General features: G+C 72.1%; 55 protein-coding genes (2 of these 55 cut by a window edge). 12 read left to right on the top strand and 43 right to left on the bottom strand.

Annotated features, from left to right (window positions below; translation table 11 throughout):
- From lgt to hisI, 11 genes are all read right to left on the bottom strand, one after another.
- On the bottom strand, positions 1-427 hold the 5' portion of the coding sequence (lgt, locus tag AC0VY3_RS10200; RefSeq protein ID WP_475549453.1) for a prolipoprotein diacylglyceryl transferase. Its footprint begins 560 nt before the window's first position; 427 of the gene's 987 nt are visible here — the first part of the coding sequence; its start codon is at positions 425-427; its stop codon lies beyond the left edge, outside the window.
- A gap of 97 nt (positions 428-524) precedes the next feature.
- The gene (locus tag AC0VY3_RS10195; RefSeq protein ID WP_103508115.1) at positions 525-1,394 is read right to left on the bottom strand and encodes a DsbA family protein; all 870 of its coding nucleotides are present in this window, start codon (positions 1,392-1,394) and stop codon (positions 525-527) included.
- A gap of 74 nt (positions 1,395-1,468) precedes the next feature.
- Positions 1,469-2,281, bottom strand: a complete 813-nt coding sequence (trpA, locus tag AC0VY3_RS10190) for a tryptophan synthase subunit alpha (RefSeq protein WP_030622763.1) — start codon at positions 2,279-2,281, stop codon at positions 1,469-1,471.
- On the bottom strand, positions 2,278-3,564 hold the full coding sequence (gene trpB / locus AC0VY3_RS10185; RefSeq protein WP_103508116.1) for a tryptophan synthase subunit beta: 1,287 nt from the start codon (positions 3,562-3,564) through the stop codon (positions 2,278-2,280). Before trpB ends, trpA begins: the two co-directional genes overlap by 4 nt.
- Positions 3,565-3,706: 142 nt before the next feature.
- Positions 3,707-3,973 (bottom strand): tryptophan biosynthesis modulator TrpM, encoded by a 267-nt coding sequence (gene trpM / locus AC0VY3_RS10180; RefSeq protein ID WP_242740521.1) that lies wholly within the window; start codon positions 3,971-3,973, stop codon positions 3,707-3,709.
- A 22-nt stretch (positions 3,974-3,995) separates the two neighbouring features.
- The gene (gene trpC / locus AC0VY3_RS10175; protein ID WP_014045367.1) at positions 3,996-4,805 is read right to left on the bottom strand and encodes an indole-3-glycerol phosphate synthase TrpC; all 810 of its coding nucleotides are present in this window, start codon (positions 4,803-4,805) and stop codon (positions 3,996-3,998) included.
- Between the two features lie 114 nt (positions 4,806-4,919).
- Entirely contained in the window at positions 4,920-5,369 is a 450-nt protein-coding gene (locus AC0VY3_RS10170) for a DUF2752 domain-containing protein (RefSeq protein ID WP_103507401.1), read from the bottom strand.
- Between the two features lie 360 nt (positions 5,370-5,729).
- Positions 5,730-5,981 carry an HGxxPAAW family protein gene (locus AC0VY3_RS10165; RefSeq protein ID WP_475549452.1) on the bottom strand — a complete coding sequence of 84 codons (252 nt, stop codon included), beginning with the start codon at positions 5,979-5,981 and terminating at the stop codon, positions 5,730-5,732.
- Between the two features lie 112 nt (positions 5,982-6,093).
- Positions 6,094-6,768: a TIGR02234 family membrane protein gene (locus AC0VY3_RS10160; protein ID WP_242740519.1), complete on the bottom strand. Its 675-nt coding sequence runs from the start codon at positions 6,766-6,768 to the stop codon at positions 6,094-6,096.
- 14 nt (positions 6,769-6,782) lie between these two features.
- Positions 6,783-8,276, bottom strand: a complete 1,494-nt coding sequence (locus AC0VY3_RS10155) for an anthranilate synthase component I (RefSeq protein WP_475549451.1) — start codon at positions 8,274-8,276, stop codon at positions 6,783-6,785.
- 11 nt (positions 8,277-8,287) lie between these two features.
- Entirely contained in the window at positions 8,288-8,668 is a 381-nt protein-coding gene (hisI, locus tag AC0VY3_RS10150; RefSeq protein WP_103510559.1) for a phosphoribosyl-AMP cyclohydrolase, read from the bottom strand.
- Positions 8,669-8,752: 84 nt separating this feature from the next.
- On the opposite strand from hisI, the gene AC0VY3_RS10145 reads away from it, so the two are divergent.
- On the top strand, positions 8,753-9,385 hold the full coding sequence (locus tag AC0VY3_RS10145; protein WP_103510560.1) for a TIGR03085 family metal-binding protein: 633 nt from the start codon (positions 8,753-8,755) through the stop codon (positions 9,383-9,385).
- Positions 9,386-9,430: 45 nt separating this feature from the next.
- Here the strand turns inward: AC0VY3_RS10145 and AC0VY3_RS10140 are convergent, their stop codons facing one another.
- From AC0VY3_RS10140 to hisD, 13 genes are all read right to left on the bottom strand, one after another.
- Positions 9,431-10,687 carry an MFS transporter gene (locus tag AC0VY3_RS10140; RefSeq protein ID WP_475549450.1) on the bottom strand — a complete coding sequence of 419 codons (1,257 nt, stop codon included), beginning with the start codon at positions 10,685-10,687 and terminating at the stop codon, positions 9,431-9,433.
- Between the two features lie 46 nt (positions 10,688-10,733).
- Positions 10,734-11,321: an ArsR/SmtB family transcription factor gene (locus AC0VY3_RS10135; protein WP_475549449.1), complete on the bottom strand. Its 588-nt coding sequence runs from the start codon at positions 11,319-11,321 to the stop codon at positions 10,734-10,736.
- Positions 11,322-11,387: 66 nt separating this feature from the next.
- Positions 11,388-12,671 carry a PucR family transcriptional regulator gene (locus AC0VY3_RS10130; protein WP_475549448.1) on the bottom strand — a complete coding sequence of 428 codons (1,284 nt, stop codon included), beginning with the start codon at positions 12,669-12,671 and terminating at the stop codon, positions 11,388-11,390.
- A 183-nt stretch (positions 12,672-12,854) separates the two neighbouring features.
- Positions 12,855-15,668, bottom strand: a complete 2,814-nt coding sequence (locus AC0VY3_RS10125) for a helix-turn-helix transcriptional regulator (RefSeq protein WP_475551657.1) — start codon at positions 15,666-15,668, stop codon at positions 12,855-12,857.
- Between the two features lie 162 nt (positions 15,669-15,830).
- Positions 15,831-16,784, bottom strand: a complete 954-nt coding sequence (gene bdeA / locus AC0VY3_RS10120) for a bis(hydroxyethyl) terephthalate hydrolase (protein ID WP_103507169.1) — start codon at positions 16,782-16,784, stop codon at positions 15,831-15,833.
- Positions 16,785-16,988: 204 nt separating this feature from the next.
- Complete coding sequence (gene hisF, locus AC0VY3_RS10115; RefSeq protein WP_103507168.1) at positions 16,989-17,744, bottom strand: imidazole glycerol phosphate synthase subunit HisF; 756 nt, start codon at positions 17,742-17,744, stop codon at positions 16,989-16,991.
- Complete coding sequence (locus AC0VY3_RS10110; RefSeq protein ID WP_103507167.1) at positions 17,741-18,148, bottom strand: RidA family protein; 408 nt, start codon at positions 18,146-18,148, stop codon at positions 17,741-17,743. Before AC0VY3_RS10110 ends, hisF begins: the two co-directional genes overlap by 4 nt.
- On the bottom strand, positions 18,145-18,870 hold the full coding sequence (priA, locus tag AC0VY3_RS10105; protein WP_475549447.1) for a bifunctional 1-(5-phosphoribosyl)-5-((5-phosphoribosylamino)methylideneamino)imidazole-4-carboxamide isomerase/phosphoribosylanthranilate isomerase PriA: 726 nt from the start codon (positions 18,868-18,870) through the stop codon (positions 18,145-18,147). Before priA ends, AC0VY3_RS10110 begins: the two co-directional genes overlap by 4 nt.
- Entirely contained in the window at positions 18,870-19,514 is a 645-nt protein-coding gene (gene hisH, locus AC0VY3_RS10100) for an imidazole glycerol phosphate synthase subunit HisH (RefSeq protein WP_103507166.1), read from the bottom strand. Before hisH ends, priA begins: the two co-directional genes overlap by 1 nt.
- Positions 19,515-19,527: 13 nt before the next feature.
- The gene (locus AC0VY3_RS10095; RefSeq protein ID WP_003969742.1) at positions 19,528-19,695 is read right to left on the bottom strand and encodes a hypothetical protein; all 168 of its coding nucleotides are present in this window, start codon (positions 19,693-19,695) and stop codon (positions 19,528-19,530) included.
- On the bottom strand, positions 19,692-20,288 hold the full coding sequence (gene hisB / locus AC0VY3_RS10090; RefSeq protein ID WP_093686685.1) for an imidazoleglycerol-phosphate dehydratase HisB: 597 nt from the start codon (positions 20,286-20,288) through the stop codon (positions 19,692-19,694). Before hisB ends, AC0VY3_RS10095 begins: the two co-directional genes overlap by 4 nt.
- On the bottom strand, positions 20,285-21,415 hold the full coding sequence (locus AC0VY3_RS10085; protein ID WP_103507165.1) for a histidinol-phosphate transaminase: 1,131 nt from the start codon (positions 21,413-21,415) through the stop codon (positions 20,285-20,287). The genes hisB and AC0VY3_RS10085 overlap by 4 nt, the downstream gene beginning before the upstream one ends.
- Complete coding sequence (gene hisD, locus AC0VY3_RS10080; protein WP_475549446.1) at positions 21,412-22,734, bottom strand: histidinol dehydrogenase; 1,323 nt, start codon at positions 22,732-22,734, stop codon at positions 21,412-21,414. The genes AC0VY3_RS10085 and hisD overlap by 4 nt, the downstream gene beginning before the upstream one ends.
- A 184-nt stretch (positions 22,735-22,918) precedes the next feature.
- On the opposite strand from hisD, the gene AC0VY3_RS10075 reads away from it, so the two are divergent.
- The 4 genes from AC0VY3_RS10075 (at position 22,919) to ybaK (ending at position 27,057) form a co-directional block, all read left to right on the top strand.
- Positions 22,919-24,520: an oxidoreductase gene (locus tag AC0VY3_RS10075; protein ID WP_103507163.1), complete on the top strand. Its 1,602-nt coding sequence runs from the start codon at positions 22,919-22,921 to the stop codon at positions 24,518-24,520.
- A gap of 209 nt (positions 24,521-24,729) precedes the next feature.
- Positions 24,730-25,770: a hypothetical protein gene (locus AC0VY3_RS10070; protein WP_103507162.1), complete on the top strand. Its 1,041-nt coding sequence runs from the start codon at positions 24,730-24,732 to the stop codon at positions 25,768-25,770.
- A 5-nt stretch (positions 25,771-25,775) separates the two neighbouring features.
- A complete protein-coding gene (locus tag AC0VY3_RS10065) occupies positions 25,776-26,540 on the top strand; it encodes an LON peptidase substrate-binding domain-containing protein (RefSeq protein ID WP_030086839.1) in 765 nt (254 codons plus the stop codon).
- A 16-nt stretch (positions 26,541-26,556) separates the two neighbouring features.
- The gene (gene ybaK / locus AC0VY3_RS10060) at positions 26,557-27,057 is read left to right on the top strand and encodes a Cys-tRNA(Pro) deacylase (RefSeq protein ID WP_103507161.1); all 501 of its coding nucleotides are present in this window, start codon (positions 26,557-26,559) and stop codon (positions 27,055-27,057) included.
- Positions 27,058-27,150: 93 nt separating this feature from the next.
- On the opposite strand, the gene AC0VY3_RS10055 is transcribed toward ybaK, so the two are convergent.
- The 5 genes from AC0VY3_RS10055 to AC0VY3_RS10035 form a co-directional block, all read right to left on the bottom strand.
- Positions 27,151-27,864, bottom strand: coding sequence for an ABC transporter permease (locus AC0VY3_RS10055; RefSeq protein WP_103507171.1), 714 nt, complete (start codon positions 27,862-27,864; stop codon positions 27,151-27,153).
- A gap of 20 nt (positions 27,865-27,884) precedes the next feature.
- Positions 27,885-28,727 carry an ABC transporter permease gene (locus tag AC0VY3_RS10050; RefSeq protein WP_475549445.1) on the bottom strand — a complete coding sequence of 281 codons (843 nt, stop codon included), beginning with the start codon at positions 28,725-28,727 and terminating at the stop codon, positions 27,885-27,887.
- The gene (locus tag AC0VY3_RS10045; protein ID WP_181010698.1) at positions 28,724-28,864 is read right to left on the bottom strand and encodes a hypothetical protein; all 141 of its coding nucleotides are present in this window, start codon (positions 28,862-28,864) and stop codon (positions 28,724-28,726) included. Before AC0VY3_RS10045 ends, AC0VY3_RS10050 begins: the two co-directional genes overlap by 4 nt.
- Positions 28,861-29,844, bottom strand: coding sequence for an ABC transporter ATP-binding protein (locus tag AC0VY3_RS10040; protein ID WP_103507159.1), 984 nt, complete (start codon positions 29,842-29,844; stop codon positions 28,861-28,863). The genes AC0VY3_RS10045 and AC0VY3_RS10040 overlap by 4 nt, the downstream gene beginning before the upstream one ends.
- A gap of 128 nt (positions 29,845-29,972) precedes the next feature.
- Positions 29,973-31,241 (bottom strand): NYN domain-containing protein, encoded by a 1,269-nt coding sequence (locus AC0VY3_RS10035; RefSeq protein ID WP_170994564.1) that lies wholly within the window; start codon positions 31,239-31,241, stop codon positions 29,973-29,975.
- Between the two features lie 291 nt (positions 31,242-31,532).
- Here AC0VY3_RS10035 and AC0VY3_RS10030 point away from each other — a divergent pair, with 291 nt between their 5' ends.
- Positions 31,533-31,712, top strand: a complete 180-nt coding sequence (locus AC0VY3_RS10030; protein ID WP_010057923.1) for a hypothetical protein — start codon at positions 31,533-31,535, stop codon at positions 31,710-31,712.
- 104 nt (positions 31,713-31,816) lie between these two features.
- Here AC0VY3_RS10030 and dnaE read toward each other — a convergent pair whose 3' ends face one another.
- Positions 31,817-35,356, bottom strand: coding sequence for a DNA polymerase III subunit alpha (dnaE, locus tag AC0VY3_RS10025; protein ID WP_475549444.1), 3,540 nt, complete (start codon positions 35,354-35,356; stop codon positions 31,817-31,819).
- 203 nt (positions 35,357-35,559) lie between these two features.
- Between dnaE and AC0VY3_RS10020 the strand changes: the two genes are divergently transcribed.
- The 4 genes from AC0VY3_RS10020 (at position 35,560) to AC0VY3_RS10005 (ending at position 40,407) form a co-directional block, all read left to right on the top strand.
- Positions 35,560-36,885, top strand: coding sequence for a DUF2252 domain-containing protein (locus AC0VY3_RS10020; protein ID WP_475549443.1), 1,326 nt, complete (start codon positions 35,560-35,562; stop codon positions 36,883-36,885).
- 88 nt (positions 36,886-36,973) lie between these two features.
- Positions 36,974-37,702 (top strand): hypothetical protein, encoded by a 729-nt coding sequence (locus AC0VY3_RS10015; protein WP_475549442.1) that lies wholly within the window; start codon positions 36,974-36,976, stop codon positions 37,700-37,702.
- 64 nt (positions 37,703-37,766) lie between these two features.
- Positions 37,767-38,582, top strand: coding sequence for a DsbA family protein (locus tag AC0VY3_RS10010; protein WP_103506944.1), 816 nt, complete (start codon positions 37,767-37,769; stop codon positions 38,580-38,582).
- A 154-nt stretch (positions 38,583-38,736) separates the two neighbouring features.
- The gene (locus tag AC0VY3_RS10005) at positions 38,737-40,407 is read left to right on the top strand and encodes an alkaline phosphatase D family protein (RefSeq protein ID WP_475549441.1); all 1,671 of its coding nucleotides are present in this window, start codon (positions 38,737-38,739) and stop codon (positions 40,405-40,407) included.
- Positions 40,408-40,423: 16 nt separating this feature from the next.
- On the opposite strand, the gene AC0VY3_RS10000 is transcribed toward AC0VY3_RS10005, so the two are convergent.
- On the bottom strand, positions 40,424-41,002 hold the full coding sequence (locus AC0VY3_RS10000; protein WP_103506946.1) for a dienelactone hydrolase family protein: 579 nt from the start codon (positions 41,000-41,002) through the stop codon (positions 40,424-40,426).
- Positions 41,003-41,051: 49 nt separating this feature from the next.
- Between AC0VY3_RS10000 and AC0VY3_RS09995 the strand changes: the two genes are divergently transcribed.
- Positions 41,052-42,203, top strand: a complete 1,152-nt coding sequence (locus AC0VY3_RS09995; RefSeq protein ID WP_475549440.1) for a mechanosensitive ion channel family protein — start codon at positions 41,052-41,054, stop codon at positions 42,201-42,203.
- Between the two features lie 13 nt (positions 42,204-42,216).
- Here the strand turns inward: AC0VY3_RS09995 and AC0VY3_RS09990 are convergent, their stop codons facing one another.
- The 5 genes from AC0VY3_RS09990 to AC0VY3_RS09970 form a co-directional block, all read right to left on the bottom strand.
- Complete coding sequence (locus AC0VY3_RS09990; RefSeq protein ID WP_103506948.1) at positions 42,217-43,803, bottom strand: Na+/H+ antiporter; 1,587 nt, start codon at positions 43,801-43,803, stop codon at positions 42,217-42,219.
- A gap of 109 nt (positions 43,804-43,912) precedes the next feature.
- Positions 43,913-44,398, bottom strand: coding sequence for a GNAT family N-acetyltransferase (locus AC0VY3_RS09985; protein ID WP_103506949.1), 486 nt, complete (start codon positions 44,396-44,398; stop codon positions 43,913-43,915).
- Complete coding sequence (locus AC0VY3_RS09980; RefSeq protein ID WP_103506950.1) at positions 44,395-45,336, bottom strand: RluA family pseudouridine synthase; 942 nt, start codon at positions 45,334-45,336, stop codon at positions 44,395-44,397. The genes AC0VY3_RS09985 and AC0VY3_RS09980 overlap by 4 nt, the downstream gene beginning before the upstream one ends.
- A gap of 66 nt (positions 45,337-45,402) precedes the next feature.
- Positions 45,403-45,993: a signal peptidase II gene (gene lspA, locus AC0VY3_RS09975; protein ID WP_103506951.1), complete on the bottom strand. Its 591-nt coding sequence runs from the start codon at positions 45,991-45,993 to the stop codon at positions 45,403-45,405.
- Between the two features lie 58 nt (positions 45,994-46,051).
- Positions 46,052-46,843: a TraR/DksA family transcriptional regulator gene (locus AC0VY3_RS09970; protein WP_103506952.1), complete on the bottom strand. Its 792-nt coding sequence runs from the start codon at positions 46,841-46,843 to the stop codon at positions 46,052-46,054.
- A gap of 565 nt (positions 46,844-47,408) precedes the next feature.
- On the opposite strand from AC0VY3_RS09970, the gene ileS reads away from it, so the two are divergent.
- Positions 47,409-50,552: an isoleucine--tRNA ligase gene (ileS, locus tag AC0VY3_RS09965; RefSeq protein ID WP_475549439.1), complete on the top strand. Its 3,144-nt coding sequence runs from the start codon at positions 47,409-47,411 to the stop codon at positions 50,550-50,552.
- A gap of 488 nt (positions 50,553-51,040) precedes the next feature.
- Here ileS and AC0VY3_RS09960 read toward each other — a convergent pair whose 3' ends face one another.
- From AC0VY3_RS09960 to AC0VY3_RS09930, 7 genes are all read right to left on the bottom strand, one after another.
- Complete coding sequence (locus tag AC0VY3_RS09960; protein ID WP_164611122.1) at positions 51,041-52,192, bottom strand: DivIVA domain-containing protein; 1,152 nt, start codon at positions 52,190-52,192, stop codon at positions 51,041-51,043.
- A 49-nt stretch (positions 52,193-52,241) separates the two neighbouring features.
- The gene (locus tag AC0VY3_RS09955) at positions 52,242-52,526 is read right to left on the bottom strand and encodes a YggT family protein (RefSeq protein ID WP_006123846.1); all 285 of its coding nucleotides are present in this window, start codon (positions 52,524-52,526) and stop codon (positions 52,242-52,244) included.
- A 90-nt stretch (positions 52,527-52,616) separates the two neighbouring features.
- A complete protein-coding gene (locus AC0VY3_RS09950) occupies positions 52,617-53,258 on the bottom strand; it encodes a cell division protein SepF (protein ID WP_475549438.1) in 642 nt (213 codons plus the stop codon).
- A gap of 125 nt (positions 53,259-53,383) precedes the next feature.
- Complete coding sequence (locus tag AC0VY3_RS09945; protein ID WP_103506955.1) at positions 53,384-54,103, bottom strand: YggS family pyridoxal phosphate-dependent enzyme; 720 nt, start codon at positions 54,101-54,103, stop codon at positions 53,384-53,386.
- 6 nt (positions 54,104-54,109) lie between these two features.
- Positions 54,110-54,850 carry a peptidoglycan editing factor PgeF gene (pgeF, locus tag AC0VY3_RS09940; RefSeq protein WP_103506956.1) on the bottom strand — a complete coding sequence of 247 codons (741 nt, stop codon included), beginning with the start codon at positions 54,848-54,850 and terminating at the stop codon, positions 54,110-54,112.
- Positions 54,847-56,070 carry a cell division protein FtsZ gene (gene ftsZ, locus AC0VY3_RS09935; RefSeq protein WP_103506957.1) on the bottom strand — a complete coding sequence of 408 codons (1,224 nt, stop codon included), beginning with the start codon at positions 56,068-56,070 and terminating at the stop codon, positions 54,847-54,849. Before ftsZ ends, pgeF begins: the two co-directional genes overlap by 4 nt.
- Positions 56,071-56,346: 276 nt before the next feature.
- A protein-coding gene (locus AC0VY3_RS09930) for a cell division protein FtsQ/DivIB (RefSeq protein ID WP_103506958.1) crosses the window boundary here: on the bottom strand, positions 56,347-56,835 show its 3' portion. It continues 306 nt past the right edge of the window; only the last 489 of its 795 coding nucleotides appear in the window; its start codon lies off the right edge, out of view; its stop codon occupies positions 56,347-56,349.

The following is a 56,835-nucleotide window of genomic DNA, read 5'->3' as shown; positions in this document are numbered from 1 at the left end:
CCCAGCGGCCGATGGCCTGCGCGATGGCGAGGGCGGGGGCCATGGCGTCCGCCCAGGCGGGCAGCGGGATGCCCCGGCGGCGGCAGGCGATCCAGGCGCCGACGGCGCCGAAGGCCACCGCGCCCCAGATGCCGAGGCCGCCCTCCCAGATCTTGAAGGCGTCGACCCAGTCCTCACCGTCGCTGAAGTACAGCTGGTAGTCGGTGATCACGTGGTAGAGCCGGCCGCCGACGAGACCGAAGGGCACGGCCCAGACGGCGATGTCGGCCACGGTGCCGGCTCTGCCGCCACGGGCGATCCAGCGCTTGTTGCCGAACCAGACGGCGACGAAGACACCGATGATGATGCAGAACGCGTAGCCGCGGAGCGGGATCGGGCCGAGCTCGATCACGCCGGTCGACGGGCTGGGAATGAAGGCAAGGTTCATGGCGAGGTCGACGCTACCTTGCCGGGCGGTGGGTACGGCAAGCCACCCGGCAACGTCTGGGTAACGAGGACCGCGTCACGGCGGGCGCGGTGGCCGGTCAGGAACCGGGGGCGGACGACGGGGCGGCCGGGTCGGACGATCCCTCCTCCGGGGTGGCCGGGGCGTCGGTGCCGGGCTTCTTGCCCTTGTTGGCCGCGGCGACCCACTTCTTCAGATTCTCCGGGGAGATCTGCTCGTCACCCTTGCTCGGGAAGACGGACTCCCCGTTGAGCAGCACCGTCGGCGTGCCCTGGAAGCCGCCCTCGCGGAACGCCGTGTCGGACTTCTTCACCCAGCTGTCGTGCTCGCCGTCCTCCACACAGCTACGGAAGCCCGGGGTGTCGAGCCCCTCGACCTTCCCGGCCAGCTCGATCAGCCGGCTGTTCTTGCCGAAGGCGTCGTCCGGCTCGGGAGGCTGGTTGCTGAAGAGAACGTCGTGGTACGGCGCGAACTTGCCGTCGTCCTGGGCGCAGGCGGCGGCGTTGGCGGCGCGCAGCGAACCGGTGCCGCCGAGATTGCCGTCGATGATCGTGGCCAGGTGGTACTCCACCTTGACCTGGCCCTCGTCCGCCAGCTCCTTGATGGTGTCCCGGAAGGCGTTCTCGAACTGGGCGCAGACCGGGCAGCGGAAGTCCTCCCAGATGGTGAGGGTGGACGGGGCGTCGGCCGCGCCGACCGGGAGGGTCAGGGCGGCCTCGCCGGTCGCGCCCGACGGGGCGATGGCGGGGCCGGAGGCGGTGTCGCCGCCGTCGTCCTTGCCGGCGTTGGCCGCGATCAGTCCGACCACGGCGGCCAGGGCGAGCACCCCGACCACGGCCGAGGCGACGATCAGGGTCCGGCGGCGCTTCTCGCGCCCCTTCTCCCGCTCGCGCTGCTGGGCCAGGCGCTCACGCGCGCTTCTGTTTCCCTCAGGGATCTTGTCGCTCACGCCCGGGGAACGAACCGGGGAGGCACCTCCGCGCCTCCCCGGTCCACAATCCACCCATTCGGGTGATTCGCGGCTCAGCGCTTTCGAACACCTTCGGCCAGTTCGCCCGCCAGGGAGCGGACGGCGGCGAGGCCGGCGGCCTCGTCGGGGGCGTCCAGCATGGCCTTGACGAAGGCCGAGCCGACGATCACGCCGTCGGCGAACCCGGCGACCTCGGCGGCCTGCGCCGCGTTGGAGACGCCGAGGCCGACGCAGACCGGCAGATCGGTGGTGGCGCGGGTGCGTCCCACCAGGTCCTGGGCCTGGGCGCCGACGGAGGCGCGGGTGCCGGTGACGCCCATCAGCGACGCGGCGTAGACGAAGCCGCTGCCGGCCGCCGTGATGGTGGCGAGGCGGGCGTCCTGGCTGCTGGGGGCGACGACGAACACGGTGGCGAGACCGTGCTTCTCGGCGTGTTCCCGCCACAGCGCGGACTCCTGGACCGGCAGGTCGGGCAGGATGCACCCGGCGCCGCCCGCCTCGGCCAGTTCGGCGGTGAAGCGCTCGACACCGTACCGGTCGATGGGGTTCCAGTACGTCATGACCAGGATCGGGACGCCGGTGGCCTCGTACGCCTCACGGACCGTGCGCATCACGTCGGCGATCCGGACGCCGCCGCGCAGGGCGATGTCGTCGGCGGTCTGGATGACCGGCCCGTCGAGGACCGGGTCGCTGTGCGGCAGCCCGATCTCGACGACGTCCGCGCCGCCCGCGATGACGGCCTTGACGGCTTCGATGCCGCCGTCGACGGTCGGGAAGCCCGCCGGGAGGTAGGCGATGAGCGCCGCCCGGTCCGCCGCCTTGGCCGCGGCGAGGGTGGTGTTCAACAGCTCGATGTTGCCGCTCACTTGGCATCCCCCTCGATCTCGGCGCGGTCGCTGTCGGCGTCCGCCTCGACGGCGGCGTCGGTGTCGTAGAGCCCGAAGTAGCGGGCGGCGGTGTCCATGTCCTTGTCGCCGCGGCCGGACAGGTTGACGAGGATCAGCCCGTCCTTGCCCAGCTCCTTGCCGAGCTCCAGCGCACCGGCGAGCGCGTGGGCGCTCTCGATGGCCGGGATGATGCCCTCGGTGCGCGACAGCAGGCGCAGGGCCTGCATGGCCGCGTCGTCGGTGACCGCGCGGTACTCACCGCGCCCGGTGTCCTTGAGGTAGGAGTGCTCCGGGCCGATGCCCGGGTAGTCCAGGCCCGCCGAGATGGAGTACGGCTCGGTGATCTGGCCCTCGTCGTCCTGGAGGACGTAGGAGCGCGAGCCGTGCAGGATGCCGGGCTCGCCCGCGGTGAGGGTCGCCGCGTGCTCGCCGGTCTCCACCCCGTGCCCGGCGGGCTCGCAGCCCACCAGGCGGACGTCGGCGTCGGGGATGAAGGCGTGGAAGAGGCCGATGGCATTGGAGCCGCCGCCGACGCAGGCGACCGCCGCGTCCGGGAGGCGGCCCGCGCGCTCCAGGATCTGGCGGCGGGCCTCGACGCCGATGACGCGGTGGAAGTCGCGGACCATCGCCGGGAAGGGGTGCGGGCCCGCGACCGTACCGAAGAGGTAGTGCGTACGGTCCACGTTGGCGACCCAGTCGCGGAACGCCTCGTTGATGGCGTCCTTCAGGGTCCGCGAGCCGGACTTCACGGCAACGACCTCGGCGCCGAGCATCCGCATCCGGGCGACGTTCAGCGCCTGGCGCCGGGTGTCGATCTCGCCCATGTAGATGGTGCAGTCGAGGCCGAAGAGGGCGCAGGCGGTCGCGGTGGCGACGCCGTGCTGACCGGCGCCGGTCTCGGCGATGACGCGGGTCTTGCCCATGCGCTTGGTGAGCAGCGCCTGGCCCAGCACGTTGTTGATCTTGTGCGAGCCGGTGTGGTTCAGGTCCTCGCGCTTGAGGAAGATCCGGGAGCCGCCCGCGTGCTCGGCGAAGCGCGGCACCTCGGTCAGCGCGCTGGGCCGGCCGGTGTAGTCGACCATCAGCTCGTTGAGCTCGGCGGCGAAGGCCGGGTCGGCCTTGGCCTTGTCGTACTCGACGGCGACCTCGTCCACGGCGGCGACGAGGGCCTCCGGGATGAACTTGCCGCCGTACGCGCCGAAATAGCCCTCGGCGCTGGGGATCAGACCCTCGGGGTCCGGAATGAAGAAGTCGGACGACATGCGACGTGCTCCTTGGCATGGCAACGGATGGATGCACCGTATGCGCAAAGGAGCGAGCGCCACCGCGACCGGCGTGCGGTCGGGGCGGTGCGGTCGTACGTACGGGATGGGGCGGGTGCTGCGGTACGTCGGCCGGGGCTCGCTACTGCGCGGACCCCGGGCGCCATCGCATCCCGTTCACCTGGCCGGGCTCGTCGCCGATGACGTACCGCACGCGCCTTCCGTGCACGCGCCGGGCGGGTGCACGGCAGCCACGGTGCCAGAAGGGCGGCGCGCAGCGCCTCGGCTGGGGGTGGTGGTGGGAGACGGGCGGGCGGCAGCCGCGCGCCGGCGGGGCGTACGGGTCCCGGGCCGGGGTCCCGGCCGGGCCGAGGCCCGGCCGGGTGCGGGGCACGGGACGTCCGGTCATGGTCGCTGTCGTCCGTTCCCGGTCAGCCGCGGCCGTGGCGGAGTGCCGGGTGGGCGCCCGCGGCGACCAGGTCGGCGACGGCGGCGCGCGGGTCGCGGCCGGTGACCAGGGACTCGCCGACCAGGACCGCGTCGGCGCCGGCGTTGGCGTACGCGATCAGGTCGTGCGGGCCGCGGACGCCGGACTCGGCGACCTTGACGATGTGGTCGGGGATCTCGGGGGCGACGCGCTCGAAGGTGGAACGGTCGACCTTGAGGTCCTTCAGGTTGCGCGCGTTGACGCCGATGATCTTGGCTCCGGCGTCCACGGCGCGCTCCGCCTCCTCCTCGTCGTGCGCCTCGACGAGCGGGGTGAGCCCGATCGACTCGGCGCGCTCGATCAGGGAGACCAGGGCCTCCTGGTCGAGGGCGGCGACGATCAGCAGGGCGAGGTCGGCGCCGTACGCCCGGGCCTCCCACAGCTGGTACGAGGTGACGATGAAGTCCTTGCGCAGGACCGGGATGTCGACCTTGGCGCGGACGGCCTCCAGGTCGGCGAGCGAGCCGCCGAAGCGGCGCTCCTCGGTGAGGACCGAGATGACGGACGCGCCGCCCGCCTCGTAGTCCGCGGCGAGCGCGGCCGGGTCGGCGATGGCGGCCAGGGCCCCCTTGGAGGGGGATGAGCGCTTGACCTCGCAGATGACGGTCACGCCCTCGCCGCGCAGGGCGGCGACTCCGTCCTTGGCCTGGGGAGCGCGGGCCGCGCGCTCCTTCAGCTCGTCGAGGCTGACGCGCGCCTGCCGCTCCGCGAGGTCGGCGCGAACGCCGTCGATGATCTCGTCGAGCACACTCACGCGAGCGGCCCCCTTCCGAACGGTGATGAGGGAACAGGATCAGCCATACCGATGGTATCCGCAGTAGGGCCCGGGGCTCGCATCCGGCCACGCCGCGTCCCACTACCTGGGCATTCAGGGGGCCAGTGCCGAGCCGAACGGCAGATTCCGGACCACGGTGAAGATCAGCAGGACGGCGCCCACGCCCCACCACCAGGCGGGGGCCAGACCGATCCGCAGGGCCCGGCCGCGCCAGGCCCTGGTCAGCCAGAGGACCCAGACGGCGGCGAAGAGGAAGTAGCCGACGGTGGCGATCGCGTTGGCTTCGAGCGCCGCGCCGAGGTCGCCGTGGATGAAGGCGTGGGCGCTGCGGAGTCCGCCGCAGCCGGGGCAGAGGACGCCGGTCAGCCTGAGCAGTGGGCAGACGGGATAGTGGCCGGGGTCGTTCGGGTCGACGGTGCCGACGTAGGTGAAGGCGGCTGTGACGGCGGCGAGAATCCCGACGGGCGTGCCGAGCCGCCGCACCCGGCCCGTCCAGCCCGTCCGGCGTTCGAGGACGGAACCGGGGCTGTGGGGTCCGTGCACCTGCGAGGGCCACTCGCCCTCCGGTCGGGCTGGGGTGGCGGGGGCTCCGGCCTCGGGCGCCGGGCGGGCTGAAGTAACGAGGGTTCCGTCCTCAAACGCCGGACGGGCTGGGGTGGCGGGGCGGGCCGTGTCCGAGGTTGGGCAGACTGTCAGGGGCATGTTCCAGGGGCCGACGCCCTGCGGCTCGGCGTCCGGGCGGGCCGGGTCGTGCTCGGCGGAATCATGGTCCGGCGGCGGGGCTGCGGCGGGGGTAGGCGAGGCGTCCACCCGGTGATTGTCCCCCGACGACGCGAAAAGGCGCAGCCCCACCGGGGCTGCGCCTGTCTGCGTGTCGGTCGCCGGGACGGCCCGGCGTCCGGATCAGTGGGAGATCTGCGCCCGCCCGGCGCGCTCCCGGGCCTCGATCAGCTCGGGCGACTCCTTCTGCATACCGAGACCGGCGGCCCGCATGGCGAGGCCCACGAGTCCGCCGGCGAAGATGACGACGATACCGGCCCAGAAGCCGAGCGGGTTGGCCGCGACCATGAAGACGCCTGCGACGCAGAAGCCGATGAAGGAGATGATGACACCGGTCCAGGCGGCCGGGGTGTGTCCGTGGCTCGTGCCCGCCATGAGTTGCTCCTCGTTGGTGTTGCGCCGTGGGTGACGCTGTACGTGTGGCCGCCGCCCGCAGGGCGGCTCGGCTTCATTGTCCCGTACGGGACAGCGAGAGGTGATCGTGGGGTCACGCCTCGCGCGTCGGGTCCTCGCCGCGGTCCAGGGCCTTCCACAGGTCCTCGGGCCGGTCCGGGTCGGGAGCGGTGCGGGACGCCTTGCCGGGGCGGGGCGTGCCGTCGCGCTCGTACTTTCCGGACATGGCGGGCCAGCGGCTGCCGTAGCGCAGGGCGAGGAGCCCGGCCAGCAGGATCAGCAGGCCGCCGACGGCGGTGACGTAGGGCCAGGCGGTGTGGCTGAGGGCGTGGATGGTGGCCGCCGCGTCGCCGGTGGTCCTGGCCGCCTCCTCGTCGAGGGCCGTGCTGTCGGAGGCGCCGGCCCAGGCGCTGAGGACGGCGCCGAGACCGCTCAGGGCCAGGAGCGCGGCGACGATCCGGCGGCCCGCGCCGCGTACCGCGAAGACGGCGACGAGGGCGGCGAGACCCACGATGGCGAGGGCGGCGGGGACGCCCGTGACGTCCCGGCCGTCGGCGGTCAGCGGCAGCGCGCCGCCGCCGGTGGCCGCCCGGCCCTCGGCCCAGGTCTGCCCGGAGGCGAGCAGGACGACGGTCGCGCCGGCCGCGCCGAGGAGCAGACCGGCCGCGAGGGAGCGACGACTCCGTGCGGAGTCGGGCGCGGCGCCGGACGCGGAGTCGGCGGTTCGGCCACGGGGCTGGGGTACGGGGACAGCACTCACGCCTTCCACTATCCCTTACCGGTTCAGCGGTCGTGGAGCCGGTTGGCCGTATGGACGGCGCGGAGCACGGCGGCCGCCTTGTTGCGGCACTCGGTGTCCTCGGCGACCGGGTCGGAGTCGGCGACGACCCCGGCTCCGGCCTGGACGTACGCGGTGCCGTCGCGGAGCAGGGCGGTGCGGATGGCGATGGCGGTGTCGGAGTCCCCGGCGAAGTCGAGGTAGCCGACGCAGCCCCCGTACAGGCCTCGGCGGCTCGGCTCCAGCTCCTCGATGATCTGCATGGCGCGGGGCTTCGGGGCGCCGGAGAGGGTGCCGGCCGGGAAGCAGGCGGTGAGGACGTCGAAGGCGGTGCGGTCGTCGGTGACGCGGCCGGTGACGGTGGAGACGATGTGCATCACGTGGGAGTAGCGCTCGATCGACATGAAGTCGACGACCTCGACGCTGCCCGGTTCGCAGACCCGGCCCAGGTCGTTGCGGCCGAGGTCGACGAGCATCAGGTGCTCGGCGCGCTCCTTGGGGTCGGCGAGGAGTTCGTCGGCGAGGGCCTGGTCCTCCTGCGGGGTGACGCCCCGGTGCCGGGTCCCGGCGATCGGGTGGACCATGGCCCGGCCGTCCTCGACCTTGACGAGAGCCTCGGGGCTGGAGCCGACGACGTCGAACCCGTCGAAGCGGAAGAGATACATGTACGGGGACGGGTTGGTGGCCCGCAGCACCCGGTAGACGTCCAGGGCGCTCGCCGTGCACGGGGTCTCGAAGCGCTGGGAGGGCACGACCTGGAAGGCCTCGCCGGCCCGGATGCGCTCCTTGATGTCCTCGACGGCCGCCTGGTAGGACTCGCCGCCCCACAGCGCGGTGTACGGCGGCAGTTCGGACGGGTGCAGGACGGCGGGGGCGTTCTCGACCGGGCGGCGCAGGTCGCGCTCCATCGCGTCGAGGCGGGCGACGGCGTCCGCGTGGGCCTCGTCGACGCCGGTGTCGAGGTCGTTGTGGTTGATCGCATTGGCGATCAGCAGGACGGTGCCGTTCTGGTGGTCGAGGACGGCGAGGTCCGAGGTGAGGAGCATGGTCAGCTCGGGCAGCTTCAGGTCGTCGCCGCCGTGCTCGCCGATCTTCTCCAGGCGGCGGACGACGTCGTAGCCGAGGTAGCCGACCATGCCGCCGGTGAACGGCGGCAGACCCACGTCGCTCACCAGGTCGCGCGGGGTGTGCAGGGTCTCGACGGTGGCGCGCAGGGCGTCCAGCGGGTCGCCGGTCTCCGGGACGCCGACGGGCGGGGTGCCGAGCCAGTGGGCCTGGCCGTCGCGGGCGGTGAGGGTGGCGTCGCTGCGGACGCCGATGAAGGAGTAGCGCGACCAGGTCCGGCCGTTCTCCGCGGACTCCAGCAGGAAGGTGCCGGTGCGCTCGGCGGCGAGCTTGCGGTACAGGCCGACCGGGGTGTCGCCGTCCGCGAGGAGGCGGCGGCTGACGGGGACGACGCGCCGGTCGACGGCCAGCTTGCGGAAGGTGTCGAGATCCATGGCCGGTGACCTTACTGGGCGGGAGCGAGGAGGACGTCGGCGTCGAAGCAGGTGCGGTCACCCGTGTGGCAGGCGGCGCCGGTCTGGTCGACCTTGACCAGCACGGTGTCGGCGTCGCAGTCCAGGGCGACCGACTTCACGTGCTGGACGTGACCGGAGGTGTCGCCCTTGACCCAGTACTCCTGGCGGCTGCGCGACCAGTAGGTGCAGCGGCCCGTGGTGAGGGTGCGGTGCAGCGCCTCGTCGTCCATCCAGCCGAGCATCAGCACCTCGCCGGTGTCGTACTGCTGGGCGATGGCCGGGACCAGGCCGTCGGCGCCGCGCTTGAGGCGGGCGGCGATGGCCGGGTCGAGGCTGCTGGCGGGCGGCGTGGCGCCGGGCGTGCTGGTCATGGGCCCATTGTGCCGTGGCCGCGAGGGCTTTCCGGGCGGACGTCCACTGGGCGGACCCCGGGTGACGGTCGTACGCTGGCGGGCATGTCGACCCATGCGAAGCGTGAACGTCTCCTGCTCGCCGATCTGTTGGAAGCGGCCGGTCCCGAGGCCCCGACGCTGTGCGACGGCTGGAAGACCCGCGATCTGGCCGCCCATGTGGTGGTCCGCGAACGCCGCGCGGACGCGGCGGGCGGGCTGCTGGTGAGCGCGCTGAAGGCCCGGCTGGAGCGGGTGCAGGCGGAGTTCGCGGCGAAGCCGTACGAGGAACTGATCCAGCTGATCCGCACGGGTCCGCCCCGGTTCTCCCCGATGTCCCTCAAGCAGATCGACGAGGCGGCGAACACCGTCGAGTTCTTCGTCCACACGGAGGACGTGCGCCGGGCCCAGCCCGAGTGGTCGCGCCGTGAGCTGGACCCGGTCTTCGCCGATGTGCTGTGGTCCCGGACCGAGAGGACCGCCCGGCTGCTGGGCCGGCGGTCCCCGGTGGGGCTGGTGCTGCGCCGCCCGGACGGCCAGACGGCGGTGGCCCACAAGGGGACGCCGGTGGTGACGGTGACCGGGGAGCCCGCCGAGCTGCTGCTGTACGCGTTCGGCCGGCAGGACGCGGCGGACGTCGAGGTGGAGGGCGACCAGGCGGCGGTGGAGCGGCTGAAGTCGGCCGAGCTGGGGATGTAGCCCGGGCCCTGCCAGACAGGTCCGCTCAGGTCGGGTCCGGTCGGGTCAGCGGGGCAGTTCGGCGCGGCGCAGCGTGGTGACGGCCAGGCCCATCACGCCGCCGGCCGCGCACACGGCCGCGCTGACCGCGAAGACCGGCCCGGTGCCCCAGAGGGCGACGGCCGCCCCGGTGACGGGGTAGCTCAGCGGGGCGATGGCGTAGGTGAAGAACGTCGATACGGAGGTGACCCGGCCCAGGTACGCCGGGTCGGCGGCGGTCTGGACGAGGGCTCCGCACAGCGCCCCGGCCAGTCCGGCCGTGAGGCCGACGAACGCGGCGATCGCGGCGGCGAGGGCCACCGAGGGGACCTGCGCCAGGGCGGCGATGCCCGTGGCGCCGACGAGGGCCATCAGGCACATGACCGTTCCGGCGCGCGGCAGCCGGCCGCGGACGGCGAGGACGAGGGCGGACCCGGCCGCTCCGCCGGCGAATCCGGCGACGATCCAGCCCATGCCGGCCGCGCCCCAGCCGCGCTGCTCGGAGAGCAGGATGAGGCCGAGGTTGAGCGGCCCGACGAAGCCGAGCTCGCTGAGGGCGATGACGAGCATGAGCGGGCCGAGCAGGGGGTGGCGGCGGATGTACCGGAGGCCGTCGACGAGGTCGTGCCAGGCGTTGGGGCTCTTCTCGGCGGCCGGCGCCTCACCGGAGGTCTCCGGCTCGGGCAGCGGTCTGATCCGCAGCCGCAGGAGCAGCGGCAGGGACAGGGCGAAGAGCGCTCCGGCGGCGGCGAAGGCGAGCGCGGGTCCGCCGACGGCCACGGCGACCCCGCCCATCGGCGCGCCGATGATCGAGGAGCCGCGCGCGGCCAGTGCGCGCAGGCCCTGGATCCGGGCGAGCTGGCCCGGGCCGCTGATCCGGGGCGGCAGCGCTCCGACGGCGGGCAGGAACAGGGCGTCGACCGCGCCGAAGAGCAGGGCGACGGCCACCAGGACGCCCACGGTGGGCGCGGTGAGGACCAGGACGGCGGCGAGCGAGAGCACCAGGAGCGCGCGGGCGGCGTCGCTGCCGATGACCACGCGGCGGGGCCCGAGCCGGTCGGCGAGCACTCCCCCGCCGAGCATCAGGAGGGCCCGGGGCAGGGAGCCGGCGGCGAGCACCAGTCCGGTGCCGGAGGCGCTGCCGGTGCGGGCGGCGGCCCAGGCGAGGGCCATGAAGTAGACGCTGTCGCCGATCATCGACGCGCTGTACGCGCCGAGCCAGCGCAGGACGTTCGGGTCGCGGTGCGCGGGCCGTTCGGGGCATTCCACGGTGGCGGCGGTCATGGGTTCGTCCCTGAGAGAGTGAGGCGGTCCGGAGGGATCGGCGGGTTCACGGGCGGAAGGGGAACCCGTAGGTGTGCAGGGCGACGCTCTCCCTGCCTTCCGTGTCGCCCGCTTCGTCGCGGGCGCGGCCGGTTTCCTCGTAGCGGTCGATCAGCGCGCCCATCTCCCGGCTGAGCGAGGCCAGTTCCTCGGCGGTGAGCCGGAGGAGGTTCTCCGAGCTCCAGGAGGCGCTGCGCCATTCCGTGTCCCAGGTGTGCCGGGAGTCCTGGTGGGCCCGGTAGAGCTCGACGTGCTGGTCGAAGGACATCCGGTTGGCGGCGGCGTAGACGGCCGCCTTGTCCGGCGCGTCGTCGAAGTCCTCGTCGCTGAAGGTCAGTCCACGGGAGGACGGCTGCCACCAGCGTTCCCGGCCGTCGGTGCCCTGTCCTTCGGCGGGTTCGATCAGTCCGCTGTCGGCGAGCTTGCGCAGGTGGTAGCTGACGAGGGAGACCGCCTCGTCGACCAGTCCGGCGAGCTGGGAGGCGGTGGCGGTGCGTTTGATGTGCAGGGCGCGGTAGAGCTTCAGGCGCAGGGGGTGGCCGATCGCCTTGAGGGTGTCGAGGTCGGAGATACGGCGTCGCTCTTCACTGGGCATGACGCGACCGTAGATGCACAGGAAAAGTTGCGCAAGAAGAATTGCGCAATATTTGTTGCGGAGTTTTCAGGTGTTGCCGAGCAGCCGTCGGGCGGCCAGCGCGAGCGAGACCTCCACCGCGTCCCGGGGCCGGGTCAGACAGCGGCCGGTGAGCTGTTCGAAGCGGCGGAGGCGGTTGAGGACGGTGTTGCGGTGGCAGTAGAGCCTCGCGCCCGCCCGCTGCGCGGAGCCGTCCGCGTCCAGCCAGGCGGTGAGGGTTTCCACGATGACGTCGCGGTCGCCGGGGTCCAGCCGGTCCAGCGGGCCCAGCACCCGGTCGGCGAGCGCTCCGGCGAGGGCCGGGGAGGAGACGACCAGGGCGTCCGGAAGGTGCTCGTCGAGCAGGACGGTGCCGCCGGACGCCGGGCAGGCGCGCAGCGCGGTCTCCGCCAGCCGGCGGGCGTCGCCGAGCGCGGCCAGGCCCTCGACGGCGGAGCCGATCCCGGCTCGGGCGCCGGCCGGTACGTCCAGCGCGGCGGCCAGCTCGCTCAGCTCGCCGGGCGGGCCGGCCAGCGGCAGGATCGCGAACTCGGCGTCCTGGCCCGGATGCCAGAGCACCACCGCCTCCGGGGCGGCGGGCAGCGTCAGCGCTGGACGGGCGGCGGAACCGGGCCCGCGCGGGTCGGCGGCCACCGCGAGCACGGCGTACCGGCCCTGCTCCGGCAGCCCCAGCATCGCGGCCGCCTCGGCGAGGTCCGCGATCCGGGCGGTGCCGTCCAGCAGGGCGGCGACCATGAGCCGCTGCCGGTTCTCGCGCCGCCAGGTCAGCCGCCGCTCGGCCTGCCGGTAGGCGTCCGCGACGATCCCGCAGTGCTCGTCGACGAAGTTCCACACATCGGCGGCGACATGGACGAGCAGCCGTACGTCGTCGGGGTCGCGCCGGGCGGTCTCGTCCACGAGGTCCTGCCAGACCATCGCGCCGCCCATCCGGAAGGCGTGCAGGACGGCGTCGAGCGGTACGCCCTGCTCGGCGCGGATCTCGCCGATCCAGCGGGAGGTGCGGTGGGCGGACTCGCGGAACTCCCGGGGCTGGATCAGCGAGCCCACGTTGTGCCGCAGCGAGTGGTGGACCTCCTGCCAGACCTCGGCCCGGTCGGACTCGATCGCCGCCCGGTAGCCGGGCTCCTGGGCGTACAGGGCCTCGACGAGCCGGTCGGTGAGGGCAGGCAGCGAGGCGACGAGGACCCGGGCGGCCCGGTGCAGCACCTCCACGGCCTCGCGGTCGGCCAGCGACCGGAAGCGGTGCGGCAACGGTGTTGCCGGGGGCGGGCCGGTCAGGGCCCCGATCCGCGGACGTACGACCTGTGGCATGGCGGCCTCCACCGGGATACGGCCGGCCGCGCGCGCGGCGGGCCCGGCGCACCGGCCCGGGCGGGGCGCGAGCGCGGCGACACGATCCTGACGCCCGCAGAATGACATACCGCCCAGTCGGTACCTAGGGGTCTGCGCGGAACTCGTCATCACGGTCTCGCAACCTCCCGGCCGCGCGAGGCTTCAGGGGCTCAGCAGCCGGGCCAGTTCGGTGCGGGAGCGGATGCCGAGGGCGGCGAAGACGTTACGGAGGTGGTGGTCGACCGTGCGCGGGCTGAGCGACAGCCGTAGCGCCACTTCGCGGTTGGTGGCGCCCTCGGCCACGCAGCGGGCGATGCGCTGCTGCTGGGGTGTGAGCGCCGCCAGCGGTTCGCCCGCCGCGCCCCGCCGCTCGGCGACCGGCTCCCCCGCCGCCCGCAGCTCCCCGGCCGCCCTTTCCGCCCAGGCGCGGGCCGAGCAGCACTGGAAGGCGACCAGGGCGTCGCGCAGCGGGCCGCGGGCCTCGCGCGTACGCCGCCGGCGGCGCAGCCACTGCCCGTACAACAGATGGGTACGGGCCCGTTCGAAGTCGCCGCCGGCCCGGCCGTGGTGGTCCAGGGCCTCGGCGTAACGGGCGTCGGCCGCGTCGGCGGGGGCCAGCAGGGCCCGGCAGCGGGCCAGTTGGGCGGGCGCGCCCGGGTCGGCGGTCCGGGCGGCCCAGGACGCGAACTCGTCCACGGCGGCGTGGAGTTCCCCGGACTCCTCGGACAGCCGTCCGGCCAGCACGGCGGCCTCGACCCAGCAGGGCACGGCGAGCGTCCGGGCCGCGAAGTGGCCCCGGCCCGGGCCGGTCCCGACCAGCGGGGCCAGTCGGGCGGCCGCCTCGCCGGGCCGCCCGGAGGCCAGGTCCGCGCGGGCCCGGGCCCAGGTGGCGAGGGTGCCGGCCTGGGCCAGCCCGTGCGACCCCGCCCCGGCCAGCGCGGCCTCGGCATGCGCGGCGCACGCCTCGGCGGGCCCTTCCACGGAGGCGGCGAGGGCGAGCACGGCGTGCAGATGGGCGGAGCTGTTGGGCTGCCCCGTACGGCGGGCGGCGTGCAGCCCCTCCAGCGCATGGGCCCGCGCACCGGCGTGCCGCCCGGCCCGCAGTTCGGCGTAGGCAAGGTGTTCGAGCGCCTGCGGCAGCAGCGCGTCGGGCCCTCTGGTCCGTACGGCGGCGAGCGCACGGGCCCCCGCGCGGCAGGCGGCGGCGACGTCCCCGAGGACCAGCGCCGCGACCCCGGCCCGCAGCAGCGCGGCCGGGGCGCCGGGGTCACCGGCGGGTTCGAGGCAGCGGCGGAGCAGGGCGTGGCCCTTTGCCGTACGCCCTTCGAGCACGGCGCACATGCCGGCCCGGTAGTGCTCCAGGTCCGGGTCCACCGGGATGCGGGCGAGGCGGTTCATGGCGTCGAGGTAGCCGAGGGCGTCCCCCGCCGCCCAGGCGGCCTCGGCCGCGCCGAGGAGGGCGTCGAGGGCGCGGCGGGGATCGTGCGGTGCGAGCAGCCCGGCCGAGGCGAGCAACGCTTCGTGGGCGTCGGCCGCGGGCCCGGAGCGCAGGGCGAGCATGCCGTGCACGTAGGGCGCGAGGCCCTGCCCGGGATCGCCGCCCGGCCCCGCCGCGCCGACCGTACGCGGCCCGGCCCTGGCCAGCAGGGCGCGCGCCAGGCACGGGTCGCCGGCCAGCCCCGCCTGCTCGGCCGCCCCGGCGAACCGGGCCGCCCGCAGCGCCGGTTCGGTGGAGAGCAGGGCGGCACGGGCGAGGGCGGCGGAACGCTCGGCGTGCGGGAAGGGGGCGATGGCGGCCGCCTCGATCCGGGCGGCCAGCGCGGCGTCCGGCCCGGGCGCGGCACAGGCCCGCTGGACCAGGGCGGCCAGCGGGACGGGCGGGGCGGGGTTGGCGCCCGGAGGGGGCGCGGGGGCGGCCTCCGTCAGCAGGGTGGCCAGCAGTTCGTGGGCCGCGCGGCGGTGGGACCAGGGGGTGCGGTGGAGTACGGCGCGGGCGACCAGGTGGTGGGTGAAGTGGACACGGCTGCCCGCCCGTTGAAGGATGCCGCCGGTGACACTCGTACCGAACAGGGCCCGGTCCAGGAAGGTGCGGGGCAGTCCGCTGCGGGTGCCCGCGCGCAGCAGGAGCAGGGCGTCCGCACTCGTGCCGTCCGGCTCGTGCTCCTGGGCCGCGGCGGCGAGCAGGAGCAGGGCGCGGGTCCGGTCCGGGAGGCCGTCGAGACGTTCGGCGTGTGCGGCCAGCACCGCTTCACCGCCGGGCAGGGGGAAGGGCAGCGGGGTACGGCCGGCGAGCTGGTCGGGGGTGAGGCGGCCGGTGAGTCCGGTGAGCAGGCGGGGGTTTCCGGCCGCCTCGCGGAGGAGTTCGGCGCGCACGACCGGGTCCAGCCCCTCCGTGCCGGAGGTCAGCCGGTCCAGGAGCGCCCCGGCGGCGCCTTCGTCCAGGGGGGCCGGCTGAAGCACGGGCAGTCCGGCGAAGGGGGTGCTGTCCGCGGCCGTGAGCAGAACGACGATCCGGCTGCCCGGGCCCAGCCGGCGGGCCGCGAGAGCGAGGGCGGCACAGGACGCCGGATCCCAGGCGTGCGCGTCGTCCACACAGACCAACAGAGGCCGCCCGGCGCCGAGTTCACGCAGTCGGTCGAGCAGCGCGTCGGGACTGACGCCCGGGGGCGGGGCGGCGGACGGCGGGCCGGTGTCGGCGAGCGGGCCGAACGGGGCGGCGCCGGCCGCCCCCGACCCGAGCAGCGCGCCCAACCCACCCCCGGGCACCGAGCGCTTCGCCCCGGTGGCCGCGGCGTACAGCACCGGCCCCCGGTCGCGGTGCGCCTCCGCGGCCTCGCGCAGCAGTGCCGTACGGCCGAGGCCGGGTGGTGCGGCCAGGACGAGCGCACCTCCGTCCCCTCGCCGCAACTGCTCCAACAGGCTTGCCAACATTGCGAGTTCAGCATCACGGCCGTACAGCCGGAGCGGACTGCGCACGGTCGTCGATGGGGTCACACCGGCACCGTACGTTCGCCTCGGCAAGGGAGGAAGCGCCGTGTCCGGGTCCCGCGCGGTAACGGCCCGGTGCGGTGCGGGCTCCCAGCCGGAGGCCTGCCGCGCTGTGCCGGAGCACAGCGCGGCAGGCCCGGAGCGCCGTGTCTACGCGGTGTGCGGGCAGTTGCCCCGGTACTCCGCGATGGTCAGGCTCGGCTGCGGGAGCGGGCAGAGGAACTGCTCGTAGCGGGTGTCGTCGTCGATGAATCGCTTCAGCCAGGAAATGCTGTACTTCGCGATCGTCGTGTTGGAGGTGTTCGGCGTGAAGTGCGAGGCTCCGCGCAGCTCCAGGTAGGCCTTGTCCAGAGAGCCGGGCAACGACGCGTAGAAGGGCTTGGAGTGCGTGGCGACCGGGGCGATCGAGTCACCGTCCGCCCCCACCACCAGGGTGGGCGTGCGCAGTTCGGGCCAGGTCTTGTCGGTGTTCCAGCCGGTCAGCGGGATCGCCGCCTTCAACGACGTACGGCTCTTCGCCGCTTCCAGTGAGCCGCCGCCACCCATCGAGTGGCCCATCACGCCGAGCCGGGAGGCGTCGACCCGGGTCCGTACCGAGCTGCGCTGGGTCAGGTGGTCCAGTGCGGCGAGGAGTTGGCGGCCCCGGCTGTCCGGCTGGTCGAGTGTGGTGTTCGTGTCGATCGTGAAGACCACGAAGCCCTGGGAGGCCAGGCGCGGTCCGAGCCAGGCGATGGAGGACTCGTAGGCGGTGAAGCCGGGCGAGATGACCACCGCGCCGAAGGTGCCGTCGGCGGTGGAGGTCGGGTAGTAGATGGTGCCGCCGCCGAATCCGCTCGCGACGAGCGAGGAGACGGAGGTCTGGGAGACGGCGTACGAGCCGCGGCTCGCCTCGATGGAGGCGTTGGTGGGGGCCGGGCCGCGCTCGTAGGGGTTGGCGGCGACGGCCTGAGCGCCGGGCGCCAGGCCGGTCAGCAGGAGGCCGGCGGTGGCCGCGGCGGCGGTCACCAGACCCGTCGCCGTACGGGAACGGCCCAGGAACGTACCGGTGCGGCTCGGGCGGGAAGGGCGCGGGGGGATGGTGCCGGAGGGGAGGTGCTGCTGCACGGGGGGATCCTCTCGGTGGTGGCGGGGGGAACCACACCACGCGAGGCCCATGAGCCCGTCGTCCAAGGGCTGTCGGGGTGCACCGCGTGGCCGCCGGCGTCGTTCGCCGGCGTTCGCCACTCTCACGGTGCGGCCCGTGGACACGCATCGGCGGTATCACCGGTCTCGGCGGACCGGTGATACCGCCTCGTACTGCGTACGGGATCAGCGGACCGGGTGGCCCGCTTCCCGCAGGGCGCCCTTGACCTCGGAGATCCGCAGGTCGCCGAAGTGGAAGACGGACGCGGCGAGCACCGCGTCGGCCCCCGCCTCGATCGCCGGGGCGAAGTCGGCGAGCCGGCCCGCGCCGCCGGAGGCGATGACGGGGACGGTGACGTGCTTCCGTACCGCCTCGATCATCTCGGTGTCGTAGCCGTCCTTGGTGCCGTCGGCGTCCATCGAGTTCAGCAGGATCTCGCCCGCGCCCAGCTCGGCGGCCCGGTGCGCCCACTCGACGGCGTCGATGCCGGTGCCCTTGCGGCCGCCGTGCGTGGTGACCTCGAAGGTGCCCTCCGGGGTGCGGCGGGCGTCGACGGAGAGCACCAGGACCTGGCGGCCGAAGCGTTCGGCGATCTCACGGATGAGCTCGGGGCGGGCGATGGCGGCGGTGTTGACGCCCACCTTGTCCGCCCCGGCGCGCAGCAGCTTGTCGACGTCGTCCGGGGCACGGACGCCGCCGCCGACGGTGAGCGGGATGAAGACCTGCTCGGCGGTGCGGCGGACCACGTCGTACGTCGTCTCGCGGTCGCCGCTGGAGGCGGTGATGTCGAGGAAGGTCAGCTCGTCGGCACCCTCGGCGTCGTACAGCTTGGCCATCTCGACGGGGTCGCCCGCGTCGCGCAGGTTCTGGAAGTTGACGCCCTTGACGACCCGGCCGTTGTCGACGTCCAGGCAGGGGATGACCCGTACGGCGAGGGTCACCGCGCACCTCCTCGGTAGGCCTCGACCTCGACCTCGACGACCAGGCTCGGGTCCACGAAACCGGACACGATGATCATGGAGGCGGCGGGGCGTACGGCGTCGAACAGCTCCTTGTGGGCGCGGCCGACCTCGTCCACGTCCCGGGCGTGCGTGATGTACATCCGGGTGCGGACGACGTCCTCGCGGCCCAGGCCCACCTGCTCCAGCGCCGCGAAGGCGACGTCGAAGGAGGTGACGGTCTGCTCGTACGGGGAGCCCGCGGAGATCTGGCCGTTGACGACGGAGGTGCAGCCGGCGACCAGGACGAGCCCGTTGGGGAGTTCGACGGCGCGCGAGTAGCCGAACTTCTCCTCCCAGGGGGCGCCGGTGGAGATCCGGCGCACGGCGGAAGCGGCGTCCGTCATACGGCGACCGCCTTGAGGGCCTCTTCCAGCGTGAACGCCTTCGCGTACAGCGCCTTGCCGACGATCGCGCCCTCGACGCCTTCGGGGACGAGGAGGGAGATCGCGCGGAGGTCGTCCAGGGACGAGACCCCGCCGGAGGCGACGACCGGGCGGTCGGTGGCGGCGCAGACGTCGCGCAGGAGGCCCAGGTTGGGGCCTTCCAGGGTGCCGTCCTTGGCGATGTCGGTGACGACGTAGCGGGCGCAGCCCTCGGAGTCGAGGCGGGCCAGCGTCTCGTAGAGGTCTCCGCCGTCGCGGGTCCAGCCGCGGCCGCGCAGGGTGGTGCCGCGGACGTCGAGGCCGACGGCGATCTTGTCGCCGTGCTCGGCGATGACCTTGGCGACCCACTCCGGGGTCTCCAGGGCGGCGGTGCCGAGGTTGACGCGGCGGCAGCCGGTGGCGAGTGCGGCCTCCAGCGAGGCGTCGTCACGGATGCCGCCGGACAGCTCGACCTTGATGTCCATGGCCCCGGTCACCTCGGCGATCAGGGCGCGGTTGTCGCCCGTGCCGAAGGCGGCGTCCAGGTCGACGAGGTGCAGCCACTCGGCGCCGGCGGACTGCCAGGCGAGGGCGGCCTCCAGCGGGGAGCCGTAGGAGGTCTCGGAGCCGGACTCGCCGTGCACGAGGCGGACGGCCTGGCCGTCGCGGACGTCGACGGCGGGGAGCAGTTCAAGCTTCGGCATTACAGCGTCTCGATCCAGTTGGTCAGCAGCTGGGCGCCGGCATCGCCGGACTTCTCGGGGTGGAACTGGGTGGCCCACAGCGCGCCGTTCTCCACGGCGGCCACGAACCGTTCGCCGTGCGTGGCCCAGGTGACCTTGGGGGCACGGATCTTGGCGTTGGTGACTTCGAGGGACCAGCCGTGCGCCGCGTAGGAGTGCACGAAGTAGTACCGGGCCTCGGGGTCCAGGCCCGCGAAGAGCCGGGAGCCCTCGGGGGCCTCGACGGTGTTCCAGCCCATGTGCGGGACGACGTCGGCCTTCAGGGGGCCGACCGTACCGGGCCATTCGTCCAGGCCCTCGGTCTCCACGCCGTGCTCGATGCCGCGCTCGAAAAGGATCTGCATCCCGACGCAGATACCCATCACGGGGCGTCCGCCGGAGAGCCTGCGGCCGACGATCCAGTCGCCGCGGGCCCGCTTCAGACCGTCCATGCAGGCGGAGAACGCGCCGACGCCGGGGACGAGGAGCCCGTCGGCGTTCATCGCGCGGTCGTAGTCGCGGGTGATCTCGACGTCCGCGCCGACGCGGGCGAGGGCGCGCTCGGCGGAACGGACGTTGCCGAAGCCGTAGTCGAAGACGACGACCTTCTTCTGGTTCTCACTCATGACGTACCTGTCCTCAGTCCCACAGTCCCTGGATCCGCAGGATGCCCGCCACCAGGCACATCACGGAGCCGATCGACAGAAGCACGATGACGCCCTTGGGCATCCCCTGCTTGGCGAAGGAGTAGACGCCGCCGGCCAGGAAGAGGCCGACGACGATCAGGATGGTGTTGAGGCCGGTCACAGGGCGCCCTTCGTGGAGGGCAGGATGCCGGCGGCGCGCGGGTCGTGCTCACAGGCGTACCGCAGGGCGCGGGCGAGGGCCTTGAACTGGCACTCGACGATGTGGTGGGCGTTGCGCCCGTACGGCACGTGGACGTGCAGGGCGATCTGCGCCTGGGCGACGAAGGACTCCAGGATGTGCCGGGTCATCGTCGTGTCGTACTCGCCGATCATCGGCGCCATCTTCTCGGGCTCGGTGTGCACGAGGTAGGGGCGGCCGGAGAGGTCGACGGTGACCTGGGCGAGCGACTCGTCCAGCGGGACGGTGCAGTTGCCGAAGCGGTAGATGCCGACCTTGTCGCCGAGGGCCTGCTTGAAGGCGGCGCCGAGGGCGAGGGCGGTGTCCTCGATGGTGTGGTGGCTGTCGATGTGCAGGTCGCCCTCGGTCTTGACCGTGAGGTCGAAGAGGCCGTGGCGGCCGAGCTGGTCGAGCATGTGGTCGTAGAAGCCGACCCCGGTGGCGACATCGACCTTTCCGGTGCCGTCGAGGTTGATCTCGACGAGCACGGACGTTTCCTTCGTGGTGCGTTCCACGCGGCCTACGCGGGGGCTCATGCGTCGTGCTCCTTCTTGAGTTCGCGTACCGCATCGAGGAACGCGTCGTTCTCTGCCGGGGTGCCCGCGGTGACCCGCAGCCATCCCGGTACGCCGTTGTCCCGGACCAGGACGCCCCGGTCGAGGATGCTCTGCCAGACGGCGTGGCTGTCGTCGAAGCGGCCGAACTGGACGAAGTTGGCGTCCGAGTCGGTGACCTCGTAGCCGATGGCGCGCAGCTCGGCCACCAGCCGGTCGCGTTCGCTCTTGAGCTGGGCGACGTACCCCAGCAGCGTATCGGTGTGCTCCAGGGCGGCGAGCGCGGTGGCCTGGGTGACGGAGGAGAGGTGGTACGGCAGCCTCACCAGCTGGACCGCGTCGACCACGGCCGGGTCGGCGGCGAGGTAGCCGAGGCGGAGCCCGGCCGCGCCGAACGCCTTGGACATGGTCCGGGAGACGATCAGGTTGCGGCGGCCCTCGATCAGCGGGAGCAGCGATGCGTGGTGGCTGAACTCGCCGTACGCCTCGTCGACGACGACGATCGAGGGCCCGGCGGCCTGGGCGGCGTCGTAGAGGGCGAGGACGGTCTCCGCGTCGACGGCGGTGCCGGTGGGGTTGTTGGGCGAGGTGATGAAGACGACCTCGGGGCGGTGCTCGGCGATGGCGGCGCGGGCGGCGTCCACGTCGATGGTGAAGTCCTCGTTGCGCGGCCCGGAGATCCAGCCGGTGCCGGTGCCCCGGGAGATCAGGGCGTGCATGGAGTACGAGGGTTCGAAGCCGATCGCGGTGCGGCCGGGCCCGCCGAAGGTCTGCAGCAGCTGCTGGAGGACCTCGTTGGAGCCGTTGGCGGCCCAGACGTTGGCGGCCGTCACCGCGTGTCCGGCGGTCCGGGTGAGGTAGCGGGCCAGCTCGGTGCGGAGCTCGACGGCGTCCCGGTCGGGGTAGCGGTTGAGGCCGCGGGCGGCCTCGCGGACCCGCTCGGCGATCCGCTCGACCAGGGCTTCGGGCAGGGGATACGGATTCTCGTTGGTGTTGAGGCGTACGGGGACGTCGAGCTGGGGTGCTCCGTACGGGGACTGACCGCGCAGTTCGTCGCGGATGGGGAGCTCGTCCCAGGGGTTGCGGGGGGTGGTGCTGCCGTTCGTCACTGCTGCGGAACCTTCCAGCCGAACCTTGCCTTGAGCGCTGCGCCGTGGGCGGGGAGGTCCTCCGCCTCGGCGAGGGTCACCACATGGTGGGTGACCTCGGCGAGCGCGTCGCGGCTGTAGTCGACGATGTGGATGCCGCGCAGGAAGGACTGCACGGAGAGGCCCGAGGAGTGGCAGGCGCAGCCGCCGGTGGGCAGGACGTGGTTGGAGCCGGCGCAGTAGTCGCCGAGCGAGACGGGCGACCAGGGGCCGACGAAGATCGCTCCGGCGTTGCGGACCCGGTCGGCGACGGCGGCGGCGTCGGCGGTCTGGATCTCCAGGTGCTCGGCGCCGTACGCGTCGACGACCTTGAGGCCGTCCTCGATCGAGGAGACCAGGACGATCGCGGACTGGCGGCCGGCGAGCGCGGGCTCGATGCGGTCCTCGATGTGCTTGGTCGCGGCGACCTGCGGAGCCAGCTCGGCCTCGGTGGCGGCGGCCAGCTCCGCGGAGTCGGTGACCAGGACGGCGGCGGCCATCGGGTCGTGCTCGGCCTGGCTGATCAGGTCGGCGGCCACGTGCACCGGGTCGGCGGTGGCGTCGGCCAGGATCGCGATCTCGGTGGGCCCGGCCTCGGCGTCGATGCCGATGCGGCCCTTGAGGAGGCGCTTGGCGGCGGCGACGTAGATGTTGCCGGGCCCGGTGACCAGGTTGACCGGGGAGCAGTCCTCGGTGCCGTACGCGAACATCGCGATGGCCTGGGCGCCACCGGCGGCGTACACCTCGTCGACGCCGAGCAGGGCGCAGGCGGCGAGGATCGTGGGGTGCGGCAGTCCGCCGAAGTCCTTCTGCGGCGGGGAGGCGACGGCGACGCCCTCGACGCCCGCCTCCTGGGCCGGGACGACGTTCATCACGACGGAGGAGGGGTAGACCGAGCGGCCGCCGGGGACGTAGAGCCCGACGCGCTCGACGGGCACCCACTTCTCGGTGACGGTGCCGCCGGGGACGACCTGGGTGGTGTGCGTGGTGCGGCGCTGCTCGCGGTGGACGAGGCGGGCGCGGCGGATCGACTCCTCCAGCGCGGCGCGGACGGCGGGGTCCAGTTCCCGAAGAGCCTTCGTCAGGGCCTCGGCGGGCACCCGGACCGACTCGATCCGGACACCGTCGAGTTTCTCCCCCCACTCGATCACTGCCGCGGAGCCACGATGGCATACGTCCTCGCAGATGGGCCGCACCGTCTCCAGGGCGGCTTCCACGTCGAACTCGGCACGGGGCAGCAGGTCGCGCAGGGCTCCACCCTCGGGGAGGGCGTCACCGCGCAGATCGATTCGAGAGATCACACGGCAATTCTCTCAGACCGTCCGGAGCGTCCGGTCGCCCGTATCACTGGCTGATACCGGTCGCTCGTACCACTGGCCGATACGCGTCTCGGCCATGTCCGGCCGTCACTGCTGACCACTGGCTTTCACGGCGTCACACCAGGGAATAACGGCACTACAGCATGTGTGCACGGAGGGAGCGGCCGTGACCGAGCCGCACGATGGCGATATCCCGGACGGCCTCAGCGCAGCGGAGCTGGGCATGTGGCAGTCCTTCCGCAACGGGACCACCTATGACTTACGCAGTTACGACACGACCCACAACGATCCGTTCACCCCGCAGGTGTGGGGGCCCGAGCGGAGCGTCGGCGCGCGCACGGTGGCACGACTGCTGCTGAGCGGCCCGCCCGCCCGGCCCGGCCGGGTGGCGGCGCTGAAGCTCCGGGGGGTGCGGATCACCGGAAAGCTGGATCTGGCGGGCGGCCGGGTGGCTCCGTACGTGGAGCTGACCGGCTGCCGTTTCGAGCAGGAGGTGGTGCTTCCGGAGTGCCACTTCACGACCTTGCGGCTGGTGGGGTGCGCGCTGCCCCGGCTGGAGGCGGCGCGGCTGCAGACCGAGGGCGATCTGCATCTGCCGCGCTGCCGGATCGACCGGGGCATCCGGCTGACCGACGCCCAGATCGGCACGGACCTGCTGATCAACCAGCTCAGCGTCGGCCCGGACCGGCACGGGCGGGCCGTGGTCGGGGACGGCATGACCGTCGCGCAGGACCTCCAGGCCGAGATGATCGAGACGCTCGGCGAGCTGAGTCTGCGCGGGGCGAAGGTGGGCGGTTCGCTGAGTCTGCGCGGCAGCCGGCTGCGTGCCGCGGAGGACCGGCGCGCGCTGAACGCCCCGCAGCTGACGGTGGAGCGCACGCTCTACATGACCGAGGCGTGGGTGAGCGTCGACACGGGGAACCAGGGCACCACTCCCCCGTACGGCGTGGTCTACGCCCCGACCCCGGCGCGCGGCACCCGCTCGCAGATCTTCGAGTGCCGGGGCGGGGTGCGCCTGGACGACGGGCGGTTCGGGGACGCGGTGGACCTGCACAAGGCGCGGTTCGTCATGACCCGGCAGGAGGAGTTGTCGCTGCGCCGGATCGTGACGCCGGAGCTGCGGTTCAACGCGGAGCGCCCGGAGGAGGGCCGGGTGGTCCTGAACGGCGCGAAGGTGGTGACCCTGATCGACCTGTCGACGAGCTGGCCGGGCCCCGGCGGTCTGGCAATGGGCGGCTTCGTCTACGAGAACCTCGTCCCCTACGGCCACTTCCCGCTCTCCCGGCGGCTGGAGTGGGTGCAGGCCGCGACGCCGGAGTACGTCCCCGAGCCGTACGAGCGGCTGGCCACGGTGATGCGCAGCAGCGGCGAGGACGCGGACGCGCGCGAGGTGCTGCTCGCCAAGCAGCGCCGCCGCCGCGAGACGCTGCCGCCCGCCGCGAAGGCCTGGGGGTATCTCCAGGACTGGACGGTGGCGTACGGCTACCGGCCGGGGCGGGCGGCGGTGTGGATGGCGGTGCTGTGGGCGGCGGGCACGGCGGCTTTCGCGCAGCACACCCCGCCCGCGGTCAAGGACGACGAGTCGCCGCTGTGGAATCCCGCGCTGTACGCACTGGATCTGCTGATCCCGGTGATCAACCTCGGGCAGGACGGCTACTGGCGGATGGAGGGCGCCTGGCAGTGGGCCGCGGCCGGTCTGGTGCTGGTGGGGTGGGTTCTGGCCACCACGGTGGCGGCGGGGGCGTCCCGGATGCTGCGCAGGGGGTGACCTCGGGGGCGTTGCCGGGCGGCCGGGGCCGAGGTTCCGGCCGTCCGCCCCGGGGGACCACAGGGGCGGACGGGCCGCACGGGAGAGCGTAATCAAGCCAACAGACGCCCATTCCTTTGCCTTTTCTTGACTCGGCCCGATACAACCCATTCACTCGGCACAGAAGCTTCACAGCACACCCCTGGCGCGGCCCCCACCAGGCCTTTTCAATGGTCTGCACCATGGCCTTCCTTCGCGCTCTGCTCAGTACCGCGCGCATGATCCGGCACAGCCCTCCGCTGTCCGCCGGACTGTCCGCGGATGACGCGGTGCTGCTCGACGCCCCCGACGAGCGGCTCTCTCCCGCGCTGGTCGCCGCTGCCCTGGGCGACCACGAACCGGCCGCCGAGCTGCTCGCCACCACCCGGGACGCCGCCGACTGGGAGAACCGGGACCGCTATCTCGGCCGACTCGTCACCTTCGCCCGCAGCCGGGACGGCTGGCTCGACCAGTGGCTGGCCGCCGCCCCGCGCGATCCGGACGGCCTGCTGGTCAAGGCGGAGCTGGCGGTCCGCCGGGCCTGGGAGTCGCCCGCCCGCGCGGAACGGCTCCGCGAGGTCGGCCCGCTGATCACCGCCGCCGCCGACGCGGACCCGCGCGACCCCGTCCCGTGGCGGCTCGCCCTGGACCACGCACGCGGCACCCATGCCACGCACACCGCCTTCGAATCGCTGTGGGAGCAGGCCGTACGGCGCTCCGCGCACCACTACGGCTGCCATGTGGCGGCGCTGCGCTATCTGTCGGCCGCCTGGTACGGCTCGCACCGCGAGTGCTTCGACTTCGCCGAGCAGGCCGCGGCGGACGCGCGGCCCGACTCCCTGGTGCAGGCCCTGCCGGCCCGGGCGGCCTTCGCGCTGCTCCTGGACGCCCAGGCGATCGGCCGGACCACCTCCGTACTGGAGGAGCGGATCGACGCGGCGGCCGACCTGGCGATCGGGCTCTCCGCCGCCTACCGGCCCGGCGACCCGTGGCCGGCCGAGGTCCGCAATCTCCTCGCGTACGTCCTGCTCGCCCGGGGCCGCTGGGCGGAGGCGCTGCACCAGTTCAACCTGATCGGGCTGCACGCGACGTCGTTCCCGTGGTCGTCGGTGTCCGATGACGCGCTCGGCCGGTTCCTGGACGCCCGGGACGGCGCACGGCTCCAGGTGGCCTCGCTGACCCCGTTGCGCAACCGGGCCGACCACGGCCGCCCCCGGGGCCATTACGCTTGAGCGTTGTGACCACCGCCCGCCTTCCCCTTTTCCCGCTCAACGCGGTGCTGTTCCCCGGCCTGGTGCTGCCGCTCAACGTCTTCGAAGAGCGATATCGCGCCATGATGCGGGAGCTGCTGAAGAGCGACGAGGACGAACCTCGCCGCTTCGTCGTGGTCGCGATCCGCGACGGCCGCGAGATCGCCCCGACGGCCACCGGCATGCCGGACACGGTCGCGGCGGCCCCGCCCGCCGAGCGCGCCCCGGCGGAGGGCTTCGGCCCCGACCCGATCCAGACCTTCCACCGGGTCGGCTGCGTCGCCGACGCGGCGACGATCCGCGAACGCGCCGACGGCAGCTTCGAGGTCCTGGCCACCGGCACCACCCGCGTCAGGCTGCTGTCGGTCGAGACGAGCGGCCCGTATCTGACCGCCGAGGTCGAGGACCTGGCCGAGGAGCCGCCCGGAGAGGACGAGGGCGACGAGGCCGGAGCCCTGGCGGAGGGCGTTCTGCGGGCTTTCCGCGCCTACCAGAAGCGGCTGGCCGGAGCGAGCGAACGCTCCCTGGCGACCGGCGCCGACCTCCCCGACGACCCGTCGGTGATCTCCTACCTGGTCGCGGCGGCCACGGTCCTGGACGTCCCCACCAAACAGCGCCTGCTCCAGGCCCCGGACACCGCGACCCGGCTGCGCGAGGAGCTGACACTGCTGCGCAAGGAGACCGCGGTCATCCGGCACCTGCCCTCGCTGCCCGCGACGGACCTGACGCGGGCTCCCACCCACCCCAACTGACAAGGACCGGCCCGCGTTGGCGAAGAAGCCCAAGAAGCAGCAGTCGGGCGGCACCCCCGCCACGGTCGCCCTGACCGCGGCGGGCACCGCCTTCACGGTGCACGCCTACGACCACGACCCGGCGAGCCCGTCCTACGGCGAGGAGGCCGCCGAGGCCCTCGGCGTCTCCGCCGACCGGGTCTTCAAGACCCTGGTCGCGGAGGTCGACGGCGCCCTGACGGTGGCGGTGGTCCCGGTGGCCGGCTCCCTGGACCTCAAGGCCCTGGCCGCCGCGGTGGGCGGCAAACGGGCAACGATGGCGGACCCGGCGGCCGCGGAACGCACCACGGGCTACGTCCGCGGCGGCATCTCCCCACTGGGCCAGCGCAAACGCCTGCGCACGGTGCTGGACGCGTCGGCGCGCACGCACGCCACGATCTGCGTGTCGGCGGGCCGCCGGGGCCTCGAGGTCGAGCTGGCGGCGACGGATCTGGCCGAGCTGACGGGGGCGACCTTCGCGGAGATCGCGCGGGCATGATCCAGCCCCTCCGGCGATCGAGGAGCGGGGCCCGGGGCGGAGCCCCGGCTTCGGGAAGGGGCGGGCAGGGGAACAGGCCCGCCGCAGGCGCCCCTACGCCGGCCCACCGCCCCCCGCGGGCGGCGACGGAGCCCCCGGCTCCGGCTCCCCGTAATACTTCGCGTACCCCGACCCCGCCCAGTCCGGCTCCACATCCCGCGGCCCGAACGCCGCAGTCAGCAGCAGATGGATCCCCATCGCCGCGAACGGCCAGGCCAGCATCGCCACCCACACCGCGTGCAGCTCCAGCGGCGCGTCGAACGTGACGCCCTGGCCGGCCTCCCGGGCCCGGCCCACCACATCGGACGACGGCCCCAGCCAGATGCCGACCCGCCACGCCAGCAGCGAGGCGAGCACCGCGCCCAGCGCCAGACCCACGACCACGAGGATGCCCCCGCGGCGCAGCCGCCAGAAGACGGCGGCGGCGGAGAGCACGCCGAAGCCGATGGCCAGCAGGACGAACGTTCCGTCCGCGCCGATCGCCTCCTCGCCCTCGCTGTTCTTCAGGAAGACGGCCGTGTCGTCGGAGACCAGCGGAACACGCGGCGCGAGCCACAGCCACAGCAGCCCGAGCACGAGGCCCGCGAGCGCGACCAGGACCACGACGACGGCGGCCTGGCGGAGCTCGGTGGCCGTGTCCGGGTCGTCCGGCGAGCCCGGGGAGAGCGCGAGGTGGGAGCCCGAGGGCGGGGCCTGCCACGGATCGTGGGGCCCGGGCTGGTGAGGCGGCGTCAGAGGTGCGGTCACCTTGCCATCGTGCCAGGCCACCCTGTGAGGCGCCTCACCGGCTACCGTACGGCGGCCCGCCGGTACGCCCACGTCGCCACCGCCAGCGAGAGAACCCCCACCACCGCGCAGATCCCGAGGAAGAACGCGATGACCCCCCAGTCCGGGCGGGCGTCGAAGGACCGGGCCAGCGCCTCGACCCCGTACGTCGAGGGCAGCAGATCGCGCGCCCACCCCACCGGCTCCGGCAGCCGCTCGGCGGGCAGCACCCCGAGCAGCAGGGCGGCCGACATGCCCAGCTGACCCAGCAGGGTCGCCAGCTCCGGGCGCGGGGCGAGCAGCCCGAGGGCCGCGCCGAGACCGGCCAGGGCGGCTCCGGAGAGCGGCACGACGGCCACCAGGACCCACAGATGGGTCAGCGGCAACTGGAACAGCACGCTGCCGGTGATCGCGGTGAAGACCGTGCCGGGCACGGTGAAGGAGGCGTACGCGCCGGCCGCCCCGAGCACCACCGCGGCGGGCGGCACGGGCAGCGTGGCGTAGTGGTCGAGCCCGCCGGACGCCCGCAGCTGCCCGAAGTACTGGGCGAGCAGGTTGAGCGCGACGAACGCGACGACCAGGACGCTGGATCCCGCGACCACCGCGCGGGCCTCCGCGCCGCCGTCCACGACCCCCCGCATCAGGACCATGATCCCGACGGACTGGAAGGTCGCCACGAAGAGCAGCGGGATCCGGGCGACCCGAGCCCGGGAGAGCTGGGCGCGGTAGACGGCGGCCAGCGAGGGCAGCAGCCGGGCGCGCGGTGCGAGGGGCTCGGCGACGGTACGGGCAGGGGGCGCCATGGAGGGGCCGGACGCGGGCCGGACGCGGGCCGGTACGGTCCTGGCCGGAATGATGCTCGTCACCTGAGGCCGCTCCCCTTAGACACGTCCACCACGTCAAACCCGTCCGGCACGTCCAACACGTCCGGACCGTCCACCCTGTCGAGTACGTCCGCCGCGTCCGCGGCGTTCACGTTTTCGACGCCTGCCCTGTCCCTCACGCCTTCACCAGCCCCTTGGTCGCATTGGCCGCGTCTCCCCCGAGCGCGAGATAGACATCTTCCAGGCTGGGTGTGGCCAGGGTGAAATCGTCGAGCGCGGCGAAGGCCGCGCCGCCCGTCACCGCGGCGACCGCGGCCCGCGCCTCGTCGGGGCTCAGCCGCAGCACCCAGCGCCGCCCGGACTCCTGGGCGGACGGTCGCAGCGCCGCCACCTCGGGGACGTCCAGCGGGGCCCGTTCGCGCCACATCAGCTCGACGCGCACCTCTCCGGCGACCTTCTCCTTGAGCCCGGCCGGGGTGTCGCAGGCGATGACCCGGCCGCGTTCGAGGACGGCGACCCGGTCGAGGACGGTCTCGGCCTCGATCACGTTGTGGGTGACCAGCAGGACCGTGGCCCCGCGCTCGGCTCGGCGGCGGTCGACGGCGGCCCAGACGGCGCGGCGGGCGACCGGGTCCATGCCGGTGGTCGGTTCGTCGAGGACCAGGACGGGCCGGTCCCCGACCAGGGTGGCGGCGAAGCAGGCGAGCCGGCGCTGACCGCCGGAGAGCTTCTTCAGGGGCCGCCCGGCGATCTCGGTGAGGCCCAGCTCCTCCAGGACGGCGTCGCGCTCGGCGCGGGCCTCCCGTACGGCGAGGCCGCGCAGCCGTCCGGTGGTCTCGGCGGCGAGGGAGACGGTCAGTTCGTCGAGGGCGGTGGATTCCTGCCCGAGGTAGCCGATCAGCCGGGACGCCCGTTCGGGGTGGCGTACGAGGTCGTGGCCCAGCACCTCGACGCTGCCGGAGTCGGGCCGCATCAGTCCGGTGAGCTGACGGACCAGGGTGGACTTGCCGGCGCCGTTGGGGCCGAGCAGCCCGAAGATCTCGCCGCGCTCGACGTCCAGGCTGATGCTGTCCGTGGCGCGGATCTCGGGGGCCGCGGGGGAGCCTCGGCGGCCCCGGACGGCAGGATAGGTCTTGACCAGATCGCGCACCGCGCACACGGTGCCGGTGTCCCTCTCCGCCTGTGCTGTGCCCGTACTCACGAGGTACGAGGGTACGGGGTCACCCGCCCCGGCTCGCGTCCGGGGCCACCCCGCGTCGCCTCCGGGGCGGACGGCGGCTGCCCCGCCTACTCCCCCGCCGGTACGTGCTCGGCGGCGGCCCGTACGTCGATCTCCCGCCAGAAGCCGGCCCGGATCGCGTAGCGGTCGTGCTCGTCGATCTGGTCGTCCTTGTGGGCGAGGAGCCCGAAACGGGCCGCGTACCGCAGCAGTTCGCCGTCGATCCGGTGCGGGATGCGCGGGTACATGGTGGAGAGCTTCTGCAGGTGGACCGTCTCCGGCAGCCGTTCCATCCAGCGGCGGGCGAAGACCTGGCCCACCTCGAAGGGGTCGCCGCCGACGGTGGTGATGTCCTCCTCCCGGTCCGCCCAGCGCTGTTCGGCGCTGGTCACCTGGGCGAGGGTCGGCAGGGAAGCGGTCTCGGCGGGTTCGCCGAGGGGACCGCCGCGCTCCACCCACCCTTTGTCGGAGGACCAGCGCAGGGTGGCGCCCGCGGGCTGGGGCGGGTGCTGGCGGTCGGGGTGGGTGGCGTGGGCGCGCAGCGCGGCCAGGTCCTTGGGGGTGGGGACGGTCTTGTGCCCGGGGGCCGACGGGGTGTCCGACGAGGCGGCGGCGGGGGCGTTCTCGGCGGGGGCCTCGGAGCCGCTCCGGGCGGCGGCGGCCTGTGCCTCGGAGGCGCGTTCGGCGGAGGCGGCGAGGGCCGCCTCGGGCAGCGGCGCGGAGAGGATCGCGGCGATCTCGGGGCGCGGGGCGGGCGGCGGGGCGCAGCTGCCGCCGGTGTCCTTGGCGCGTACCGCCTTGGTGATCCAGGCCCGGTCGAGGACCCGTCGTTCGTCGGCCTCGGCGACCAGGTCCTCGGACTGGTTGTAGTCGCCGTCGGCGGCCTGTACGGCCCAGAGGTGGACGGCGACGCCGTGTTCCTTGGCGGACATCAGACCGGGCAGCAGATCGCCGTCGCCGGTCACCAGGACCACATCGGAGCAGGCCCGGTTCCTGGCCAGTTCGGTGAGCTCGGCGTGCATCGCGGCGTCGACGCCCTTCTGCGCCCAGCGTCCGTCGCTGCGGGTCAGGGCGCCCAGCCGTACGGTCACCCGGGGCATCACGCGAAGCCGGCGGTGCTCGGGCTGGGGCACCCGGTCGGGGGCGCCGTCGAACCAGTAGATGCGCAGCAGGGGCTGTTGGGTATCGGCCTCGGCGCGCTCGCGCAGCCCCTGGATGAGGGCCGCGTGGTCGACGGTGATGCGGGAACGGGCGGGCTCTCCGGCCAGCAGACTCGCGGCTGCGCCCAGCAAGTAGCCGGCGTCCACCAGGACGACGCAACGGTCCACGCGTTCCACCCTCTTCCAGAATTCGGGAACGGTTCAGCGGCCCGCTCCTCGATGACCGGGTCCGCTTACCCAGGGTTTCCTTCGAGTCTGCCCGACCGCGCAGGGGTTAACGGCCGGAACTGGATCATCGGCGTGGCGGATCCGGAAAGGAATACGGGAAGAAGGCGAAACGGCGGCGGAACAGCAAGCCACTGCGGAAACCGCTACGCACGGTAATGATCCAACATGCGGTGTTTGCGGCGCTATGTGAGTCTGACAGCGGTCCTGGCCCCCCAGGATTCCCCACAGGAGGCATTCACCATGGCCAAGAACAAGAACCGCAAGCAGGGCAGCCAGCACGACCGCGCGTCCGCGTCGGAGCGTAGTGCGGAGCAGGCCAAGTCGACGGCGTTCGAGTCCCAGAACCAGCCGCAGGCGCAGGCCCAGGGCAGCCCGTCCGACGTGGCGCGCAAGCATCAGCGACGCTTCGGCCACAACTGACCCGTCGGCCGCTCGCGGTAGAGACTGGCGTTGAAGACGGCGAGAGGGGCGCCCCGCACCGGCGGGACGCCCCTCTCGTCATGTCTGTCGTGTCGTGCTCGGGCTCAGCCGGCCAGGCAGGACGGGCCGAGCAGCACCTTCAGGTCGCCGAAGAGCGCCGAGTCGGCCTTGACCCGGTGCCGGTCCAGCCGCAGGACGGTGGTCTTGCGGGGGCCCTGGAGTTTGATGCGCACCTCGGTGTCGCCCCGGTGGTGGCTGAGCACCTCGCCGAGCCGGGTGACCATGGGCGGGGTGATCTTCACGGTGGGGATGGTGAGGACGACGGGGGCGTTGGTCCCGGCGTTGGAGATGTCGGGGACCTGCATCTCCATGGCGACCAGCCGGGGCACGTCCTCGCGCTTGTCGAGGCGTCCCTTGACGAAGACGACGGTGTCCTCGACGAGCTGGGTGGAGACCAGCTGGTAGGTGGCGGGGAAGAACATGCACTCGATGGAGCCGGCCAGGTCCTCCACGGTGGCGATGGCCCAGGCGTTGCCCTGCTTGGTCATCTTGCGCTGGAGGCCGGAGATGATGCCGCCGACGGTGACGACGGAGCCGTCGCTGTAGTCGCCGCCCATGAGCTGGGAGATCGAGGCGTCGGCCTTGTCGGACAGCACGTGCTCCAGGCCGAAGAGCGGGTGGTCGGAGACGTACAGGCCGAGCATCTCCCGCTCCTGGGCGAGCAGATAGGCCTTCTCCCACTCGATGTCGGAGAACTCCACGTCGAGCCCGAAGCCCGGCTCGTCGCTCTCCTCCTCGCCCATGCCGCCGAAGAGGTCGAACTGCCCCTCGGCCTCCTTGCGCTTGACCTGCACCACGTTGTCGATCATCGGCTCGTGGTGGGCGACGAGACCCTTGCGGGTGTGTCCCATCTCGTCGAACGCGCCCGCCTTGATGAGCGATTCCACGGTGCGCTTGTTGCAGACGACCGCTTCGACCTTGTCCAGGAAGTCGGGGAAGGTGCTGTACTTCCCCTTCGCCTTGCGGGACCGGATGATCGAGTCGACGACGTTCTGGCCGACGTTGCGGATGGCGGTCAGGCCGAAGAGGATCACGTCGTCGCCCTGGGCGGCGAAGTTGGACAGCGACTCGTTGACGTTGGGCGGGAGCACCTTGATGCCCATGCGGCGGCACTCGTTGAGGTAGACCGCGGACTTGTCCTTGTCGTCCTTGACCGAGGTCAGCAGGGCGGCCATGTACTCGGCGGGGTAGTTCGCCTTGAGGTAGGCGGTCCAGTAGGTGACCAGGCCGTACGCCGAGGAGTGCGCCTTGTTGAACGCGTACCCGGCGAACGGCACCAGGACGTCCCACAGCGCCTTGATCGCCGCGTCGGAGAAGCCCTTCTCCTTGGCGCCCTTCTCGAAGAGGACGAAGTTCTTCGCCAGCTCCTCGGGCTTCTTCTTGCCCATCACGCGGCGCAGGATGTCGGCCTCGCCGAGCGAGTACCCGGCGACGATCTGGGCGGCCTTCTGGACCTGCTCCTGGTAGACGATCAGGCCGTAGGTGAGGCCGAGGACCTCCTTGAGGGGCTCCTCCAGCTCCGGGTGGATCGGGGTGATCTCCTGGCGGCCGTTCTTGCGCTCCGCGTAGTTCGTGTGCGAGTTCATGCCCATCGGGCCCGGCCGGTAGAGGGCCGAGACGGCGGAGATGTCCTCGAAGTTGTCGGGCTGCATCTGGCGGAGCAGGGAGCGCATGGGCCCGCCGTCGAACTGGAAGACGCCGAGCGTGTCACCGCGGCAGAGCAGTTCGTACGTCTTGGGGTCGTCCAGCGGCAGCGAGAGCATCTCCAGGTCGATGCCCTTGTTGGACTTCACCATCTTGATGGCGTCGTCCATGATCGTCAGGTTGCGCAGGCCGAGGAAGTCCATCTTCAGCAGGCCGAGCGACTCGCACTGCGGGTAGTCCCACTGGGTGATGGTGACGCCGTCGGTGTGCCGGACCCAGACGGGCGCGTGGTCGACGATCGGCTCGCTGGACATGATGACGCCGGCGGCGTGCACGCCCATCTGCCTCACCAGGCCCTCGACGCCCTTGGCGGTGTCGATGACCTTCTTGACGTCCGGTTCGTTCTCGTACATCCCCCGGATCTCGCCCGCCTCGCTGTAGCGCGGGTGCTTGGGATCGGTGATGCCGTTGAGGTCGATGCCCTTGCCGAGGACGTCGGCGGGCATGGCCTTGGTGAGGCGGTCGCCCATCGCGTACGGGTAGCCCAGGACGCGCGCGGAGTCCTTGATGGCGTTCTTGGCCTTGATCTTGCCGTAGGTGCCGATCATGGCGACCTTGTCGGCGCCGTACTTCTCGGTCACGTACCGGATCACCTCGACGCGCCGGCGCTCGTCGAAGTCGATGTCGACGTCGGGCATGGAGACGCGCTCGGGGTTGAGGAACCGCTCGAAGATCAGCCCGTGCTCGATCGGGTCGAGGTCGGTGATGCCCATCGCGTACGCCACGATCGAACCGGCGGCGGAGCCTCGGCCGGGGCCGACCGCGATGCCGTTGTTCTTGGCCCACATGATGAAGTCGGCGACGACCAGGAAGTACCCCGGGAACCCCATCTGGATGATGATGTCCATCTCGTACTCGACCTGCTTCTGCCGGTCGTCGGGGACCCCGTTCGGGAAGCGGCGGGCCATGCCGACCCGGACCTCCTCCTGGAACCAGGTGATCTCCGTGAAACCGTCCGGGATCTCGAACTTCGGCATGAGGTTCTTCGCCTCGAACATGCCGGTGGTGTCGATCTGTTCGGCGACCAGGAGGGTGTTGCGGCACCCCTCCTGCCAGGCTTCGGAGGAGTCGACGGCGTACATCTCGTCCGTCGTCTTCAGGTAGTAGCCGGTGCCGTCGAAGCGGAAGCGGTCGGGGTCCGAGAGGTTCTTGCCGGTCTGGATGCAGAGCAGGGCGTCGTGGGCGGTCGCCTCGTGCGCGTAGGTGTAGTGGGAGTCGTTGGTGACGAGCGGCGGGATGTGCAGCTTCTTGCCGATCTCCAGCAGCCCGTCACGGACCCGGCGCTCGATCTCGATGCCGTGGTCCATCAGCTCCAGGAAGTACCTGCCCTCGCCGAAGATGTCCTTGTAGTCGGAGGCCGCCTGGACCGCCTCGTCGAACTGGCCGAGCCGCAGCCGGGTCTGCACCTCGCCCGAGGGGCAGCCGGTGGAGGCGATGAGCCCCTCGGACCACTGGGAGATGGTCTCCTTGTCCATCCGGGGCCACTTCTGGAGCCAGCCCTCGGCGTACGCGTCGGAGGAGAGCCGGAAGAGGTTGTGCAGCCCGGTCTTGTTGGACGCCCAGATCGTCTTGTGGGTGTAACCACCGGATCCGGACACATCGTCGCGCTTCTGGTGCGGCTGTCCCCACTGCACCTTGCGCTTGTGCTTGCGCGACTCCGGGGCGACGTACGCCTCGATGCCGATGATCGGCGTGACGTTCGCCTTCTTCGCCGAGTGGAAGAAGTCGTACGCGCCGTGGAGGTTGCCGTGGTCGGTCATCGCGATGTGCGTCATGCCCATCTCGTTGGCCGCCTCGAACATGTCCTTGAGCCGCGCCGCACCGTCCAGCAGCGAGTACTGGGTGTGAACGTGCAGGTGCGTGAAGGGCGGCTTGGTCACGGCGTCGGGCCTCCGGGAAGTCGGGCGATGACGGACGGGGGGACAGCGTGGAAGTCTACGACGTGACGGACCCGAACGACGGGCACTCCCGGCTTCCGCCGAGCGTTGGAGAAGGCGGGACACGTGTCCGTTTTGTCATGCACTCGGTCACCTGGACCCGGGGTCCGGCCAGACACGCCAGCTACAGCAGGAGGCAGCAAGAGATGTCGGAAACGCAGACCGGCGCAGCGCAGCGCGGGGAGCAGATTCTCGCCGTTTTCGACACCGCCTTCGGGGAGCTGCTGGCCGCCGATCCGGCCGCCTTCCGGGTCAAGTTCCGCAAGATGGCGGGCTCGGCCTTCGCCTTCTACCGGGGCACGGCCTGCCTGTTCTACAGCGACCTGGAGCGGGAGCGGCACGGCGGCCCGTTCCTGGACGAGCGCACCGGCCGGGTGTGGATCCACGGCGATCTGCACGCGGAGAACTTCGGCACGTACATGGACGCCAACGGCCGCCTCGTCTTCAACGTCAACGACTTCGACGAGGCGTACGTGGGCCCCTTCACCTGGGACCTGAAGCGGTTCGCCGCCTCCGTGGCGCTGGTCGGTTACGCGAAGGCGCTGGCCGACGAGCAGATCACCGAGCTGGTCCGGATCTTCGCCGCCTCCTACCGCGAGCGGATCCACGCGCTGGCGACGGGCGCGAAGAACGACGAGGTGCCGCCGTTCACGCTGGACACCGCGGACGGCCCGCTGCTGGGCGCGCTGCGGGCCGCCCGCTCGCGCACGCGTTTCTCGCTGCTGGACTCGATGACGGTGATCCGGGACTTCGAGCGCCGGTTCGCGGACGGCGGCGGTGCGATCGACCTGGACGCCGCGACGCGCTACAAGGTGCTGGCCGCGTTCGACGGATATCTGGAGACGCTGCCGGAGACGAGCCTGACCCGGCCGGACTCCTACCGGGTCAAGGACGTGGTGGGCCGCCGGGGCATCGGCATCGGATCCGCCGGGCTGCCCTCGTACAACATCCTTCTGGAGGGCAACAGCGACGCCCTGGAGAACGATGTGGTGATCTACCTCAAGCAGGCGCAGACCCCGGCGGTCTCCCGGCACATCACGGACGCCGCCGTGCGGGAGTACTTCCAGCACGAGGGGCACCGCACGGTGATCTCGCAGCGCGCGCTCCAGGCCCACGCGGACCCGTGGCTGGGCTGGACCGAGCTGGACGGCTCCGGTCAGCTGGTCGCCGAGGTCTCGCCGTACGCGGTCGATCTGGACTGGTCCGACATCGACGAGGTGGACGAGATCGCGGCGGTCGTCGCGGACCTGGGCCGGGCGACGGCCACCATGCACGCGGCCGCCGACGACGAGAGCGGCCACTCGCTGGTGCCGTTCTCCACGGAGCGGGCGATCGACGCGGCCATCGCGGCCGACGAGGAGGGCTTCGAGCCGCTGCTGGTCGACTTCGCCCACAGCTACGGGGCACGGGCCCGGGCGGACCACCAGATCTTCGTGGACCTCTTCCGCAACGGCCGGATCCCGGGCCTGTAGGGCCTGAGAGTCCCCGGGCGGCCACGCCCGGGGACTCTCAGCCTCTTTTAAGGTCCGCTTACCTCCACGCATGACACACTTTCCGGCGATGGACATCTCAGGGACGCAGCTCAGGGTCGCGCGCGCGGCGGTCTTCACCGCGCTCGTCGTCACCCTGTCCACGGCGTCCCATGTGCTGCTCTCCCGGGTTCCGCTGCCGCTGACCGCGGTCGCGCTGCTGACCGCCGTCGTCTTCGCGGTGGCGTACGCGCTGGCCGGCCGGGAGCGCGGCTTCGGGGCGATCGCGGGGCTGCTGGTCCCGCTGGAGCTGGCCGCCGACACGCTCTTCACCACGGGCCAGCATCTCTGTTACGGGGCGGCCGGCGGCCCGGTCGCCGGTCCGCTGCGCGCGGTGGGCTTCGACGTCCTGTGCGGCGGCGGCGAGGTCGGCAAGGGCGGGGCCCGGGTCGCGGGCGTCGGCGCGGTGGGCACCCCGCTGGCCGATGTGGCCGGGGCGGGCGACCGTGCGGCGGCGCTGCTGGCACAGCCCGGACCGGCCGTGCCGTGGCTGCTGCTCGTCGCCCATGTGGCGGTCGGGCTGCTGGCCGCGGCCTGGCTGCGGCGCGGCGAGGCGGCCTTGGCCGGGCTGGTGCGCGCGGCGGCCCTGCTGGCGTTCCGGCCGCTGCTGACCGCGGTCGCCGTGGTGCGCGCGGGCGTCCGGTCCGCGGCCCGCCCGGCCCGGCCCGCCGGGCGTCCGCACCCGCCGCTGACCGCCCGCTTCCTCGTGCACTGTGTGGGCCGCAGGGGCCCGCCGTCCGCGCTGTACGCCGCTGCCTGAGGGCACGGCGACGCGCGATACGCGGCAGGCCCACTCCCCACACACGTACCCACGGAGAACGATCATGAGCAAGCGCAACACCCAGGCGAACAAGGCTGCGGCCCGCGAGCGGCTGCGGGCCGAGCGCGAGCGCCAGGCCAAGAAGGACAAGACCCGCAAGCAGCTCGTCGTGGCGGGCTCGGTCGTCGCCACCCTCGCCGTGTTCGGCGGCATCGCCTACGGCGTGATGCAGCTGAACAAGCCGGACGCCTGGGAGGCGGCCGCGGACGCGAAGAACGTCACCGCGCCGAAGAACACCTCGGGCAAGGACGGCACCACCGTGGTGGTCGGCGAGTCCGGCGCGAAGAAGACCCTGGAGCTGTACGAGGACTCGCGCTGCCCGGTCTGCGCCACGTTCGAGCAGGGCGTCGGCGAGACGGTCTCGAAGGACGTCGAGGCCGGCAAGTACAAGGTCAAGTACATCGGCGCGACCTTCATCGACAACACCGACAACGGCGAGGGCTCCAAGAACGCCCTGAGCGCGCTCGGTGCGGCGCTGGACGTGAGCCCCGAGGCGTTCCTGGAGTACAAGGCCGCGCTGTACTCGGCGAAGTTCCACCCCCAGGAGAGCGACGACAAGTTCGCCAAGGACAGCTATCTGATCGAGGTCGCGGACTCGGTCGACGCGCTGAAGGGGAACAAGGACTTCCAGAAGAACGTGGAGGACGGCACCTTCGACGCCTGGGCGATGAAGATGTCCAAGACCTTCGACAAGAGCGGGGTGCAGGGCACGCCGACGGTGAAGATGGACGGCGAGAAGATCACCAGCGAGGGCAGCGAGAACGCCCCCATGACGGCCGACGAGTTCACCAAGGCCATCGACAAGGCGCTCAAGGCGTAACGCCTCCGGCGCGGCGTAACGCCTCCGGACCTCGGCGGCCTCCGGTCGCTCCGGGGTCCGCCGGGCCACCGGCCGGCGACCGTTTCCCGACGGGCGGGCGAACTTCCTCTGTTCGCCCGCCCGTTCGCCGTACGCGCCCGTAGGGTGATCGGCCGTGACCAGTCGACACCTTTCCTCGCCGAGCCGCCGCACCGTCGTACGGGCCGCCGCCGCGAGCGCCGCCGCCGTCCCCGTGCTCGCCACCGCGTCCGTCACCTCCGCGACCCCCGCCCGGGCGGCCACGGCCCCCGCCTTCCTGCACGGCGTCGCCTCCGGTGACCCGCTGCCCGACGGCGTCCTGCTGTGGACGCGCGTCACCCCCGAGCCCGGCGCGGAGCCCGGCTCGGGGCTCGGTGCGGACACCCCGGTGCGCTGGGAGGTCGCCGAGGACCGGGAGTTCACCCGGATATCCGCGACCGGCACGACGATCGCGTCGGCCGCCTCCGACCACACGGTGAAGGCCGACGTCCGTGGGCTGCGGGCGGCCACCGCGTACTGGTTCCGCTTCACGGCGGGCGACGACACCGCCGACGGCGTGGTCTCCCCCGTCGGCCGCACCCGCACCGCGCCCGCCACCGACGCCGCGGTGTCCGGCATCCGGTTCGGCGTGGTGTCCTGCGCCAACTGGGAGGCGGGCTGGTTCTCCGCGTACCGGCATCTCGCCGCCCGGCCCGACCTGGACGCGGTCGTACATCTGGGCGACTACCTCTACGAGTACGGGACCGGCGAGTACGGCACGCGTGGCACGACGCTGCGCGCGCACCGGCCCGCCCACGAGATCCTGGACCTCGCCGACTACCGCACCCGGCACGGGAACTACAAGACCGACGCCGATCTCCGGGCGCTGCACGCGGCGCACCCGGTGATCGCGATCTGGGACGACCACGAGTTCGCCAACGACGCCTGGTCGGGCGGGGCGGAGAACCACACGCCGGGCTCGGAGGGGGCCTGGGAGCAGCGGGTGGCGGCGGCCAAGCAGGCGTACTTCGAGTGGATGCCGGTACGCGCCTCCACCGAGGGGACCGTCTACCGGCGGCTGCGGTTCGGGCGGCTCGCCGAGCTCCATCTGCTGGATCTGCGCAGCTTCCGCTCCGAGCAGGCGTCGGTCGGCAGCGGGGCGGTGGACGATCCGGAGCGCACGGCCACCGGCCGGGCCCAGCTGGACTGGCTGAAGGCGGGGCTGGCCGGGTCGGACGCGGCCTGGAAGCTCGTCGGCACCTCGGTGATGATCTCGCCGGTCGCCTTCGGCGCGCTCCCCGCGCATCTGCTGGAGCCGCTGGCCGGGCTGCTGGGGCTGCCGAAGGGGGGCCTGGCGGTGAACGTCGACCAGTGGGACGGCTACACCGACGACCGCAGGGAGCTGATCGCGCATCTGCGGGACCGGGGCGTCGCCGACACGGTGTTCCTGACCGGCGACATCCATATGGCGTGGGCCAACGACGTACCCGTGAAGGCGGCCACGTATCCGCTGTCGGCATCGGCCGCCACGGAGTTCGTCGTCACGTCCGTGACCTCCGACAACCTCGACGACATCCTGCGGGTCGCGCCGGGGACCGTGTCCGTGGTCGCGGCGACGGCCGTGCGGGCGGCCAACCGCCATGTGAAGTGGGTCGACATGGACGCCCACGGCTACGGGGTGCTGGACGTCACCGCGGAGCGGGCGCAGATGGACTACTACACGCTGTCCGACAAGACGGACCGCGAAGCCACCACCGCCTGGACCCGCTCCTACCGCACCCGCAGGGGCACCCAGCGCGTCGAGCGGGCCGACCGCCCGGTGCGCTGAGCGGGCCGGATCGTTTCTACAGGGTGGCCAGGAAGCCGAGCGCGACCTTCCAGGTCTGTTCGGCGGCCGCCTGGTCGTAGTCGTGCCGATCGGGGTCGGTGAACAGGTGCCCGGCCCCCGGGTAGCGGTAGACCTCCACGTCCGCACCGGTCCGCTGCATCTGGAGGTACCAGCTGTTCAGCCAGTCGTGGGACTCGAAGGGGTCCGGGTCCGCGACATGCAGCTGGACGGGCAGCTCGTCCACCGAGGCGTTCTCCGCGATGTCCGAGGTGCCGTGGAACAGCAGCAGCCCGCGGGCCTTCGCGTCGCCGAGCGCCAGGGTCTGCGCGGTCGCCGCGCCGAAGGAGAAACCGGCGTAGACGAGCCCCTGGTCGGAGTAGGGCGCGGCGGCCAGCACGGCGCGCCTGAGCAGCTCGTCCTTGCCGATCTCGTCCTTGTGGGCCATGCCTTCTTCCACCGTGTCGAAGGTGTGCCCCTCGAACAGATCGGGCACGCGCACCTCATGGCCGGCGTCCCTGAGGCGCGCGGCCGCGGCGTGCACGGCGGGCGTGAGCCCGTACGTCGAGTGGAAAAGCATGATGTTCATGAGGCCCATGGTGCCATTTGTGCCCTGAGGCCCGCCCTACAGCCAGGAGGACCAGGCAATGGAGAGCGTGCTGCGCCCGCTGATCGTCATCGGCGGTGCCGTGGTGATCACCCTGCTGGTCGGCTGGCTGGTCGACCTGCTGCTGCGGCGGGCCGACAGCCGTCACCACGAGACCCCGCTGTGGGGGCTGCTGCGGCGCTGCCGTCCTCCGTTGCAGGTGGTGGTCATCACGGCGCTGCTGCGCGGCAGCTACCGGCAGTCGGGCATCGCCTGGCTGTGGGAACACCGGGCCGGGATCGGCCAGACCCTGACCCTGGTGCTGATCGGCGCGTCCGCGTGGCTGGTGGTGCGGATCGCGGCGACGGTCGTGGAGGCCAGTTACGCGCGGTACGCGACGGGCACCCGTGACCCGGCCCGGGTCCGCCGGGTCCGTACGCAGGTGACGCTGATCCAGCGGGTGGTCATCGCGGTCGTGACGGTGGTCGCGCTCGCGGCGATGCTGCTGACGTTCCCCGCGATGCGCGGGGTCGGCACCTCGGTGCTGGCCTCGGCCGGGGTGCTGGGCGTCGTCGCCGGTGTCGCCGCCCAGTCGACGCTCGGCAATCTCTTCGCCGGGTTCCAGATCGCGTTCGGCGACATGGTGCGGATCGGCGACACCGTGGTGGTGGACGGCGAGTGGGGCACGATCGACGAGATCACCCTGACGTTCCTGTCGGTACGGACCTGGGACGAGCGGCGGATCACGATGCCGGTCTCGTACTTCACCAGCAAGCCGTTCGAGAACTGGTCGCGCGGCGGGGCGCAGATGACGGGCACGGTCTTCTTCCACCTCGACCACTCCGCTCCCGTCGCCGCGATGCGGGAGAAGCTGCGGGACCTCCTCGGGGACATCGCCGCCTGGGACGGCCGGGACTGGTCGCTGGCCGTCACCGACACCACACCGACCACCATCGAGGTGCGCGCTGTGGTCACGGCGAAGGACGCGGACGACATCTGGACGGCACGCTGCGCGGTGCGCGAGCAGCTGATCGGCTGGCTGCGCGACCACCATCCGTACGCGCTGCCGCGGATCGCCACCGCGCCCGCCGTACTGCCGCCGGGCGAACAGTGGGCGGAGCTGACCGGCTCCGGGGGCCGGCCCGGCCGCAACGGGACGTCGCCGCCCGCCGACCGGGGCGACTCCAAGGCCCCGCGCACGGGCCGCGGCTGAGGACGCCGGAGGCTCAGCGCAGCGAGCGGAAGTCCAGATACCGCAGCACCCGGTCCACGACCTCCGGGTCGGAGCCGGGCTCGCTGCGCGCGGAGAGCACCTCGTGGCGGGCGGCCGACATCATCTCGCGCTGGACCCGGCTGACCGCCTTGAAGCGCTCGGCGCGCTTGGCGTAGGCCTCGCGCCGCTCCTCGTCGACCACGTCCGGGCTGATCCGGGCCCCGATGTCGTACGCGGCGCGCTGGAGGCGCTCCACGACCTCCTCGGGGAAGTCCTCGGCCTCCTGCATCTCCTTGAGGCGGTACTTGGCGGCCTTGGCGGCCCGGATGGCGAGGTCCCGCTCCAGCGCCTCCGCGGTGTCGGTGTCGGCCCGGACCCTCAGCTTCCGCACCAGCCAGGGCAGGGTGAGCCCCTGGAAGACCAGGGTGGCCATGATCACGGCGAACGCGATGAAGATGATCTCGTCGCGCCCGGGGAAGGGCTGCCCGTCGTCGGTCTCCAGCGGGATCGCCAGCGCCAGGGCGACCGAGGCCACCCCGCGCATCCCGGCCCACCACATCACGACGGTCTCCCGCCAACTGGTGGGGATCTCCTCGCTGACGTCGCGTCGGGTGTGCAGCTTCTTGGCGAGCCAGGTCGCGGGCAGCAGCCACAGCAGCCGTACGCCGACGACGACGGCGACGATCGCGAGCCCCCAGCCGACCATCTCCAGGGCGTGCCCGTCGGCGGTGCCGAACACGGTGTGCAGCTCCAGGCCGATGAGCCCGAAGGCGACACCGGTGACCAGGGTGTCGACGATGTCCCAGAAGGTGCGTCCGGTGAGCCGGCCGAGCACGTCGTCGGCGTCGGCGGTGTGCTCGGCGAGGAACAGCGCGATGGTCAGGACGGCCAGCACCCCGGAGCCCTCGAGCTCCTCGGCCAGCGCGTAGGCGACGAAGGGCACCAGCAGGGTCAGGCCGACCTGGAGGGTGGCGTCGCCGAGCAGGTTCATCAGCTTGATGGTGAGCCAGCCGAGCGCGAGGCCGACGGCGACCGCGACGACAGCGGAGAGGACCAGCAGCCCGAAGGCCTCGGGGAGCGAGAAGGTGCCGCTGACGGCGGCGGCGATGGCCACGTGGTAGAGCACGATGGCGGTCACGTCGTTGAAGAGCCCCTCGCCCTCCAGGATCGACACCAGCCTGCGTGGCAGCCCCACGGAACCGGCCACGGCCGTCGCCGCGACCGGGTCGGGCGGGGCGACGAGCGCGCCGAGGGCGACGGCCGCGGCGATGGGCAGCCCCGGCACGATGGAGTTGGCGACCGCGGCGACGGCGGCCGTGGTGACGAAGACGAGGGCCACGGCCAGCAGGAAGATCGGACGTCTGTTGGCGGCGAACTGCCGCCAGGAGGTGCGCTGCACGGTGGCGTAGAGCAGCGGCGGCAGCAGCGCGGGGAGGATGATCTCCGGCGGGACGTCGACGTTCGGCACGAACGGCATGAACGCCATCGCGATGCCGACGAGCGTCATCAGCACCGGCGCCGGCAGCCCCAGCCGTGCTCCGAGCGGCACCGTGACCACGGCTCCGAGCAACAGCAGGAGCAGCAGGGACATCTGTTCCACGAGGGGCCTTCCGGAGCATGCGGGTCCGGCACGTCACGAGCGGCCGAACAAGAACTCCAGCCTGCCACGCGGGGTGTGCGATTCAGCCGATACTCCCCGCTTCCGGCGTTCAGGCCGGGTGGATCTCCCGCCGCATCGCCCGGTGCGGCATGCCCGCGTCGGGGAACTCGGGGCCGTACGCGACATATCCGAGCCGCTCGTAGAAGCCGAGGGCGTGGGTCTGGGCGTGCAGGTCGACGGCGGCCAGGCCCAGCTTCCGCGCCTCGTCCTCGATGGCCACGACGAGGGCCGCACCGACCCCGAGACCGCGGGCGGAACGGCTCACGGCGAGCCGGCCCAGCGAGCCGACGGCCGGGTCGCCGCCGGTCTTCGCGGCCGCGTCCGCACCGTGCAGCAGCCGGCCCGTGCCGAGCGCGGTACCGTCCGCGGCGACGGCCAGGACATGCACGGCGGTCGCGTCGTAGGCGTCGTACTCCAGCTCCTCGGGCACGTTCTGCTCGCCGACGAAGACGTCCTTGCGGACCTGGAAGCAGGCGGCGAGGTCGCTCTCCTCGACGGCCCTGCGGGTGCTGTACGGGGTGGGCCCGGCGGTCACTGGCTCTCCGCGGAGATGGTGTCGAGGGCGTGCTGGAGATCGGCCGGGTAGGTGCTGGAGAACTCCACCCAGCTGCCGTCCGCCGGGTGCTCGAAGCCCAGGCGCACGGCGTGCAGCCACTGGCGGGTCAGCCCGAGGCGCTTGGCCAGCGTCGGGTCCGCGCCGTAGGTGAGGTCGCCGACGCAGGGGTGGCGGTGGGCGGACATGTGGACCCGGATCTGGTGGGTGCGGCCGGTCTCCAGCTTGATGTCGAGGAGGCTGGCGGCGCGGTAGGCCTCGATCAGGTCGTAGTGGGTCACCGACGGCTTGCCCTCGGCGGTGACCGCCCACTTGTAGTCGTGGTTGGGGTGGCGGCCGATGGGGGCGTCGATGGTGCCGCTCATCGGGTCCGGGTGGCCCTGGACGAGGGCGTGGTACTTCTTGTCGACGATCCGGTCGCGGAACTGTGCCTTGAGCAGGGTGTAGGCACGCTCGGACTTGGCGACGACCATCAGGCCGGAGGTGCCGACGTCGAGGCGGTGCACGATGCCCTGGCGCTCGGCGGCGCCGGACGTGGAGATCCGGTAGCCGGCGGCGGCGAGGCCGCCGATGACGGTGGTCCCGGTCCAGCCGGGGCTGGGGTGGGCGGCGACGCCGACCGGCTTCATGATGACGACGATGTCGTCGTCGTCGTGGACGATCTCCATGCCCTCGACGGGCTCGGCGACGATCTGGACCGGAGCGGGCGCCCCCGGCATCTCCACTTCCAGCCAGGCGCCCCCGTGGACCCGCTCGGACTTCCCGGCCACCGAGCCGTCCACCTGGACCTTCCCGGCTGCGGCCAGCTCGGCGGCCTTGGTGCGGGAGAAACCGAACATCCTGGCGATGGCGGCGTCGACACGCTCGCCTTCCAGGCCGTCCGGTACGGGCAGGGTGCGGATCTCGGGGTGCGTACTCACCTGTCGAGTATGCCTTGCGCGGAAAGCTCTCCGCGCGGCCCGGCCCCGCTCAGCACTTGTGCACGGTCAGTCCTTGTGCACGGTCCCGTCGGGGTCGAGGCCCTTGAAGGAGAGGATCACGATGAGGATGCCGCCGCACACGATGGCGGAATCGGCGAGGTTGAAGACGGCGAAGTGCTTGGGGGCGATGAAGTCGACCACCGCACCTTCGAACACACCGGGCGCCCGGAAGAGCCGGTCGGTGAGGTTGCCGAGCGCACCGCCCAGGAGGAGTCCCAGGGCGATGGCCCACGGCAGGCTGTAGAGCTTGCGGGCCAGCCGGACGATCACCACGATCACACCGGCGGCGATGATGGTGAAGATCACCGTGAACGCCTCGCCGAACCCGAAGGCGGCGCCCGCGTTCCGGATCGCCCGGAACTGCAGCCAGTCGCCGATGACGTCGATCGGCGGCTGGTGCTCCAGCTTCGCGACCACGATCATCTTGCTGACCAGGTCCAGGAGATAGGCCACGACGGCCACGCTCAGCAGAACGAGGACCTTCCGCTTGCCCCGGCCCGCGTTCACGGCGGCGTCGGCGGCCGTGCTGCCGCCTTCGTCCGTGCCCTCGGCATCGGGATTTTCCGGCGTACCGATGATGCGCTCCGCCTCTGCCACGTGAATCCCTCGACCTAGGTGCCTGACTGAGGACGAGGGTACGACACACCTGTGCGGATCAGCCGCGCCGCTCCTGCTTCTGTTTGTCCTCGACGCACAGGGTGGCCCGGGGGAAGGCCTGCATCCGCGCCTTGCCGATCGGTTTGCCGCAGATCTCGCAGAGGCCGTACGTCCCCGCCTCCAGACGGGCCAGCGCCCGCTCGGTCTGCTCCAGCATCTCCTGGGCGTTGGCGGCGAGCGACAGCTCGTGCTCGCGGGTGATGTTCTTGGTGCCGGTGTCGGCCTCGTCGTCGCCCGCGCCGTCGCCGGAGTCCCGCATCAGCCCGGCGAGCGCCGCACCGGACGCCTCCAGCTCGCTGCGGAGCCGCAGGATCTCGCTGGTGAGCAGGGTGCGCGCCTCGGTGACCTCCTCGGGCGTCCAGGGGTCCTCCCCGGGCCGGACGGCCAGCTCGTCGGGGGCGGCGGCGCGGGCCGGTGGCACCGGGGCCGTGGCCTGTCCGCCCGCCGCGGGACGACTCGCGCTCTTCTTGGCTACCACCGTTGGGGCTCCCGTCTGCTCGGCGGCCGGGGCCGCCTCCGTGGCCGCCGTCGCGGCCTTTTCCGACGTCTTCCTGGCCGCGCTCTTCTTGGCGGCGGTCTTCTTGGCGGCAGGCTCCTCGCCGGCCGCCGACTTCTTCGCCGCGGCCTTCTTGGCCACGGTCTTCTTCGCCGCCGTCTTCTTGGCCGCCGTCTTCCTGGCGGCGGCCTTCTTCGCCGTCCTCTTCGCGGGCGCGGCCTCCTGGCCGGCCGGTGGCTCGTGGGTGCCGTCGTGCTCGGCCGCGGTCTCTTCCGCCGTCTTCTTCGCCACCATGGCCGCGGCCCCTTCACATATTGTGATCTTGCTCGCGAATCGTGCTGGGACGATAAATCGACTCCAGCCCCGCGGCAACGGGGCACGCCGCCATCTCGCCCCTCCCCGTGTCCGGTCGTGGCGCGCCTGCCTCCGTTGTTCCCAGCTCCCCGCCCGGTAATCCGGCCACCGGCCCCCGCCGGGAACTCCGGACGCCCCGTCCCGCCACTCGGGTCACGCCCGCGCGCCGCCGATAACCGGTCGGCCGTCGCCCGTACGGGCCCGTACACTGGGCCCAGCGAGAGGCGTGGATGGGACGAGTAGCGTCGTACGCAGCCAGCAGCGACCCGGGGACGGTGGGAGCCCGGGGGCGAGCGCGATGTGAAGATCACCCCGGAGCCGCCGGAAGAACGCCTGGGACACGTGGGTCACGCCCACGGGCGCCAGGCCACTAGACCCGGCGTCGCGACCCCAATGAGGGGGCCAGGGGCACACGCCCAGGGCCAAGGAGGGTGGTACCGCGGGAGCAGATCCGGCTCTCGTCCCTCCGACGGAAGTGGAAAACGTCCGCCGGAGGAAGCCGCACATGACATCGCCGCAGTACCGCCAGGTACCCGCCCAGGTCGACCTGCCCGCGCTGGAGCACGCCGTGCTCGACTTCTGGCGCGAGAGCAAGGTCTTCGCCAAGAGCCTCGACCGGTCCGAGGGCCGCCCCGAGTGGGTCTTCTACGAGGGCCCGCCCACCGCCAACGGCATGCCGGGCGCGCACCACATCGAGGCCCGCGTCTTCAAGGACGTCTTCCCCCGCTTCCGCACCATGCAGGGCTACCACGTGGGCCGGAAGGCCGGCTGGGACTGCCACGGCCTGCCGGTCGAACTCGCCGTGGAGAAGGAACTGGGCTTCAACGGCAAGAAGGACATCGAGGCGTTCGGCATCGCCGAGTTCAACGCCAAGTGCCGTGCGTCCGTGACCCGGCACACCGACGCCTTCGCCGAGCTGACGACCCGCATGGGCTACTGGGTCGACCTGGACGACGCGTACCGCACGATGGACCCGGAGTACGTGGACTCCGTGTGGTGGTCGCTCAAGGAGATCTTCAACAAGGACCTGCTGGTCCAGGACCACCGGGTCGCCCCCTGGTGCCCGCGCTGCGGCACCGGCCTGTCCGACCATGAGCTGGCCCAGGGCTACGAGACGGTCGTCGACCCCTCGGTCTTCGTCCGCTTCCCCCTCACCTCCGGCCCGCTGGCCGGCGAGGCGGCCCTCCTGGTCTGGACGACCACGCCGTGGACGCTGGTCTCCAACACGGCCGTCGCCGCGCACCCGGACGTCCGGTACGTCGTCGCGACGAACGGCGAGGAGAAGCTCGTCGTCGCCGAACCGCTGCTGGAGAAGGCGCTAGGCGAGGGCTGGGAGACGACCGGCCAGTCGTTCACGGGCGCCGAGATGGAGCGCTGGACCTACGAGCGCCCGTTCGCCCTGGTCGACTTCCCGGCCGAGGCGCACTACGTGGTCAACGCCGAGTACGTCACGACCGAGGACGGTACGGGTCTGGTCCACCAGTCCCCCGCGTTCGGCGCCGACGACCTCCTGGTCTGCCGCGCGTACGGCCTCCCGGTGGTCAACCCGGTCCGCCCCGACGGCACGTTCGAGGAAGACCTCCCGCTGGTCGGTGGCGTCTTCTTCAAGAAGGCCGACGAGGCGCTCACCGCGGACCTGGACGCACGCGGCAAGCTCTTCCGCCACGTCCCGTACGAGCACAGCTACCCGCACTGCTGGCGCTGCCACACGGCGCTTCTCTACTACGCACAGCCGTCCTGGTACATCAGGACGACGGCGATCAAGGACCGGCTCCTTGAGGAGAACGAGAAAACCAACTGGTTCCCGGACTCGGTCAAGAACGGCCGCTTCGGCGACTGGCTGAACAACAACGTCGACTGGGCGCTCTCCCGTAACCGCTACTGGGGCACACCGCTGCCGATCTGGCGCTGCGAGGACAACCACCTGACGTGCGTGGGCTCAAGGGCGGAACTCACAGAACTCACGGGCGCGGACCAGTCGTCGCTCGACCCTCACCGCCCCTTCATCGACGAGATCACCTTCACGTGCACGCACGGGAACTGCCAGCTGGAGGCGTATCGCGTCCCGGAGGTCATCGACGCCTGGTACGACTCGGGTTCGATGCCGTTCGCGCAGTGGGGCTACCCGTACAAGAACAAGGAGATCTTCGAGAGCCGCTACCCGGCGCAGTTCATCTCGGAGGCCATCGACCAGACCCGCGGCTGGTTCTACACGCTGATGGCGGTGGGCACGCTGGTCTTCGACAAGTCGTCCTACGAGAACGTCGTCTGCCTGGGCCACATCCTCGCCGAGGACGGCCGCAAGATGTCCAAGCACCTGGGCAACATCCTCCAGCCGATCCCGCTGATGGACCAGCACGGGGCGGACGCGGTGCGGTGGTTCATGGCGGCGGGCGGCTCCCCGTGGGCGGCACGCCGGGTGGGCCACGGGACGATCCAGGAGGTCGTCCGCAAGACGCTCCTGACGTACTGGAACACGGTGGCTTTCCAGGCCCTGTACGCACGTACCTCGTCCTGGGCGCCCTCCGAGGCCGACCCGGCCCCCGCGGACCGCACGGTCCTGGACCGCTGGCTGCTGAGCGAACTCAACGCGCTGGTCGACCAGATGACGGTGGCGATGGAGGGTTACGACACCCAGCGGGCCGGCAAGCTGCTCTCGGCGTTCGTGGACGACCTCTCCAACTGGTACGTACGCCGCTCGCGCCGCCGCTTCTGGCAGGGCGACAAGGCGGCGCTGCGCACGCTGCACGAGGTGGTCGAGACGGTCACGCGACTGATGGCCCCGCTGGTCCCGTTCATCACGGAGCGGGTCTGGCAGGACCTGATCGCCCCGGTGACGCCGGACGCCCCGGAGTCGGTGCACCTGGCGTCGTGGCCGAAGCCCGACGCCACGGCGATCGACCCGGCCCTCTCCTCCCAGATGGCGCTGGTGCGCCGCCTGGTCGAGCTGGGCCGGGCGACGCGCGCCGAGTCGGGTGTGAAGACGCGCCAGCCGCTGTCCCGGGCCCTGGTAGCGGCGAACGGCTTCGACACGCTGCCCGCCGACCTTCGGGCGCAGATCACGGAAGAGCTGAACGTCACATCGCTGGCCTCGCTCTCCGAGGTGGGCGGCTCGCTGGTCGACACGACGGCGAAGGCGAACTTCAGGGCGCTGGGCAAGCGGTTCGGCAAGGGTGTGCAGGCGGTGGCCAAGGCCGTGGCCGAGGCGGACGCGGCGGCGCTCTCCCTCGCCCTGCGCGAGGGCACGGCGACGGTGGAGGTGGAGGGCGAGAAGATCACCCTCGCCCCGGATGAGGTGATCATCACGGAGACCCCGCGCGAGGGCTGGTCGGTCGCCTCGGACTCGGGCGCGACGGTGGCCCTGGACCTGGAGATCACCCCGGAGCTTCGCCGCGCGGGCCTGGCCCGTGACGCGATCCGCCTGATCCAGGAGGCCCGCAAGAACAGCGGCCTGGACGTGGCGGACCGCATCGCCGTCCGCTGGACGACGACCTCCCCGGCAACGGCGGAGGCCCTCACGGAGCACACCCCCCTGATCTCCGAGGAGGTCCTGGCCGTGGACTACGCGGAGGGCGAGGCGGACGGGACGTACGGCGAGGCGTTCGAGGACGAGGGCCTGGCGCTCACGTTCCGCCTGCGCAAGCAGTAGGGGCAGCCCGCCCGAATGAAGAAGGGCCCGCCGGAATCCGTTCCGGCGGGCCCTTCCGCGTACCCCCTCAAGGGCTCCGCCCCCGAACCCCCGCGCCTCAAACGCCGGCGAGGCTGCCTCTCCTCATTCGCCGGAGGGGCTACAAGACGTCCTCAAACGCCGGACGGGCTGGATATGCCCGGCCGAATCAAGCCCCTCCCGCGCGTGAGCAGCAAGGCCAGGTTGTCCTCAAGCCCCTCCGGCGATTGAGGAGCGGGGTCCGGGGCGGAGCCCCGAAACTCAGCCCGTCCGGCGCTTGAGGGCAAGAGGGGGCCCGGGGCAGCGCCCCGGTTTCGGGAAGGGGCGGGTAGGGGAACAGCCCGCCGCAGGCACACCACCCCCACCCCGGCTCCCCGGCCACCGCCCACGGCAAAGGGCCGGGCCCCGGGAAAACCCGGGGCCCGGCCCTTTGCCTGCCGACGGCTACGCGCTCAGCGAGCGCATACCGCTCAGTTGTCGTCCTCGTCGATCAGGAACCCACGCATCGGCGAAGGCGCCTGCTGCATCGGCTGCGGCGCCTGCGGCCGCACCGGCGCCATCGGCTGCGTCATCGCGGGCGACATCTGCTGCTGGCCACCGTAGGACGGCGCACCGCCCATGGACTGGCCGCCACCCATCTGCTGGCCACCGTGGCCACCGTGGTTGGAGCCGCCCATGGAGTGACCCATCGCGCCCGCACCGGCCGGGGCCAGCGAGGGGGACGGCGGCAGCGAGGCGGTCGCCGGAGTCCGCGGCGGGGCGAGCGAGTCGTCCGCCTGGGTCTCCAGCTGACGCAGCTGGCTCTCCAGGTAGGACTTCAGCCGCGTGCGGTACTCGCGCTCGAAGCCACGCAGGTCCTCGACCTTGCGCTCCAGCGTCGCGCGGGCCGACTCCAGCGAGCCCATCGCCACGCGATGCTTCTCCTGCGCGTCCCGCTCCAGGGCGTCGGCCTTGGCGCGCGCGTCGCGCTCCAGGCCCTCGGCACGGCTACGGGCCTCGCCGACGATCTTGTTGGCCTCGGAACGGGCCTCCGCGATCGCCTGGTCGGCAGTCTGCTGCGCGAGCGAGAGGACACGGGCGGCGCTGTCGCCACCGGGGCCCTGCCCCTGCTGCTGCATCTGCGGCGGCTGCATCTGCTGCATCTGCTGCTGCTGGGGGTGCTGACCCATGGGGCCGCCCATCGGGCCACCCATGGGGCCGCCCTGCATCGGGCCGGGGCCGTGCGGGCCCTGCGGACCGGGGCCGTGGCCGCCCTGGGGGCCGTGGCCACTGGGACCTGCGGGCAGCTGCGGCGCGCCACCGGGCAGCTGGGGCGGACCCATCTGCGGAGGCTGCTGCTGCTGCGGCGGTCCGGATATGGCGGCGGGAACGGGCGCACCGGGGCGGTCCTGCTGCTCCGGAGGCTTGCGCATGCCCTGCTGCTGTTGCTGCTGCTGGTTCTGCGCGGCGGCGCGCGTCGCGGCGGCCAGCTTGGCGCGCAGGTCCTCGTTCTCACGGAGCAGACGGGTCAGCTCCGATTCGACCTCGTCTAGAAAGGCATCGACCTCGTCCTCGTCATAGCCTTCTCGGAGGCGGACGGTCGTGAACTGCTTGTTCCGCACGTCCTCAGGGGTCAACGGCATCTCTTCTTCACCTCTACGTAGTCGTCGGCAGTCGGCAAGACCGTATCGCTCACAACCTGACCACAACGCTGATCAGGATGTAGACGATGATCATCAGAACGAAGAAGGACAGGTCGAGTGCCACGCCCCCGAGACGCAGCGGCGGGATGAACCGCCGCAGAAGCTTGAGCGGTGGATCGGTGACAGTGTAGGTGGCCTCAAGTACGACCACCATCGCCTTGCCGGGTTGCCATGAACGTGCGAACTGGAAGACATAGTCCATGACCAGCCGGAAGATCAGCACGATGAGGAAACACATCAGCGCGATATAGACCACATCCAGTGCGACGCCCATGTCCCGCGGTTCCCTCTCCCCTGGCTCTCGTAGCTCCGGCCTCGTGGCCGGCACCGGCCTCTCGGCCGGGTTGTTCCCGGTGTCGTGTTCTCAGCTCTGGTTGAAGAATCCGCCCTCTGCGATGCGGGCCTTGTCCTCCGCCGTGACATCGACGTTAGCAGGCGACAACAGGAACACCTTCTGCGTCACGCGTTCAATGCTGCCATGGAGACCGAAGACGAGACCCGCGGCAAAGTCGACAAGTCGCTTCGCGTCCGTATCGTCCATCTCCGTGAGATTCATGATCACCGGAGTGCCCTCACGGAAGTGTTCCCCGATGGTACGGGCCTCGTTGTAGGTCCTGGGGTGCAGCGTGGTGATGCGGTACGGCTCCCGCTCGGACACGACCTTGGGCATGATCACCGGTGCGTTCTTCTCCATGCTCGGGCGTTCAGGTGTGATGGATGCCACGGGGGCGATTCGGGCGGGTCGCCCGCTTTCCGCGGGGAGCTGAACCGGCTCGCGCTGGGCGGGCGGTTGCACCACTCGCACTGGTTCATCCCTTTCGCGCTCACGCTCGCGATCCCGCTCGCGTTCCCGCTCCACCTGGTGCGGGGGCTGGTGCCGCCGCCGGTCGCGCTCGGGCTCCGGCTCAGGTTCGAATTCGTCATCGGGGTCGAACCCCGGACCGTCGTACCCATCGTCCTCCACGAGGCCGAGGTAGACCGCCATCTTGCGCATCGCGCCGGCCATGCTCCGAGTCCTCCGCTCTGTGGTGGATCGGCATTCGTCACCAAGTGCCCGCGATCCACGGTGGTCTGTCCGCTATGAGCGGTAATGACCATATTTTCTGCTGTGGTCCGACTTGCTTCGCGACGTTACCCGAGCCGGGGTCGGACTCCGAGCACCGCCGTACCGACGCGTACATGTGTCGCTCCGGCCGCCACCGCGTCCTCCAGATCCCCGCTCATACCTGCGGAGACCATGTTCGCAGCCGGATGACCGGCGCGCAGGCGGGATGAGATTTCCATCAGCCGGTCGAACGCGGCCCGTTGCCGGCCGGCGTACTCCCCGGCCAGCGGGGCCACGGTCATCAGTCCGTCGAGCCGGAGTCCGGGAGCCGCGTCGATCGCGGCCGCCAACTCCTCGACCCCGTCCGGCGCGACGCCGCCGCGCTCACCGCGCTCGCCGCTCTCCGCGTCCAGGGCGACCTGGATCAGACAGCCGAGCTCGCGCTCCCCGCGCACCGCGGCGGCGGAGAGAGCGGCGACCAGCTTGGCGCGGTCCACCGACTGCACGACATCGGCATAACTGGTCACAGAACGAACCTTGTTCGTCTGCAATTGTCCGACAAAGTGCCATGTCAGCGAAAGATCCGCACAAGCGGTGGCCTTGGGGGCTGCGTCCTGGTCACGATTCTCCGCGACATGGCGCACACCGAGTTCATGCAGGATCCGCACATCGGTCGCGGGGTAGGTCTTGGTGACCACGATCAGGGTCACTTCCTCGCGCTTGCGACCGGCGGCGGCGCAGGAGGAGGCGATCCTTTCCTCCACCTGTGCCAGATTCGCGGCGAGTTGAGCCTTACGGTCCGTCATGCCCTATCAGTCCAACCAGACATATCCGGCGAGCCGCCCGGTGGTGCGGTCGCGGCGGTACGAGAAGTGGTCGCCCGATTCCAGGGTGCAGTGCGGCGAGGAGTGCCGGTCCGTCACCCCGAGGGCGGCGAGCTGGGCGTGGACTCCGCCGGTGACGTCGACCGCCGGTGTTCCCCAGCTGGTCTCGGACCAGGTGCCGGGGACGGCCTCGGCGACCTCGGCCCGCATCGCCTCGGGCACTTCGTAGCACCGTCCGCAGACGGCCGGTCCGGTGTGCGCGGTGATCCGGGAGGGTTGTGCGCCGAGCGCGACCATGGCCTCGACCACCGCCGGCACGACTCCGGCGACCAGCCCCGGCCGCCCGGCGTGCGCCGCCCCGACGATTCCGGCGACCGGGTCGGCGAGCAGTACGGGGGTGCAGTCGGCGGTGAGGACCGCGAGCGGCAGCCCCCGCCGGGCGGTCACCACCGCGTCCACGGCCGGGATCTCCGCGTCCGCGCCCCAGGGCCCGTCCACCACCGCGACGTCCCGGCCGTGCACCTGGTTCATCCAGACGACGCGGGCCGGGTCGATGCCGAGGTCGCGGGCCGCGCGCTCGCGATTCGCGCCGACGGCGGCGGGGTCGTCACCGACCGCGCCGCCGAGGTTGAGTTCACCGTACGGAGCGACGCTCACTCCACCCCACCGGTCGGTGAAGGCGAAATGAGCGCTGCCCGCGACGGATGCCGCCCGATGCTGACCTATCACTTCAAGAAGTCCGGTACGTCCAGCTCTTCGGCCTGGGCGTCCTGGTAGGGACGGGCCGGCGGTACGTGCGGCGGAGAGACCTGCGGCAGCGCGCTCTCGCTCGAAGCCGACGCGGGGGCGGGCTCGGCCGGGGCCGGGCTCTCCTCGCGCGGAGGTACGGAACCGAGTCCGCCCGTCGGACGTGCGGGCTCGACGGAGGACCTGACCGGGGCGGCCGGCTCCTCGCGCTTGTTGCTGTTGGCGCCGAGGACGTTCTCCCGGCGGGCCGGCGGCTGTCCGCCGTCGAAGCCCGCGGCGATCACGGTGACCCGCACCTCGTCACCCAGGGCGTCGTCGATGACGGCGCCGAAGATGATGTTGGCCTCGGGGTGCGCCGCCTCGCTCACCAGCTGGGCGGCCTCGTTGATCTCGAAGAGACCGAGGTCGCTGCCGCCGGAGATGGAGAGCAGGACACCGCGGGCGCCGTCGATGGAGGCCTCCAGGAGGGGCGAGGAGATCGCCATCTCCGCGGCCGCCACCGCGCGGTCGTCGCCGCGCGCCGAGCCGATGCCCATGAGCGCCGATCCGGCCTCGGACATGACCGACTTGACGTCGGCGAAGTCGAGGTTGATCAGACCCGGGGTGGTGATGAGGTCGGTGATGCCCTGGACACCCGAGAGCAGCACCTGGTCGGCCGACTTGAACGCGTCGAGCACGCTGACCTGGCGGTCCGAGATGGACAGCAGGCGGTCGTTGGGAATGACGATGAGGGTGTCGACCTCTTCGCGGAGTTCGGCGATGCCGTCCTCCGCCTGGTTCGCGCGTCGCCGGCCCTCGAAGGTGAACGGGCGGGTGACCACGCCGATCGTCAGGGCGCCGAGCGAGCGCGCGATGTTGGCGACGACGGGTGCGCCGCCGGTGCCGGTGCCGCCGCCCTCTCCGGCGGTGACGAAGACCATGTCGGCCCCCTTGAGGACCTCCTCGATCTCCTCACGGTGGTCCTCTGCCGCCTTACGACCGACGGCCGGGTTCGCCCCGGCGCCGAGGCCCCGGGTGAGTTCGCGGCCGACGTCGAGCTTGACGTCGGCGTCGCTCATCAACAGGGCTTGTGCGTCCGTGTTGATCGCGATGAACTCGACGCCCTTGAGACCGACCTCGATCATTCGGTTGATGGCATTGACACCACCGCCGCCGACACCGATGACCTTGATGACTGCGAGGTAGTTCTGCGGTGCTGCCACGTCGAAGGCCTCTCGCCTCGAGTTACGTGTCGTCGCTCTGCGGTGGCCCCGCGGCGATGACTGATGTCGATGGGGACGGTCCGAACGCCGACCCAAACCCTAACGCTGAAGTTTAGGGTTATCAGTGTGTCTGCTTCCTGGACTCTTCCGAACAGGACACTAAGTCGACAAGTGGCGCACGTTCAACGAACACGCCGAACCTCCCGTTTTTCTTTTCACCCTATGTGATCACCCGTAGCGCTGACCAACCAGGGTGCTGGCCAGCACAAATACCCGTCAACTCGCCGATACCGCCGGGGCGGTGGGAGCGCTTACGTCGAAGTGCCCCGCTTTGGGGGCGGCTTTCATGAGCGCGCCGAGCACCCGTGCCTTCACCGGCCCGTCCTCGCCGCTCCCCCAGGTCACCACACGATCGCGGGTGAGCCGCAAGGAGATCGCGTCGTACGAGGTGACGCGGACGGCCTCGGTGTCCCGGGCGACGCCCGCCGGAAGGCCGCCGGCCACTCGGACCGCCTCCCGCAACAGACGGTCACCGCCGAAGCGGCGCAGGCTCGCGGACGGTTCGGGAGTCAGCTCCAGCAGGGGCACGCCCTTCGGCGCCTTGTCCACGGTGGCGAAGCGCACGCCCTCGGCATCCACTTCCACGAACTTCCCGCCCTTCTCGACGAGCAGGACCGGCTTCCGTTCGGTCACCTTAAGGCCGATGCCGTGCGGCCAGGACCGAACGACATCAACTGTGTCGATACGAGGCAACTTCTGGCGCAA

Source organism: Streptomyces sp. iso_384 (assembly GCF_056172905.1).
Note: the sequence above shows the minus strand (reverse complement) of the source record. Positions and strands in the feature narration are given on the sequence as shown.

Excerpts from the sequence above, each read along its gene's own strand:
- trpB (WP_103508116.1), bottom strand. The coding sequence starts at position 3,564 with ATGTCGTCCGACTTCTTCATTCCGGACCCCGAGGGTCTGATCCCCAGC.
- trpM (WP_242740521.1), bottom strand. The coding sequence starts at position 3,973 with ATGACCGGACGTCCCGTGCCCCGCACCCGGCCGGGCCTCGGCCCGGCC.
- AC0VY3_RS10165 (WP_475549452.1), bottom strand. The coding sequence starts at position 5,981 with ATGGCGGGCACGAGCCACGGACACACCCCGGCCGCCTGGACCGGTGTC.
- AC0VY3_RS10155 (WP_475549451.1), bottom strand. The coding sequence starts at position 8,276 with ATGGATCTCGACACCTTCCGCAAGCTGGCCGTCGACCGGCGCGTCGTC.
- hisI (WP_103510559.1), bottom strand. The coding sequence starts at position 8,668 with ATGACCAGCACGCCCGGCGCCACGCCGCCCGCCAGCAGCCTCGACCCG.
- AC0VY3_RS10145 (WP_103510560.1), top strand. The coding sequence starts at position 8,753 with ATGTCGACCCATGCGAAGCGTGAACGTCTCCTGCTCGCCGATCTGTTG.
- AC0VY3_RS10140 (WP_475549450.1), bottom strand. The coding sequence starts at position 10,687 with ATGACCGCCGCCACCGTGGAATGCCCCGAACGGCCCGCGCACCGCGAC.
- AC0VY3_RS10135 (WP_475549449.1), bottom strand. The coding sequence starts at position 11,321 with ATGCCCAGTGAAGAGCGACGCCGTATCTCCGACCTCGACACCCTCAAG.
- AC0VY3_RS10130 (WP_475549448.1), bottom strand. The coding sequence starts at position 12,671 with ATGCCACAGGTCGTACGTCCGCGGATCGGGGCCCTGACCGGCCCGCCC.
- AC0VY3_RS10110 (WP_103507167.1), bottom strand. The coding sequence starts at position 18,148 with ATGACGGACGCCGCTTCCGCCGTGCGCCGGATCTCCACCGGCGCCCCC.
- priA (WP_475549447.1), bottom strand. The coding sequence starts at position 18,870 with ATGCCGAAGCTTGAACTGCTCCCCGCCGTCGACGTCCGCGACGGCCAG.
- hisH (WP_103507166.1), bottom strand. The coding sequence starts at position 19,514 with ATGAGTGAGAACCAGAAGAAGGTCGTCGTCTTCGACTACGGCTTCGGC.
- hisB (WP_093686685.1), bottom strand. The coding sequence starts at position 20,288 with ATGAGCCCCCGCGTAGGCCGCGTGGAACGCACCACGAAGGAAACGTCC.
- AC0VY3_RS10070 (WP_103507162.1), top strand. The coding sequence starts at position 24,730 with ATGGTCTGCACCATGGCCTTCCTTCGCGCTCTGCTCAGTACCGCGCGC.
- AC0VY3_RS10030 (WP_010057923.1), top strand. The coding sequence starts at position 31,533 with ATGGCCAAGAACAAGAACCGCAAGCAGGGCAGCCAGCACGACCGCGCG.
- AC0VY3_RS10020 (WP_475549443.1), top strand. The coding sequence starts at position 35,560 with ATGTCGGAAACGCAGACCGGCGCAGCGCAGCGCGGGGAGCAGATTCTC.
- AC0VY3_RS10015 (WP_475549442.1), top strand. The coding sequence starts at position 36,974 with ATGGACATCTCAGGGACGCAGCTCAGGGTCGCGCGCGCGGCGGTCTTC.
- AC0VY3_RS10010 (WP_103506944.1), top strand. The coding sequence starts at position 37,767 with ATGAGCAAGCGCAACACCCAGGCGAACAAGGCTGCGGCCCGCGAGCGG.
- AC0VY3_RS10000 (WP_103506946.1), bottom strand. The coding sequence starts at position 41,002 with ATGGGCCTCATGAACATCATGCTTTTCCACTCGACGTACGGGCTCACG.
- AC0VY3_RS09995 (WP_475549440.1), top strand. The coding sequence starts at position 41,052 with ATGGAGAGCGTGCTGCGCCCGCTGATCGTCATCGGCGGTGCCGTGGTG.
- AC0VY3_RS09970 (WP_103506952.1), bottom strand. The coding sequence starts at position 46,843 with ATGGTGGCGAAGAAGACGGCGGAAGAGACCGCGGCCGAGCACGACGGC.
- ileS (WP_475549439.1), top strand. The coding sequence starts at position 47,409 with ATGACATCGCCGCAGTACCGCCAGGTACCCGCCCAGGTCGACCTGCCC.
- AC0VY3_RS09960 (WP_164611122.1), bottom strand. The coding sequence starts at position 52,192 with ATGCCGTTGACCCCTGAGGACGTGCGGAACAAGCAGTTCACGACCGTC.
- AC0VY3_RS09955 (WP_006123846.1), bottom strand. The coding sequence starts at position 52,526 with ATGGGCGTCGCACTGGATGTGGTCTATATCGCGCTGATGTGTTTCCTC.
- AC0VY3_RS09950 (WP_475549438.1), bottom strand. The coding sequence starts at position 53,258 with ATGGCCGGCGCGATGCGCAAGATGGCGGTCTACCTCGGCCTCGTGGAG.
- AC0VY3_RS09945 (WP_103506955.1), bottom strand. The coding sequence starts at position 54,103 with ATGACGGACCGTAAGGCTCAACTCGCCGCGAATCTGGCACAGGTGGAG.